General features: G+C 71.3%; 50 protein-coding genes, 1 tRNA gene, 2 pseudogenes and 1 riboswitch (1 of these 54 cut by a window edge). Of the genes and pseudogenes, 38 read left to right on the top strand and 15 right to left on the bottom strand.

The features are described from left to right. The 14 genes from ACFY9S_RS33180 to ACFY9S_RS33115 all read left to right on the top strand — a co-directional run. On the top strand, positions 1-219 hold the end of the coding sequence (locus tag ACFY9S_RS33180; protein WP_391135882.1) for an N-acetyltransferase. It extends 528 nt beyond the left edge of the window; the window shows 219 of its 747 coding nt (coding positions 529-747); its start codon lies off the left edge, out of view; it ends in the stop codon at positions 217-219. A 232-nt stretch (positions 220-451) separates the two neighbouring features. Next, positions 452-1,090, top strand: a complete 639-nt coding sequence (locus tag ACFY9S_RS33175) for a hypothetical protein (protein ID WP_391135879.1) — start codon at positions 452-454, stop codon at positions 1,088-1,090. A gap of 38 nt (positions 1,091-1,128) precedes the next feature. Further along, the gene (locus tag ACFY9S_RS33170) at positions 1,129-2,625 is read left to right on the top strand and encodes a protein kinase (RefSeq protein WP_391136153.1); all 1,497 of its coding nucleotides are present in this window, start codon (positions 1,129-1,131) and stop codon (positions 2,623-2,625) included. Positions 2,626-2,777: 152 nt separating this feature from the next. Beyond that, entirely contained in the window at positions 2,778-3,425 is a 648-nt protein-coding gene (locus ACFY9S_RS33165; protein WP_391135876.1) for a SurA N-terminal domain-containing protein, read from the top strand. Positions 3,426-3,528: 103 nt separating this feature from the next. Then, entirely contained in the window at positions 3,529-4,548 is a 1,020-nt protein-coding gene (locus ACFY9S_RS33160) for a nucleoside triphosphate pyrophosphohydrolase (protein WP_391135873.1), read from the top strand. A 342-nt stretch (positions 4,549-4,890) separates the two neighbouring features. Next, positions 4,891-6,201, top strand: a complete 1,311-nt coding sequence (locus tag ACFY9S_RS33155; protein ID WP_391135870.1) for a cytochrome P450 — start codon at positions 4,891-4,893, stop codon at positions 6,199-6,201. 121 nt (positions 6,202-6,322) lie between these two features. Continuing rightward, positions 6,323-7,276 carry a transglycosylase family protein gene (locus tag ACFY9S_RS33150; RefSeq protein WP_391135867.1) on the top strand — a complete coding sequence of 318 codons (954 nt, stop codon included), beginning with the start codon at positions 6,323-6,325 and terminating at the stop codon, positions 7,274-7,276. 228 nt (positions 7,277-7,504) lie between these two features. Continuing rightward, a riboswitch (cyclic di-AMP (ydaO/yuaA leader) is annotated at positions 7,505-7,671 on the top strand. 4 nt (positions 7,672-7,675) lie between these two features. Then, on the top strand, positions 7,676-8,368 hold the full coding sequence (locus tag ACFY9S_RS33145) for a transglycosylase family protein (protein WP_391135864.1): 693 nt from the start codon (positions 7,676-7,678) through the stop codon (positions 8,366-8,368). A 271-nt stretch (positions 8,369-8,639) separates the two neighbouring features. Beyond that, positions 8,640-9,920, top strand: a complete 1,281-nt coding sequence (gene eno / locus ACFY9S_RS33140) for a phosphopyruvate hydratase (protein WP_102911241.1) — start codon at positions 8,640-8,642, stop codon at positions 9,918-9,920. 111 nt (positions 9,921-10,031) lie between these two features. Next, positions 10,032-10,508 (top strand): septum formation initiator family protein, encoded by a 477-nt coding sequence (locus ACFY9S_RS33135; protein WP_033312045.1) that lies wholly within the window; start codon positions 10,032-10,034, stop codon positions 10,506-10,508. A gap of 47 nt (positions 10,509-10,555) precedes the next feature. After that, positions 10,556-11,086 carry a DUF501 domain-containing protein gene (locus tag ACFY9S_RS33130; protein ID WP_390986855.1) on the top strand — a complete coding sequence of 177 codons (531 nt, stop codon included), beginning with the start codon at positions 10,556-10,558 and terminating at the stop codon, positions 11,084-11,086. Then, positions 11,083-12,024 (top strand): exopolyphosphatase, encoded by a 942-nt coding sequence (locus tag ACFY9S_RS33125; protein ID WP_391135861.1) that lies wholly within the window; start codon positions 11,083-11,085, stop codon positions 12,022-12,024. The genes ACFY9S_RS33130 and ACFY9S_RS33125 overlap by 4 nt, the downstream gene beginning before the upstream one ends. A 419-nt stretch (positions 12,025-12,443) precedes the next feature. Then, on the top strand, positions 12,444-13,832 hold the full coding sequence (locus ACFY9S_RS33120; RefSeq protein WP_391135859.1) for an FAD-dependent oxidoreductase: 1,389 nt from the start codon (positions 12,444-12,446) through the stop codon (positions 13,830-13,832). Positions 13,833-14,003: 171 nt separating this feature from the next. Continuing rightward, entirely contained in the window at positions 14,004-15,296 is a 1,293-nt protein-coding gene (locus tag ACFY9S_RS33115) for a class I SAM-dependent methyltransferase (RefSeq protein ID WP_391135856.1), read from the top strand. Positions 15,297-15,352: 56 nt separating this feature from the next. Here the strand turns inward: ACFY9S_RS33115 and ACFY9S_RS33110 are convergent, their stop codons facing one another. After that, positions 15,353-17,881 carry an FtsX-like permease family protein gene (locus ACFY9S_RS33110; protein WP_391135853.1) on the bottom strand — a complete coding sequence of 843 codons (2,529 nt, stop codon included), beginning with the start codon at positions 17,879-17,881 and terminating at the stop codon, positions 15,353-15,355. A gap of 39 nt (positions 17,882-17,920) precedes the next feature. Continuing rightward, on the bottom strand, positions 17,921-18,691 hold the full coding sequence (locus tag ACFY9S_RS33105; RefSeq protein ID WP_391135850.1) for an ATP-binding cassette domain-containing protein: 771 nt from the start codon (positions 18,689-18,691) through the stop codon (positions 17,921-17,923). 416 nt (positions 18,692-19,107) lie between these two features. Here ACFY9S_RS33105 and ACFY9S_RS33100 point away from each other — a divergent pair. The 3 genes from ACFY9S_RS33100 (at position 19,108) to ACFY9S_RS33090 (ending at position 21,572) form a co-directional block, all read left to right on the top strand. Further along, positions 19,108-19,191: transfer RNA gene (locus ACFY9S_RS33100), tRNA-Leu, on the top strand. 138 nt (positions 19,192-19,329) lie between these two features. After that, a complete protein-coding gene (locus tag ACFY9S_RS33095; protein ID WP_391135847.1) occupies positions 19,330-20,517 on the top strand; it encodes a 4-hydroxybenzoate 3-monooxygenase in 1,188 nt (395 codons plus the stop codon). 146 nt (positions 20,518-20,663) lie between these two features. Continuing rightward, entirely contained in the window at positions 20,664-21,572 is a 909-nt protein-coding gene (locus ACFY9S_RS33090) for a Bax inhibitor-1/YccA family protein (protein ID WP_102912488.1), read from the top strand. Between the two features lie 74 nt (positions 21,573-21,646). Here the strand turns inward: ACFY9S_RS33090 and ACFY9S_RS33085 are convergent, their stop codons facing one another. Continuing rightward, positions 21,647-21,877: a DUF4287 domain-containing protein gene (locus ACFY9S_RS33085; protein WP_033312036.1), complete on the bottom strand. Its 231-nt coding sequence runs from the start codon at positions 21,875-21,877 to the stop codon at positions 21,647-21,649. A 101-nt stretch (positions 21,878-21,978) separates the two neighbouring features. On the opposite strand from ACFY9S_RS33085, the gene ACFY9S_RS33080 reads away from it, so the two are divergent. Beyond that, on the top strand, positions 21,979-22,290 hold the full coding sequence (locus ACFY9S_RS33080) for a hypothetical protein (protein WP_391135843.1): 312 nt from the start codon (positions 21,979-21,981) through the stop codon (positions 22,288-22,290). A 79-nt stretch (positions 22,291-22,369) separates the two neighbouring features. Here the strand turns inward: ACFY9S_RS33080 and ACFY9S_RS33075 are convergent, their stop codons facing one another. The 3 genes from ACFY9S_RS33075 to ACFY9S_RS33065 form a co-directional block, all read right to left on the bottom strand. Beyond that, positions 22,370-23,152: a hypothetical protein gene (locus tag ACFY9S_RS33075; RefSeq protein WP_391135840.1), complete on the bottom strand. Its 783-nt coding sequence runs from the start codon at positions 23,150-23,152 to the stop codon at positions 22,370-22,372. A gap of 273 nt (positions 23,153-23,425) precedes the next feature. After that, positions 23,426-24,646: an acetyl-CoA C-acetyltransferase gene (locus ACFY9S_RS33070; RefSeq protein WP_391135837.1), complete on the bottom strand. Its 1,221-nt coding sequence runs from the start codon at positions 24,644-24,646 to the stop codon at positions 23,426-23,428. Positions 24,647-24,776: 130 nt separating this feature from the next. Continuing rightward, positions 24,777-25,802, bottom strand: coding sequence for a GDSL-type esterase/lipase family protein (locus tag ACFY9S_RS33065; protein ID WP_391135835.1), 1,026 nt, complete (start codon positions 25,800-25,802; stop codon positions 24,777-24,779). Positions 25,803-25,958: 156 nt separating this feature from the next. Between ACFY9S_RS33065 and ACFY9S_RS33060 the strand changes: the two genes are divergently transcribed. Then, positions 25,959-27,347, top strand: a complete 1,389-nt coding sequence (locus tag ACFY9S_RS33060; RefSeq protein WP_391135832.1) for a cystathionine beta-synthase — start codon at positions 25,959-25,961, stop codon at positions 27,345-27,347. A 258-nt stretch (positions 27,348-27,605) separates the two neighbouring features. After that, positions 27,606-27,989 (top strand): annotated as a pseudogene (locus ACFY9S_RS33055) (SDR family oxidoreductase); the annotation flags it as partial. A 32-nt stretch (positions 27,990-28,021) separates the two neighbouring features. Here the strand turns inward: ACFY9S_RS33055 and ACFY9S_RS33050 are convergent. Further along, complete coding sequence (locus ACFY9S_RS33050; protein WP_391136150.1) at positions 28,022-28,444, bottom strand: hypothetical protein; 423 nt, start codon at positions 28,442-28,444, stop codon at positions 28,022-28,024. Positions 28,445-28,616: 172 nt separating this feature from the next. Here ACFY9S_RS33050 and ACFY9S_RS33045 point away from each other — a divergent pair, with 172 nt between their 5' ends. Together ACFY9S_RS33045 and ACFY9S_RS33040 are read left to right on the top strand one after the other, a co-directional pair. Then, positions 28,617-29,459: a MurR/RpiR family transcriptional regulator gene (locus tag ACFY9S_RS33045; protein ID WP_391135829.1), complete on the top strand. Its 843-nt coding sequence runs from the start codon at positions 28,617-28,619 to the stop codon at positions 29,457-29,459. Between the two features lie 87 nt (positions 29,460-29,546). Next, positions 29,547-30,131, top strand: coding sequence for a hypothetical protein (locus ACFY9S_RS33040; RefSeq protein WP_391135826.1), 585 nt, complete (start codon positions 29,547-29,549; stop codon positions 30,129-30,131). Between the two features lie 273 nt (positions 30,132-30,404). On the opposite strand, the gene ACFY9S_RS33035 is transcribed toward ACFY9S_RS33040, so the two are convergent. Further along, complete coding sequence (locus ACFY9S_RS33035; RefSeq protein WP_391135824.1) at positions 30,405-31,778, bottom strand: diaminopimelate decarboxylase; 1,374 nt, start codon at positions 31,776-31,778, stop codon at positions 30,405-30,407. A 126-nt stretch (positions 31,779-31,904) separates the two neighbouring features. On the opposite strand from ACFY9S_RS33035, the gene hutU reads away from it, so the two are divergent. The 4 genes from hutU to hutI are packed head-to-tail and all read left to right on the top strand — an operon-like array spanning position 31,905 to position 37,475. After that, positions 31,905-33,569: a urocanate hydratase gene (gene hutU / locus ACFY9S_RS33030; RefSeq protein ID WP_391135821.1), complete on the top strand. Its 1,665-nt coding sequence runs from the start codon at positions 31,905-31,907 to the stop codon at positions 33,567-33,569. A gap of 29 nt (positions 33,570-33,598) precedes the next feature. Continuing rightward, complete coding sequence (locus tag ACFY9S_RS33025) at positions 33,599-34,801, top strand: allantoate amidohydrolase (RefSeq protein WP_391136147.1); 1,203 nt, start codon at positions 33,599-33,601, stop codon at positions 34,799-34,801. Next, complete coding sequence (locus tag ACFY9S_RS33020) at positions 34,792-36,183, top strand: formimidoylglutamate deiminase (RefSeq protein ID WP_391135819.1); 1,392 nt, start codon at positions 34,792-34,794, stop codon at positions 36,181-36,183. Before ACFY9S_RS33025 ends, ACFY9S_RS33020 begins: the two co-directional genes overlap by 10 nt. Further along, complete coding sequence (gene hutI, locus ACFY9S_RS33015; protein WP_391135816.1) at positions 36,180-37,475, top strand: imidazolonepropionase; 1,296 nt, start codon at positions 36,180-36,182, stop codon at positions 37,473-37,475. The genes ACFY9S_RS33020 and hutI overlap by 4 nt, the downstream gene beginning before the upstream one ends. Before the next feature lie 140 nt (positions 37,476-37,615). On the opposite strand, the gene ACFY9S_RS33010 is transcribed toward hutI, so the two are convergent. Beyond that, positions 37,616-38,542 (bottom strand): RNA polymerase sigma factor SigF, encoded by a 927-nt coding sequence (locus tag ACFY9S_RS33010; protein WP_180989549.1) that lies wholly within the window; start codon positions 38,540-38,542, stop codon positions 37,616-37,618. Between the two features lie 238 nt (positions 38,543-38,780). Here ACFY9S_RS33010 and ACFY9S_RS33005 point away from each other — a divergent pair, with 238 nt between their 5' ends. From ACFY9S_RS33005 to ACFY9S_RS32990, 4 genes are all read left to right on the top strand, one after another. Next, entirely contained in the window at positions 38,781-39,158 is a 378-nt protein-coding gene (locus ACFY9S_RS33005; RefSeq protein WP_102909382.1) for an STAS domain-containing protein, read from the top strand. Positions 39,159-39,413: 255 nt separating this feature from the next. Then, positions 39,414-39,968 (top strand): ATP-binding protein, encoded by a 555-nt coding sequence (locus ACFY9S_RS33000; protein WP_391135811.1) that lies wholly within the window; start codon positions 39,414-39,416, stop codon positions 39,966-39,968. A gap of 277 nt (positions 39,969-40,245) precedes the next feature. Next, positions 40,246-40,941, top strand: a complete 696-nt coding sequence (locus ACFY9S_RS32995) for an LPXTG cell wall anchor domain-containing protein (protein ID WP_391135808.1) — start codon at positions 40,246-40,248, stop codon at positions 40,939-40,941. Between the two features lie 128 nt (positions 40,942-41,069). Continuing rightward, entirely contained in the window at positions 41,070-42,071 is a 1,002-nt protein-coding gene (locus tag ACFY9S_RS32990; RefSeq protein WP_391135805.1) for a hypothetical protein, read from the top strand. Positions 42,072-42,217: 146 nt separating this feature from the next. Here the strand turns inward: ACFY9S_RS32990 and ACFY9S_RS32985 are convergent, their stop codons facing one another. Beyond that, the gene (locus ACFY9S_RS32985) at positions 42,218-43,723 is read right to left on the bottom strand and encodes an oligopeptide:H+ symporter (RefSeq protein ID WP_391135802.1); all 1,506 of its coding nucleotides are present in this window, start codon (positions 43,721-43,723) and stop codon (positions 42,218-42,220) included. A 516-nt stretch (positions 43,724-44,239) separates the two neighbouring features. Here ACFY9S_RS32985 and ACFY9S_RS32980 point away from each other — a divergent pair. Further along, on the top strand, positions 44,240-44,917 hold the full coding sequence (locus ACFY9S_RS32980) for a response regulator transcription factor (protein ID WP_102909389.1): 678 nt from the start codon (positions 44,240-44,242) through the stop codon (positions 44,915-44,917). Between the two features lie 35 nt (positions 44,918-44,952). After that, positions 44,953-46,224, top strand: coding sequence for an ATP-binding protein (locus ACFY9S_RS32975; RefSeq protein WP_391135798.1), 1,272 nt, complete (start codon positions 44,953-44,955; stop codon positions 46,222-46,224). Between the two features lie 5 nt (positions 46,225-46,229). On the opposite strand, the gene ACFY9S_RS32970 is transcribed toward ACFY9S_RS32975, so the two are convergent. Beyond that, a complete protein-coding gene (locus tag ACFY9S_RS32970; RefSeq protein WP_391135795.1) occupies positions 46,230-46,751 on the bottom strand; it encodes a GtrA family protein in 522 nt (173 codons plus the stop codon). Between the two features lie 163 nt (positions 46,752-46,914). Between ACFY9S_RS32970 and ACFY9S_RS32965 the strand changes: the two genes are divergently transcribed. From ACFY9S_RS32965 to ACFY9S_RS32950, 4 genes are all read left to right on the top strand, one after another. Continuing rightward, positions 46,915-48,090, top strand: coding sequence for a 5-(carboxyamino)imidazole ribonucleotide synthase (locus tag ACFY9S_RS32965; RefSeq protein WP_391135792.1), 1,176 nt, complete (start codon positions 46,915-46,917; stop codon positions 48,088-48,090). Further along, positions 48,087-48,614, top strand: coding sequence for a 5-(carboxyamino)imidazole ribonucleotide mutase (gene purE / locus ACFY9S_RS32960; RefSeq protein WP_102909395.1), 528 nt, complete (start codon positions 48,087-48,089; stop codon positions 48,612-48,614). The genes ACFY9S_RS32965 and purE overlap by 4 nt, the downstream gene beginning before the upstream one ends. 5 nt (positions 48,615-48,619) lie before the next feature. Continuing rightward, positions 48,620-49,798 (top strand): membrane dipeptidase, encoded by a 1,179-nt coding sequence (locus ACFY9S_RS32955; protein WP_391135789.1) that lies wholly within the window; start codon positions 48,620-48,622, stop codon positions 49,796-49,798. 692 nt (positions 49,799-50,490) lie between these two features. After that, positions 50,491-51,627 carry a membrane dipeptidase gene (locus ACFY9S_RS32950; RefSeq protein ID WP_391135786.1) on the top strand — a complete coding sequence of 379 codons (1,137 nt, stop codon included), beginning with the start codon at positions 50,491-50,493 and terminating at the stop codon, positions 51,625-51,627. A gap of 51 nt (positions 51,628-51,678) precedes the next feature. Here the strand turns inward: ACFY9S_RS32950 and ACFY9S_RS32945 are convergent, their stop codons facing one another. Both ACFY9S_RS32945 and ACFY9S_RS32940 read right to left on the bottom strand, forming a co-directional pair. Further along, positions 51,679-52,071, bottom strand: a complete 393-nt coding sequence (locus ACFY9S_RS32945) for a VOC family protein (protein ID WP_102909399.1) — start codon at positions 52,069-52,071, stop codon at positions 51,679-51,681. 14 nt (positions 52,072-52,085) lie between these two features. After that, positions 52,086-52,457 (bottom strand): VOC family protein, encoded by a 372-nt coding sequence (locus ACFY9S_RS32940; protein ID WP_391135783.1) that lies wholly within the window; start codon positions 52,455-52,457, stop codon positions 52,086-52,088. Between the two features lie 113 nt (positions 52,458-52,570). On the opposite strand from ACFY9S_RS32940, the gene ACFY9S_RS32935 reads away from it, so the two are divergent. Continuing rightward, positions 52,571-53,077, top strand: a complete 507-nt coding sequence (locus tag ACFY9S_RS32935) for a CGNR zinc finger domain-containing protein (RefSeq protein ID WP_391135780.1) — start codon at positions 52,571-52,573, stop codon at positions 53,075-53,077. 582 nt (positions 53,078-53,659) lie between these two features. Here ACFY9S_RS32935 and ACFY9S_RS32930 read toward each other — a convergent pair. Next, positions 53,660-55,003 (bottom strand): UDP-glucose/GDP-mannose dehydrogenase family protein, encoded by a 1,344-nt coding sequence (locus ACFY9S_RS32930; RefSeq protein ID WP_102909405.1) that lies wholly within the window; start codon positions 55,001-55,003, stop codon positions 53,660-53,662. 188 nt (positions 55,004-55,191) lie between these two features. On the opposite strand from ACFY9S_RS32930, the gene ACFY9S_RS32925 reads away from it, so the two are divergent. After that, positions 55,192-56,349 carry an acyl-CoA dehydrogenase family protein gene (locus ACFY9S_RS32925; RefSeq protein WP_391135777.1) on the top strand — a complete coding sequence of 386 codons (1,158 nt, stop codon included), beginning with the start codon at positions 55,192-55,194 and terminating at the stop codon, positions 56,347-56,349. 218 nt (positions 56,350-56,567) lie between these two features. Here the strand turns inward: ACFY9S_RS32925 and ACFY9S_RS32920 are convergent. Next, positions 56,568-57,127, bottom strand: a pseudogene (locus tag ACFY9S_RS32920) (hypothetical protein); the annotation flags it as partial.

The following is a 57,127-nucleotide window of genomic DNA, read 5'->3' as shown; positions in this document are numbered from 1 at the left end:
CGCGTCCACGCCCGGGCCGGGGCCACCATCGACTCGGTGGCACCGGCGTCCATGACGGTGTCCGCCCCGCTCGCGGACTGGCGCCGCTGGACGGGTCTGCCCTTCGACACCGACGGCGACATCGAGGTGCCGGGCGCTCTGGTGCCGGTGCGCTGCGAGGTGGAGCGCGGGTACGCGGTGTACGTCGAACCCAACGTGTGGATGCGGCATCCCGTGTAGGACCGGGCACGCGTGTAGGACCGGGCAGGGCGTGACGGACCGGGGCGGGTGACGGACCGGACGGCCTACGACGGCCCGAGGACGGGCTGTTCGCACGAAGTGATCAGCATGACAACGGTTCGGTACAACCCGTGACCGCTTGTCCTTGTCGGGCTATACGCTCGGATTCCCCAAGAGGGTCTGTCACTCGCACGTCCGTCCCCATCGCCCACACACCGGTCCAGGAGCAGTCATGTACGGCCACGGCGCGGCGCCGCCTCCCCGCAGCGCGGCAACGGTGATCTCCCTGCGCGTGCTGTTCGCCGCAGCCGGTTTCCTCACGTGCGGCGTGCTGGCCTGCGTACCGCTGTTCCGGGTGGCCGTCCTGCGCGGCCGGGCCCTCGACTGGGTGCTGGCCTGGGTGAGTCTGCCGCTGGCCATCGCGTGCTTCGCCGTGATCGGCGCGCTGCCGGAGGACGACCTCCGGACCGACATCGCGCTGGCCATGATCCTGCTGCTCGGAGCGGGCGCCGCCGTCTACTTCCTCGTCGTGGACATCGGCCACCACGGCGAGCAGCGCAGGCTCGCGGGCTACGCGTCGCCCCACGCGCAGACGGTCACGCACACCCCGTACGGCTACCCGCACCCCGCGCCGCCGTACGCCCCGGCGTCCACGCCCGTCCCGCAACCACCCGCACCCGTACCTCACGCACCCGCTCCCCACGACTCCACGCCCCAGGCCGCGGGGCCCATCCAGCCGCCCTTGCCGCCCCAGCGCCCCGCCCCCGCCCGCATCGACCAGGTCCGCGCCGAACTCGACGAGCTCAGCGACTACCTGCGCCGGCACGAGGGCGAAGGCCACCGGGACGGCAGACACGAGGGCGGACGGTGACCGCGGCGGCAGGACGGGTCGTCGCCGGCCGCTACGAGCTGTCCACCGTCCTGGGGCAGGGCGGCATGGGCCAGGTGTGGACGGCGTACGACCAGCGGCTCGACCGGCGCGTGGCGGTGAAGCTGCTGCGCCCGGACAAGGTGGCCGGGCAGGACGCGGAGGAACTGCGCCGCCGTTTCGTGCGCGAGTGCCGGGTGACCGCGCAGGTCGACCACCCCGGCCTGGTCACCGTGCACGACGCGGGCAGCGAGGGCGAGGAGCTGTTCCTCGTCATGCAGTACATCGACGGCGCCGACCTCGCCGGACACCTCGCCGAGCACGAGCCGTACCCCTGGCAGTGGGCGGTCGCGGTCGCCGCGCAGTTGTGCGCCGTGCTGAGCGCCGTGCACGCCGTGCCGATCGTCCACCGCGACCTCAAGCCGCGCAACGTGATGGTGAAGCAGGACGGCACGGTCACCGTCCTCGACCTCGGCGTCGCCTCCGTCATGGACGCGGACACCACGCGCCTCACTCACACCGGCACCCCGATCGGCTCGCCCGCCTACATGGCCCCGGAGCAGGCCATGGGCGGCGCGGTCGGCCCCTACACGGACCTGTACGCGCTCGGCGTGGTCCTGCACGAACTGCTCAGCGGTGACGTGCCCTTCTCCGGCTCCACGGCCCTCGGCGTCCTGCACCGGCACCTGTACGAGCCCCCACTGCCCGTACGCCGCGTCCGTCCCGAAGTCCCCGAGGCACTGGAGGCCCTCGTCCTGCGCCTCCTCGCCAAGGACCCGCAGCACCGGCCCGCCTCCGCGCAGGAGGTGTACGAGCATCTGGAGCCGCTCCTGCCCGCGCGCGGGACGCCCACCGGAGCGGCCCTGGATCCCATGCGCCCGTTCCTGCGCCCGCACGCCCCCTGGCCGGATCGTGCGCGCACCCCCGCTCCCCAGCCCACTCCCGCCGCACCCGTCACCGATACGCCGGGGCAGACGGACATCGCCCGCGCCGTGGACGAGGTCAAACGGCTCCTCGGCGAGGGTCGCGTCACCCAGGCCGTCGACATCCTCGGAGCGATCCTGCCGGCCGCCGCCGAACAGCACGGCGCGCACTCCCCGGTCGTGCGCACCCTGCGCAAGCAGTACGCGGCGACGCTCCTGGACGACGGCCAGTACCGGCGCGCCCTGCCCGAACTGCGCCGTCTCGCCGACGAACGCGCCGCCGAAGCGGGCCAGTCCGACCCGCAGGCCCTGCGCCACCGCTACGAGGCCGCCCAGTGCCTCGAACAGCTGGGCGAACCGGCCGCGGCGCTCGCCGAGTACCGGGCGGTGCTGCCGTACTACGAGAACCAGTACGTCGCCGCCGGCGGCCCGGAGCTGGCGCACGACGTCCGCCGCCGTATCGGGCACCTCCTGCTCGCCCTCGGCGACCGGGGCGCCGCCCACGACACCCTGGCCCGCCTCCTGCACGACGTGGAGCGCACCCACGGGCCCGGGCACCCGCTGGGCGCGGAGATCCGCAGGACGCTGCAGTGGCTGGGGCAGGTTCGCGGCTGACGACCGCCCCGCGGCCGCGGCGGAGGCGCGGCGGTGCCGGAAGTTCCCGGTGAATCGTTGGTCGAATGGGTTGGCCAGAGCTTGGCCACTGCCTACCATCGATCATCGCAAGACTTTGTGCACCGTCGCACAATCTCCTCGGGAGGCTCCCCTTGCACCGCCGCCGTCGTACCGCGCTCGTCCTCACCGCCGCGATCGCCGCCGCGGCGCCCCTGCTCACCGCCTGCGGAAACGACGCGCATCCCGGCGCGGCAGCCGTGGTGGGCGGCCAGCGGATCACCGTCTCCCAGCTCGACGAGCGGGTCGGCGAGGTACGCGCGGCCCAGCGGGCGGCCGTGCAGGACGAGGCCCAGTACCAGCAGGCCATCGCCAGAACCGGCACGCTCACGCGCGACACCCTGCAGACCATGGTCCTGGACCGGGTGCTGCACCGCGCCGCCGAGGACGCCGGCGTGACCGTCTCCCGCAAGGACATCCAGGCGATGCGGTCCGGCCTGGAGCAGCAGGCAGGCGGCGCCAAGGCGCTGGAGAGGACCTGGCTCCAGCAGTACGGCATCCCTCCGCAGCGCCTCGACGAGAACCTCCGCCTCCAGCTGGAGGCCCAGAAGCTCGCCGAGAAGCTCGGCACGGACACCGGCCGCCCCGAGTTCTGGAAGGCCCTCTCCGACGCCTCCAAGGACCTGAACATCGACCTCAACCCCCGCTACGGCACCTGGGACGTCCAGAAGAGCAGCCGCGCGGACGCCAAGACGCCGTGGGTGCGGGACGTCACGTCGGCACAGAACCAGCAGGGCATGTAGGGCCCCTGCGGTTCGGCGCACCCGTCGGGCCCTTCAGCCCGTCCACATCCAGGCCCTGTGGATAACTTCGGGTGCTGTCGGCGGCGTGGGATAGCTTCGAACCGTGAACGCCAACAGCCCCGAAGCCACCCCGGGCCCCGAGCGGACCGCTCCCGACGCGGCCGCCGCCCCCGGCCGCATCGTCCTGCTCACCACCAGCCACCGCGTCGCGCCCGGCCTGCTCTCCTGGCCCGCCTGGCAGGCACTGCACGCGGCGGACCGGGTGCTGTGCGCGGACGGAGCCCATCCGCAGCTGCCGTATCTGCGTGAGGCGGGGATACAGGTCGACGAGGCGTCCCCCACCGCGCAGGAACTGGTCGACGCCTGCTCCGGCGGCCGCACGGTGGTCGTGGTGGCGACGGGCGAGGGCGAACCGGCCCTGACGGACGGCCTGGCCCGCCTGGCCGGAACCGGCCGTATCGCCATGCCCCAGCTGGAGCTGCTGCCCGCCTCCTACGACCTCCCGGGCGCGCGTCTCCTCGACCTCGTCCAGGTCATGGACCGCATCCGCGCCGAGTGCCCCTGGTCTTCCCAGCAGACCCACCAGGGCCTGGCCAAGTACGGCATCGAGGAGGCGTACGAACTCGTCGAGGCGATCGAGGAGGGCGACCGCGACGAACTGCGCGAGGAGCTCGGCGACGTCCTGCTCCAGGTCGTGTTCCACGCCCGCATCGCCGAAGAAGCCCGCCCGGAGGAAGGGGAGACACCCTTCTCCATCGACGACGTGGCCGGCGGCATCGTCGCCAAGCTGATCCACCGCCACCCGCACGTCTTCGGTGACGCGACGGCCACGACCCCCGAGGAGGTCAAGGAGCACTGGCTGCGCACCAAGGCGGTCGAGAAGCAGCGGACCTCGATCACCGAGGGCATACCCCTCGGCCAGCCCGGCCTGGCCCTCGCCGCCAAGCTGGCCTCCCGCGCCCGCACGGCGAACCTGGACGTACCGCTCCCACCCGCCGGAGGCATCGGCTACGAGCTCCTGGCCCTGGCGGTCCGCGCCGAGTCGGAGGGCGTCGACCCGGAGGCGGCACTGAGAGCGGCGGCCCGCGCCTACCGGGACGCGATCAGGAATGCCGAGGGCTGAGCGGCCGGGGGAGGAGACGGGGCTCTCGGAGGCCGGATGTCGGAAGCCGGCGCCGGAACCCGGCAGCCGGAGCCAGAGCCGGAGCCGGACGTCGGAATCCGGAGGCCGGCAGCCAGAGCCGGAGCCGGACGTCGGAATCCGGAGCCGGAGGCCGGATGTCGGAAGCCAGACGTCGATCGTCTGACGTCGGAGGCCGGACGCGGAAGCTGAAGTCGAAAGCCGGAGCCGGAAGCCGAAGCCGGAGCCGGAAGCCGGAAGCCGGAAGCCGGAACGATGGCAGCGGACCCGAGCCCAGCCGAAACGGAGGCAAGCGCGCTCCCATAAGCCGGATACGGTCGAGACGTGACCGACCAGCCCCAGAGCCAGCCCCAGCCCAGCACACCCGCGACCGCTCCCGACCTCTTCACCTGGGAGTTCGCGAGCGACCCCTACCCGGCCTACGCCTGGCTCCGCGAGCACAGCCCCGTCCACCGGACGCGGCTCCCCAGCGGTGTGGAGGCCTGGCTGGTCACGCGCTACGCCGATGCCAAGCAGGCACTTGCCGACAGCCGGCTCTCCAAGAACCCCGCGCATCACGACGAACCGGCGCACGCCAAGGGCAAGACCGGGATCCCGGGGGAGCGCAAGGCCGAGCTGATGACGCATCTGCTCAACATCGACCCGCCGGACCACACCCGGCTGCGCCGGCTGGTGTCCAGGGCGTTCACCCCGCGCCGGGTCGCCGAGTTCGCGCCACGGGTACAGGAGCTCACCGACACCCTCATCGACGGGTTCGCGCGGAAGGGATCCGCCGACCTGATCCACGAGTTCGCCTTCCCGCTCCCCATCTACGCCATCTGCGACCTGCTCGGCGTCCCGCGGGAGGACCAGGACGACTTCCGCGACTGGGCGGGCATGATGATCCGCCACCAGGGCGGGCCCCGGGGCGGTGTGGCGCGGTCCGTGAAGAAGATGCGCGGCTACCTCGCCGACCTCATCCACCGCAAGCGCGAGGTGCTTCCCGCCGAGCCCGCTCCCGGCGAGGACCTCATCTCCGGTCTCATCCGCGCCTCCGACCATGGCGAGCACCTCACCGAGAACGAGGTGGCGGCCATGGCTTTCATCCTGCTGTTCGCCGGTTTCGAGACCACCGTGAACCTGATCGGCAACGGCACCTACGCCCTGCTCACCCACCCCGGGCAGCGCGCACGGCTCCAGGCGTCCCTCGCCGCCGGGGAGACCGGCCTCCTGGAGACCGGCGTCGAGGAACTCCTGCGCTACGACGGCCCCGTCGAACTCGCCACCTGGCGCTTCGCCACGCAGCCGCTCACCCTCGCCGGGCAGCGCATCGAGGCGGGCGACCCCGTCCTGGTGGTCCTGGCCGCCGCGGACCGCGACCCGGAGCGGTTCGCCGATCCGGACGCGCTGGACCTCTCCCGCCGCGACAACCAGCACCTCGGGTACGGCCACGGCATCCACTACTGCCTCGGAGCGCCGCTCGCCCGGCTGGAGGGCCAGACCGCGCTCGCCACGCTCCTGACCCGCCTCCCGGACCTCCGGCTCGCGGCGGATCCGGCCGAGCTCAGATGGCGTGGCGGCCTCATCATGCGAGGGCTGCGCACCCTGCCGGTGGAGTTCGCGCCTTCCGGAAGTGACGAAACATCAGACCTGTGATCTTCACGTGATCTGCGCGGCATGAACTTGTGACAAGTGATCGACTGCCGATACGTTCACCCATCAACGCGGCGGGGAATCACGCCGCCTCGGTCACTGCTGTCTCGCGAAAGGTCTCCGTATGCTCTCCGGGAACGGTCGGCACCGCCGCCCCCGCCAGGCTCCGGCTCTCCTCGTGGCGGCCGGAGTGACCGGCTCCGCCATCGCGATCCCGCTCCTCGGGGCATCCGGTGCCAGCGCGGCCGACGGCACGACCTGGGACCGGGTCGCGGACTGCGAGACCGGCGGCGCCTGGAGCCAGAACAGCGGCAACGGCTACTACGGCGGCCTGCAGTTGTCCCAGGAGGACTGGGAGAAGCACGGCGGCCTCGACTACGCCGCGAGCGCCGATCTGGCCAGCCGCTCCCAGCAGATAGCCGTGGCCGAGAGAATCCTCGCCGGCCAGGGGGTCGGCGCGTGGCGTACCTGCGGGCTGCTCTCGGGGCTCGAGCAGGGCAAGGGATCGGAATCATCCGGCTCGTCCGAATCATCCGGCGAGGTGGACTCACCCGGATTGCTCGATTCGCTGGGTTCATCCCCTTCTGAGGGTCCTTCTTCATCTCCGTCGCCCGAGGCGTCGTCGCCTTCGAAGGACGAAACCGCCAAGAGCGACAAGTCGCCCGAATCCGAGGGCTCGTCGCAGGACCGGCAGCCCGAGGGCTCTCCGTCGGCCACCTCCGAGGACGGCAAGTCGGGCGACTCGCGGCAGGGTGACGACTCCTCGGCGTCGTCCGGCACCGGCTCCGGCCGCCATCGCGGTCCCAGCGCGGAGGAAACCCGCGCGCCCGAGGGTGACCGTACGGAGAAGTCCACGGGGCGTCACTCCGGGTCCGCCGACGAGAGTTCCGGCTACGCGTCCGAAGGTGCCTACATCGTGGGTGTCGGCGACAGTCTCTGGTCCATCGCCGACGCCCTTCGGGTCAGCGGCGGATGGCACGCGCTCTACGAGGGCAACGAGAACGCGGTCGGCACCGACCCGAACCTCATCCACCCCGGTCAGGCGCTCACGGTCGAGGGCGAAGCGGACGAGAGGTAGCTGTTCGGGCAGTGCGGAAACGGGGGACGAACTCACCGCGAAACCGGGTGAGTTCACGTCACCTTTCGCGCCGAATGTCCCGTATAAGCCCGGTGAGAGATAGATCTCAGAAGCCCTGATCGTCTTTGAAATTCCGTGGATCGCGTGTCTACGGTCGTGACCGCTCGTCACCGCGAGCCCCGGCTGCCGCAACGCCGAATCCTGCCAGCGGCCGTACGGGAACAGTCGTCGCGTCAAGCGCCGTAGGCAGGAGCGGGGGACCCAAGGTAAGTGCCCGACCGGCCGGTTGTGCCGGAAGGGCTTGGGGTGAAGCCGTGTCCCGGGAGGGGCGCGGCCGGGCAACTCAACCGGCCCGAACCCGACAGCTCACCTCGCAGGCGTCGGTGAGGGGATCTCTCCATGCTGTTTTCCGGCAAGGGCACGCACCGCCGTCCGTCCAAGGCCTCTCGGGTCATCGCCATCGCCGGTGTCACCGGTGCCGCCGTCGCCGCCCCGCTGATGGCGGCCGGCAACGCTTCCGCCGCCACCGCCTCCGAGTGGGACGCCGTCGCCCAGTGCGAGTCCGGCGGCAACTGGTCCATCAACACCGGCAACGGCTACTACGGCGGTCTGCAGTTCTCCGCCTCCACCTGGTCCGGCTACGGGGGCAGCAAGTACGCCTCCACCGCCGACCAGGCCACCAAGGCCCAGCAGATCGAGATCGCCGAGAAGGTCCTCGCGGGCCAGGGCAAGGGCGCCTGGCCGGTCTGCGGCAAGGGCCTGTCGAGCGCCGGCTACACCGGCGGCGGCTCCGCCGACGACTCCGGCAGCTCCTCGCAGAGCCAGCAGAGCACCGAGACCCGCCAGAGCGAGCAGCAGCCCGCCTCCCGCTCCGACGAGCGTCCGGCCGCCAAGAAGACCGTCACCACCCCGACCGGCAAGAAGGTCAAGAAGGGCGACGGCGAGTACAAGGTCGTCAAGGGCGACACCCTCAGCTCGATCGCCGCGGACCAGAAGGTCAAGGGCGGCTGGGAGAAGCTGTACCAGCTGAACAAGGACATCATCGACGATGCCAACCTCATCTACGTGGGCCAGCAGCTGCACCTGAAGTAGGCAGCGGCCCAACCGGCCCGCCCAGGGCCACGGGCTCCCCGCTCCGGTGCGTCATCCCCCGTACGCGCCGGAGCGGGGTTTTTTCTGCCCGACTTCGCGAACCGGCTTTGTTCCGTTCGGAAACAATTTGCTCTCGGTTCTGTCCATGGGGTGGGCGACCCGGTGGCCGATCGGCCGGAGCCGGTTAGGCTCATGTCGCGAGCCACCACGGCCCGCACCTCGCCGGGTCCACGCGACCCGCGTACCCGCGTCACATAAGAAGGAGATGCTCGTGCCGTCCATCGACGTCGTCGTAGCCCGGGAAATCCTGGACTCCCGAGGCAACCCCACGGTCGAGGTCGAGGTCGGCCTCGACGACGGCAGCACGGGTCGTGCCGCCGTCCCGTCCGGCGCCTCCACGGGCGCCTTCGAGGCCATCGAGCTCCGCGACGGCGACTCGAACCGCTACCTCGGCAAGGGCGTGGAGAAAGCCGTCCTCGCGGTCATCGAGCAGATCGGTCCGGAGCTGGTCGGCTACGACGCCACCGAGCAGCGCCTGATCGACCAGGCCATGTTCGACCTGGACGCCACCGACAACAAGGGCTCCCTCGGCGCCAACGCCATCCTCGGCGTCTCCCTCGCCGTCGCCCACGCCGCCTCCGAGGCCAGCGACCTGCCGCTGTTCCGCTACCTGGGCGGCCCCAACGCGCACCTGCTTCCGGTGCCGATGATGAACATCCTGAACGGCGGCTCGCACGCCGACTCCAACGTGGACATCCAGGAGTTCATGATCGCCCCGATCGGCGCGGAGTCCTTCTCCGAGGCCCTGCGCTGGGGCGCCGAGGTCTACCACACGCTGAAGAAGGTCCTGAAGTCGAAGGGCCTGGCCACCGGCCTCGGCGACGAGGGCGGCTTCGCCCCGAACCTCGGCTCCAACCGCGAGGCCCTCGACCTCATCCTCGAGGCCGTGAAGGAAGCCGGTTACACCCCCGGCGAGCAGATCGCCCTGGCGCTCGACGTCGCCGCGTCCGAGTTCTACAAGGACGGCGTCTACACCTTCGAGGGCAAGGAGCGCTCGGCGGCCGAGATGACCGAGTACTACGCGGAGCTCGTCGACGCGTACCCGCTCGTCTCCATCGAGGACCCGCTGTTCGAGGACGACTGGGACGGCTGGAAGGCCCTGACCGACAAGCTCGGCGACAAGGTCCAGATCGTCGGTGACGACCTGTTCGTCACCAACCCCGAGCGCCTCGCCCGCGGCATCGAGGAGGGCGCGGCCAACGCGCTCCTGGTCAAGGTCAACCAGATCGGATCGCTGACCGAGACCCTGGACGCCGTCGAGCTGGCCCAGCGCAACGGCTTCAAGTGCATGATGTCCCACCGCTCCGGCGAGACCGAGGACGTCACGATCGCCGACCTGGCCGTCGCCACCAACTGCGGCCAGATCAAGACCGGCGCCCCGGCCCGCTCCGAGCGCGTCGCCAAGTACAACCAGCTGCTGCGCATCGAGGAGATCCTCGACGACGCCGCGGTCTACGCCGGCCGCAGCGCGTTCCCGCGCTTCAAGGGCTGACCGCGAAAGGCCCGACCCGTAAGAGGCAGCGTCGTACGTACGTCCCCGTACCCGGTCCCGTACCGTGTCCGGGGACGTACGCGCGTATGACGGTGGAGCGGAGGCGGACACATGGCCGTGAAGGACCGGGACCGGTTCTCCACCGCGACCAGGATCCGGTTGCTCGGCGAGCAGACCGCGGCCCGGGTCTACCGCTCCCAGACCAAGCGTCAGGCCCGCCGCTCGCGGCTGACCGGCCGGGCGGCGCTGCTCGCGCTGGTGATGTGCTCGCTGATCGTGGCCCTGGCCTACCCGATGCGGGAGTACGTCTCGCAGCGCGCGGAGATCGACGACCTCCAGCGCGAACAGCGGCAGGCCCGTGAGCGCGTCGAACGGCTGCGCGATCTGAAGGCGCGCTGGCAGGACGACGCGTACGCCGAGCAGCAGATCCGGAAGCGGTTGCACTACGTCATGCCGGGGGAGACGGGCTTCATCGTCATCGACCCGCACGCGGCGAAGCAGTCGCGCACCGACCTGGGGGCGGCGGACCGCCCTTGGTACTCCAACGTCTGGGACGGCGTCGACAAGTCCGACGCCTCCGGCCAGTGACCTGACCTCCCAGCCGGCGATCAGAGAAAGACAGCCTGAAGACAGTCATGGAAACGCCCCCGCCGACCACCCCGCGCACCGAGCCCACCGACGCGGACGTCGAGGCCTTCAAGCAGCAGCTCGGCCGGCCCCCGCGCGGTCTGCGCGCGATCGCCCACCGCTGCCCGTGCGGACAGCCGGACGTCGTCGAGACGGCCCCGCGGCTGCCGGACGGGACGCCGTTCCCCACGCTGTACTACCTGACGTGCCCGCGCGCCGCCTCGGCGATCGGCACGCTGGAGGCCAACGGCGTGATGAAGGAGATGACCGAGCGGCTGGCCTCGGATCCGGAACTGGCGGCGGCGTACCGGGCCGCGCACGAGGACTACATCCGGCGGCGCGACGAGATCGAGGAGCTGAAGAACTTCCCGAGCGCGGGCGGCATGCCGGACCGGGTGAAGTGCCTGCACGTGCTGGTGGGGCACTCGCTCGCCGCGGGCCCGGGGGTGAATCCGCTCGGGGACGAGGCGATCGCGATGCTGCCCGAGTGGTGGCGCAAGGGGCCGTGCGTGACGACCGCCGAGGAGGACGCCCAGTGACCCGTGTCGCCGCCGTGGACTGCGGTACGAACTCCATCCGCCTGCTGGTCGCGGACGCGGACCCGGCCACCGGTGAGCTGGTCGACCTGGACCGCCGGATGACGATCGTGCGGCTCGGGCAGGGCGTGGACCGGACCGGCCGGCTCGCTCCCGAGGCGCTGCAGCGGACCTTCGCGGCGTGCCACGAGTACGCCGGGATCATCAAGGAGCACGGGGCGGAGCGGCTGCGGTTCGTGGCGACCTCGGCCTCCCGGGACGCCGAGAACCGGGACGAGTTCGTGCGCGGTGTGCTGGACATCCTGGGCGTCGAACCCGAGGTGATCTCCGGGGACCAGGAGGCGGCGTTCTCCTTCACCGGCGCCACCAAGGAGCTCGCGGGGGACGACCACCTCCCGAAGCCCTACCTGGTGGTGGACATCGGGGGCGGCTCGACCGAGTTCGTCGTGGGCGACGACCGGGTCCGGGCGGCCCGCTCGGTGGACATCGGCTGTGTCCGCATGACCGAGCGGCACCTGGTCAGGGACGGGGCGGTGAGCGACCCGCCGTCCGCGGAGCAGATCGCGGCGATGCGGGCCGACATCGAGGCCGCGCTCGACCTCGCCGAGGAGACGGTCCCGCTGCGCGAGGCGCGGACGCTGGTCGGCCTGGCCGGTTCGGTGACGACCGTGTCGGCGATCGCCCAGGAGCTGCCCGAGTACGACTCGCAGGCCATCCACCACTCCCGCTTCTCCCGCGAGCAGGTCCGCGAGATCACCGAGTGGCTGCTGCGCTCCACCCACGCCGAGCGCGCGGCCGTGCCCTCCATGCACCCGGGCCGGGTCGACGTGATCGGGGCGGGGGCCCTCGTACTGCTGTCGATCATGGAGCGGATCGACGCGCAGGAGGTCGTCGTGAGCGAGCACGACATCCTCGACGGCATCGCATGGTCCGTCGCGTAGCCCGCTTCTGAGCAGGCATGGATCACGAATGAGCGTGTCCCGGGGGTTCGCGCGACCCTCGGGCGACAGTCCGTCGGAAAAGTTCGTGAAGTTCTTCACAAGGAATTCGGCCCTCCCGGGCGAAGAGAGGGGTCCCGTTGACCCGTCCGGGGGCTGAACAGGCCTTTGAACGCGTTCAGAAGCATGGTATGGAGGTCTCCGGAAAGAGGCTCGAGCCCACCCTCCGGAGGTCCTCACGGAGGTTCATCGGGCGCAGAGAGGCAGCTCACGCGCCATTGACAACGTTCCGTGGTGCACACAGCGGCCTGGTTGTCACCATGACATGGATCACGCGAGCGGCGGAGGATAACACATACCCCGACCGAGCTTGTGAAGGGGCGCACGAGCCACCCCCCTGAGACGGGTGGATACTCGATGGCATGAGCACCACGGAGCGTCCCAGGATCCTCGTAGTAGGCGGTGGGTACGTAGGCCTGTACGCAGCTCGGCGTATCCAGAAGAAGATGCGCTACGGCGAGGCGACCGTCACGGTCGTCGACCCCCGGTCGTACATGACCTACCAGCCCTTCCTCCCCGAAGCCGCCGCCGGCAACATCTCCCCGCGCCACGTCGTCGTCCCGCTGCGACGCGTGCTGCCCAAGGCGGAGGTCCTCACCGGCCGGGTCACCACCATCGACCAGGACCGCAAGGTCGCCACGGTCTCCCCGCTGGTCGGCGAGGCCTACGAGCTGCCCTTCGACTACCTGGTGATCGCGCTCGGCGCGGTCTCCCGCACCTTCCCGATCCCCGGCCTCGCCGAACAGGGCATCGGCATGAAGGGCGTCGAGGAGGCCATCGGCCTGCGCAACCACGTCCTGGAGCAGCTGGACAAGGCCGACTCCACCACCGACGAGGACATCCGCCGCAAGGCGCTCACCTTCGTCTTCGTGGGCGGCGGTTTCGCCGGTGCCGAGACCATCGGCGAGGTCGAGGACATGGCCCGCGACGCGGCCAAGTACTACAAGAACGTGTCCCGTGAGGACATGCGTTTCATCCTGGTCGACGCCGCCGACAAGATCCTCCCCGAGGTCGGTCCCAAGCTCGGCAAGTACGGCAAGGAGCACCTCGAGGGCCGCGGCGTCGAGGTCTACCTGTCCACCTCCATGGACTCCTGCGTCGACGGCCACGTGGTGCTGAAGAACGGCCTCGAGGTCGACTCCAGCACCATCGTCTGGACCGCCGGCGTCAAGCCCAACCCGGCCCTGGCCCGCTACGGCCTGCCCCTCGGCCCCCGCGGTCACGTCGACTGCGAGCCGACCCTCCAGGTCAAGGGCACCGACTACATCTGGGCCGCCGGCGACAACGCCCAGGTCCCGGACCTCGTCGGCCGCAAGGCGGGCAACGAGAACGCCTGGTGCCCGCCGAACGCCCAGCACGCGCTGCGCCAGGCCAAGGTCCTCGGCGACAACGTCGTGTCCGGCATGCGGGGCTTCCCGCAGAAGGACTACGCCCACGCCAACAAGGGCGCGGTGGCCGGTCTCGGCCTCCACAAGGGCGTCGCGATGATCGTCATGGGCAAGATGAAGATCAAGCTCAAGGGCCGTCTCGCCTGGTACATGCACCGTGGCTACCACGGCCTGGCGATGCCGACCTGGAACCGCAAGATCCGCGTCTTCGCCGACTGGACCCTGGCGATGTTCCTCAAGCGCGAGGTCGTCTCGCTCGGCGCTATGGAGACGCCGCGCGAGGAGTTCTACGAGGCCGCCAAGCCGGCCCCGGTCGCCGCCGCGCCGAAGGAGAAGACCGAGGAGAAGGCCAAGGCCTCCTGACCTCCGGCCGGTCATCCGCCTGACGAAGGGCCTCCCGCCATCCGTGGTGCGGGAGGCCCTTCGGCGTGTTTTGCCCAGACGTGACGCGTGCCGGGGACTGCGCCGAAGCTCCGCAGGTGTTTACGTGGTGTCGGACTTTCCGGGATTCTCGCCGTCACGGAGGTGTACACCATGGCAGACGCCGCTACGCGGCTGCAGGGCCTCTTCACACAGATGCTGGGAGCACCGCTCCCGGTGCGCATCCGCGCCTGGGACGGTTCGCAGGCCGGCCCGCCGGGTGCGCCGACCCTCGTCGTACGCAACCGCCGGGCGTTGCGCCGCCTGCTGTGGAAGCCGGGCGAACTGGGCCTGGCCCGCGCCTGGGTGGCGGGGGACCTCGACATCGAGGGCGACTTCTACGCGACCCTCGGTCTGCTGTCGGGTCTGATCTGGGAGCGCGACGACGACGCCCGCACCCTCGCCCAGGCGCTGCGCGAGCCCGAGGTGCGCGCCGCCGTCCGCGGACTGGTCAGACTCGCCGGGCCCCCGCTGCCGCCCGCCCCGCCCCGCGAAGAGGCCCGCAGCCCCCGCCGCCACCTGCACACCAAGCGCACCGACCGACGCGCCATCAGCCACCACTACGACGTCGGCAACGACTTCTACGAGATCGTCCTCGGCCCGTCCATGGTGTACTCCTGCGCCTACTGGCACACCCCGGACAACACCCTCGAACAGGCCCAGCGGGACAAGCTCGAAGTCGTCTGCCGCAAGCTCGGGCTGAGACCGGGCCTGCGGCTGCTCGACGTCGGCTGCGGCTGGGGCTCCATGGCCATCCACGCCGCCCGCGAGCACGGCGTGAACGTCGTCGGCGTCACGCTCTCCCACGAGCAGGCCGCCTACGCCCGCAAGCGCGTCGCCGACGAGGGACTCACCGACAAGATCGAGATCCGCGTCCAGGACTACCGTGACGTCCGCGACGGGCCCTACGACGCGGTCTCCTCCATCGGCATGGCCGAACACGTGGGCGCCCAGCGGTACCTGGAGTACGCCGACGCCCTGTACAGCCTGCTCAAGCCCGGTGGGCGGCTCCTGAACCACCAGATCGCCCGCCGCCCGCAGCGGGACGAGTCGACGTACAGCGTCGACGCGTTCATCGACTCCTACGTCTTCCCCGACGGCGAACTCCAGCCGATCGGAAGCACCGTGGCCCAGCTGGAGCGCGCCGGGTTCGAGGTGCGCGACGTCGAGGCCATGCGCGAGCACTACGCCCTCACCCTGCGCCAGTGGGTGTCCCGCCTGGAGGCCGACTGGCAGCGTGCCGTCCAGCTGGCCGGCCCCGGCCGAGCCCGCGTCTGGCGCCTGTACATGGCGGCGTCCGCGCTGGCATTCGAGCGCAACCGCATCGGCGTCAACCAGGTCCTGGCCGTCCGTATCCCCGAGTCCGGGGCGTCGGACATGCCGCTGCGCGCCCGCACCTGGAACTGAGAACGGCCGAGGGCCCCTCTCCCACCCGGGAAAGGGGCCCTCGGCGCTCCGTCAGGTCACTCCGCCTTGATGGCCTCCAGCATGTTCAGCCGCGCCGCACGCCGGGCCGGCCAGAGCGCCGCGAGGACGCCCACCATCGCGGCCAGCAGCAGGAAGACGCCCATCCTGGCCCACGGCAGGACCAGTTCGTACGTCGCCATCTTCGAGGCCAGCAGCTCACCGGCCGCCCAGCCGAAGAACACGCCCAGGCCGATCCCCAGCACCGCGCCGAACAGGGAGATCACCAGCGACTCGATGCGGACCATCCGCTTGATGCCCTTGCGGTCCAGGCCGATCGCGCGGAGCATGCCGATCTCCTGGGAGCGCTCGAAGACCGACATGGCCAGGGTGTTGATGACACCGAGGACCGCCACGATCACCGCCATGGCGAGCAGGCCGTAGACCATGTTCAGCATCAGCGTGAACATCTGCGCGATCTCGTTGGAGATGTCGTCTTTGGACTGGACCTTGATCGCCGGGTTGGTGCCGAGGGCCTTCTCCAGCTTGTCCTGCATCGCGCCGGACGTGCCGTCGGAGGTTTTCACCATGACGTTCATGGTGTACGGGTCCAGGGTGTGCGGGGCGAGGGTCTTCTCGTCGAGCAGGATGCCCCTGAGGAAGTCGTTGCTCTCGTAGGTGCCGGCGACCGTGAGCTTCCGCTTCTCGCCGTCCTCGAAGGCGACGGTGAAGGCGGAACCCGCCTTCCAGCCGTAGGACTTGGCCGTCTCGCTGTCCACGACGACGTTGCCGCCGCCGACCTTGAAGGTGCCTGTGTCGACCTCCGGGCCGACCAGGTCGCGGATCGCCGTGCCGTTCACGCCGGTCACGTACTCGCTCTGGCCGTCGATCCGGGTCTCGGCGTTGAGCATCGGGCTGGTGGCGGTGACGTCGCCGGACTGCTTCAGCTTCTTCTCGACGTCCGGCGACAGCGGGTTGCCGTTCGCCATGGACACCACGTAGTCGGCCTTGATCGACGCCGACGCCATCTTCTCGATGGCCTGCTGCAGGCTGCCCGCCATCACCGTCATGCCCGTGATCAGGGTCAGGCCGATCATCAGCGCCGAGGCGGTGGCGGCCGTACGGCGCGGGTTGCGCACCGAGTTCTGCCGGGCCAGCTTGCCCGAGATGCCGAAGGTGCGCAGCACCGGCGCGGCGGCGGCGATCAGCGGGCGGGACAGCAGCGGGGTCAGGATGAACACGCCGATGATCAGCAGCACCGCGCCGAGGCCCATCGGCATCTGGCCGTCCGAACCGTCCATGGTCGTGGCCACCAGGACCACCGCGATGCCCGCGGCCGAGACCAGCGCGCCGAGGGTGTTGCGCAGCACCAGCGACTTGGTCGTGGCCTTGGCGTGCACGCTGCTCATGGCGGCCACCGGCGGGATCTTCGCGGCCCGGCGCCCCGGCAGCCACGCGGCCAGCATGGTCACCAGGATGCCGACCGCGAGGGCTGCGACGATCGTGGCCGGCTTGATCACCAGCGGCCCGTCGGGCACCGTCGCGTCGAACGTGCCCATCAGGGAGCGCAGTCCGGCCCCGATGCCGATGCCCGCGACCAGCCCGGTCACGGCGGCGACCGCGCCGACCACGAACGCCTCGATCAGCACCGAGCGCGTCACCTGCCGGCGCGAGGCGCCGACCGCGCGCATCAGCGCCAGCTCCCTGGTGCGCTGGGCGACCAGCATGGTGAAGGTGTTGGCGATGATGAACGTGCCGACGAACAGGGCGATGCCGGCGAAGACCAGCAGGGCCGTCTGCATGCCGCTCATCGACCGGGAGATCATCTCCGCCTGGTCGTCGGCGAGTTGCTTGCCGGTGGTGGTGGAGACGGTGCCCTCGGGCAGCGCCTTGTCCAGCTCCGCCTTCAGCGCGGCCTGGGTGACGCCCGGCTTCGCCTTGACGTCGATCTGGTCGTACACGCCCGGCTTGCCCAGCAGCTTCTGGGCGGTGGGAGTGTCGAACAGGGTCAGGCTGCCGCCGGCCGCGACGTTGCCGTCGTCGGTGGTGAAGATGCCGGTGATCCTCGGGGTCAGGACCGGCCCGTCGACGGACATCCGTACGGTGTCGCCGACCTCGTAGCCGGCGCGCTTCGCCGTCTCGGAGTCGATGAGGATCTCGCCCCGGCCCTTGGGGGCGTGCCCGCTGACCAGCGGATACCGGGGGTCCTTGGCGCCCCAGTAGTTGCCGCCCTGCGACTGGAAGCCCTGGCCGATCAGCTTGCCGTCCTTGTCGGCGATGGCGGTGAAGTTGTGCACGACCCCGATGGCGGACGCGGCCCCCGGCACCCGCTCGCTCTTGTCGAGCACGGCCTGGGTCAGTTCGTGGAGCTTGCCGACCCGGTCGCCCTCGGCGTCCTTGTAGTCCGCCGTCATGGCGACGTCGACCTGGTCGAAGCCCTTCGCCGAACTCTTCTGGTAGGCGTCGGAGATGGTGTTGGTGAAGACCAGGGTCCCCGACACGAAGGCCACGCCGAGCATCACGGCGAGCACGGTCATCAGGAGCCGGGCCTTGTGCGCGAGCACGTTGCGCAAGGCGGTACGGAACATGGGGTTCTTCTTCTCAGTCCTGTCGGTCCTGACGGGGGATCAGCTGGTGCGGCTCTTGGTGTCGAACGCCTTCATGCGGTCGAGCACGGAGTCGGCCGTCGGCCCGTACAACTCGTCGACGATCCGGCCGTCCGCCAGGAAGATCACCCGGTCCGCGTAGGCCGCGGCCACCGGGTCGTGCGTCACCATCACCACCGTCTGGCCCATTTCGCGCACGGAGTTGCGCAGGAAGCCCAGCACCTCGGCGCCGGAGCGCGAGTCGAGGTTTCCGGTGGGCTCGTCGCCGAAGATGATCTCGGGCCGGGAGGCCAGCGCCCGGGCCACGGCGACGCGTTGCTGCTGACCGCCGGACAGCTGGGACGGCCGGTGGCCGAGCCGGTCCGCGAGGCCGACCATCCGGATGACGGAGTCCAGCCACTCCTTGTCCGGCTTACGGCCCGCGATGTCCATCGGAAGGGTGATGTTCTCCAGGCCCGTCAACGTCGGCAGCAGGTTGAACGCCTGGAAGATGAAGCCGATCTTGTCCCGGCGCAGCTTGGTCAGTTGCTTGTCCTTCAGCGAGCCGAGCTCGGTGTCGCCTATGCGCACCGACCCGGAGGAGAAGGAGTCGAGGCCGGCCACGCAGTGCATCAGGGTGGACTTGCCGGAGCCGGAGGGGCCCATGATCGCGGTGAACTCGGCCTGCCGGAAGTCCACGGAGACGCGGTCCAGGGCGACCACCTGGGTCTCACCCTGTCCGTAGATCTTCGACAGATCCGTGGCGCGCGCGGCCGCGATGGTGGCCCGGTCGGTGAGGGGTGCGGTGGTCACGGGATGGCTCTCCTGACGGACGGCTGACTTCGGGGAAGGACGTGTTCCATCGTCCGGGTCCCACGCCGCCGTGTAGTCACCCGTTGTTCCGGTTCCGAAGGCCGACTGGGGTCTGACCCCGCGGGGCAGTGTCATACCTGGGGATGACGAACGCCCCTGAAGGGCCCCGGTGTCGGGAACCGATGCTTCCGGGTGTCGAGAACAGGTGGAGTGCCCTCGTTCAGGCGGTGAAATTCCGTCATTCCGCATGCGCGGCCGAGCGTCGCACGCAAGGCTATTGGCAAGTGCGGATGGCGTGTTCCGTGTGCTGATGCACCCTCAGACGTCAATAAAATAAGACAACATCGGTCCACGCTTCCGCTGTTCGGGGGACCCGTCCGGATAGTCTCGGAACCTCGATGCGGAGCCCACGGCCTGCCCGGATGGTGGAATGCAGACACGGCGAGCTTAAACCTCGCTGCCCCTTCGCGGGCGTGCCGGTTCAAGTCCGGCTCCGGGCACCTTCCGATCCCTGCGTGGTCCATTGAAGAGTTCACGGCGTGCCCGTTGACAGCGACCGCATGCCGTCGGAAACTCACAGACACATGGTGAAGGAAATTTCACCTGACGAACGTCGAGGAACGGGAAGAGGTCGTCCGATGCGTACCACCGTCGGCATCATCGGAGCGGGCCCGGCCGGCCTCCTCCTCGCCCGGCTGCTCCACAACGCCGGCATCGACTCCGTCGTCCTGGAGAGCCGCGACCGCGCCTACGTGGAGCGGCGGCAGCGGGCCGGGATCCTGGAGCAGGGCACCGCGGACGTGCTGCGCGCGGCCGGCGCCGGGGAGCGCATGGACCGCGAAGGGCTGCGCCACGACGGCATCGAGCTGCGCTTCGATCGCAGGCGCCACCGCGTCGACTTCCCCGCCCTCACCGGCGGCCGGTCCGTGATGGTCTACGCCCAGACCGAGGTGTGCAAGGACCTCATCGCGCTCCAGATCCGGGAGGGCGGTCCGCTGCTCTTCGAGGCGGAGGCGCTGGCCGTGGAGGACGCCGGCACCGACGCCCCGAGGATCCGCTTCCGGCACGAGGGCCGCGAGGACGTCCTGGAGTGCTCCTACGTCGTCGGCTGCGACGGTTTCTGGGGCGTGGCCCGCAAGGCGATTCCCGCTGGACTGGCCCAGGTCTTCGAACGGACGTACCCCTTCGGGTGGCTCGGCATCCTCGCCGACGTGCCGCCCTCGCACGACGAGCTCGTCTACGCCCGCCACGACCGCGGCTTCGCCCTGCTCTCCATGCGCTCACCGGCCGTCTCCCGCCTCTATCTCCAGGTGCCCGACGGCACCGACCCAGGGTCATGGGAGGATTCGGAGATCTGGGACGAGCTGGAGCGCCGGTTCGAGACCGCCGACGACTGGTACCTCCAGCGCGGCCCGATCACCCAGAAGACGGTCACCCCCATGCGCTCCTACGTGCACGAGCCCATGCGCCACGGTCGCCTCTTCCTCGCCGGCGACGCCGCGCACATCGTGCCGCCGACCGGCGCGAAGGGGCTCAACCTCGCCGCCGGCGACGTCGCCACCTTCGCCCGGGCCCTGATCCACCAGCAGCGGACCGGATCACCCGAGCTGCTCGACGCCTACTCGCAGACCTGCCTGCGCCGCGTCTGGCAGGCCGAGCGGTTCTCCTACGACATGACGACCCTGCTGCACCGCGCACCCGGCGCGACGGCCTTCGAGGACCGGCTCCAGCTCGCCCGGCTGGAGCGGATCGTCTCCTCCCGCGCCGCCGAGACGGACCTGGCGGAGGCGTACACGGGCTTCCCGTTCGGACGAGCCGGTGAATGACCCCCTCCGGTGAGGGGAATCAGGAAGCCACGTAGCGTGTTGGCCAGCACGACGAGGGAAAGATCCTCCCCAAGCAGTAGGGTCATTCCTTTGCCTACCTATTACTCTTGAGCCAAGGCCACGCCTGGTGGCCATGGAGGAGTGAAATGAGGAGCAGAAACCCGGTCTTCTCGCGACGGGGGTTCAGCCGCGACAACGGCTACGCGGGCTTCAACACCGCGCCGCAGGCCGGGGGTCCCGCTGTCGCCACCCAGGGCAACCCGTACGCGCAGCCGACGGGCGACCAGTACGCGCAGAACCCGTACGCGCAGAACCCTTACGCCCAGCAGGACCTGCAGCACGGCGCGCCGCCGCAGGCACCGGCCACCACCGGCCGGATGACCATCGACGACGTCGTCCTGCGCACGGCGAGCACGCTCGGTGTGCTCATCCTCACCGCGGCGCTCTCCTGGGCCCTGCTGCCGATCGACGACGCCAACATCAGCCGTAGCTACGGCATCGGTATCGGCGCCGCCCTGATCGGCATGGTCCTGGCGTTCGTGCAGTCCTTCAAGCGCAAGGCCTCGCCCGCGCTGATCCTGACGTACGCCGCGTTCGAGGGTGTCTTCCTCGGCGTCATCTCCAACATCGTCGACAACCGCATCGCCGACGGTGCGGCCATGCAGGCCGTGATCGGCACCATGGCGGTCTTCGCCGGTGTGCTGATCGCGTACAAGGCCGGCTGGATCCGCGTCAACCGCCGCTTCTACGGCTTCGTGATGGCGGCCGCGCTCGGCTTCATCCTGCTGATGACCGTGAACCTGCTGTTCGCGGTGTTCGGCGGCGGTGACGGCCTCGGCTTCCGCAGCGGTCCCCTCGGCATCGTCTTCGGCGTGATCGGCATCATCCTCGGTGCCTGCTTCCTCGCCCTGGACTTCAAGCAGGTCGAGGACGGCGTCGCCTACGGCGCCCCGCGCGAGGAGGCCTGGCTCGCGGCCTTCGGCCTCACGCTGACGCTGGTGTGGATCTACCTGGAGTTCCTGAGGCTCATCTCGATCCTCAACAGCAGCGACTAGTCTCCGACGATCGCAGCGCGAAGGGCCCCGGCTTCGGCCGGGGCCCTTCGTCGTCGGGAGGACGGTGTGCGCGCCTAGAGAAGTTTGCGCGCGGCCCGCCTCAGGTCGTACTCGTGGATGATCGCCTTCGCGTGGCCGTACGCGAGGTTGTGCTCGTGCCGGAGCCAGCTGACTTTTTCCTCGAAGCGGAAGAGGGAAGGGCCGTCTTCGACGGTGCGCAACCAGTCGGAGATCTCACGACCGGTGCAGTGCGGGATGCGGGCGAGCATGTTGCGATGGGTCTCTTCGGAGAAGACTTGGGACATCGGCGCCTCCGGACGCTGGGATGTAAGCCGGTCCTTCAGGTCACCGTGCCTGAGTGTTCGCCCGTTGGCAACAGTCCCGGTGCGGCGCGTACGCTCGCGGCGTGGTTGATACGACGCCTCTGACCCGTGCGGTGGAGCACTTCGCCGATCGTTTGAGGGCCGCGCCCCAGAGCCGGTTGCAGCGGAGCGCTGCCGCCGAGGCTCTGGAGCTGGCCAGGGAGTTGGCCCGGAGGGCGCAGCGACTGGAGGCTCCTGATGTGGAGCCTCGGGAGATGCCGGACGCGGGGATGTTCGCGGTGGCGGACCAGATCACCGTGGCCGGGAATGATCTGGCGGTGGTGATTCCCGCCGAAGCCGACGTCGACGAAGCGGTGCGGTTGGTGGAGGAGGCGCAGAAGCGGGCGGGGGTCTGAGCGGCGTTTGCGGGTGCGAGTTCTTCGTGGTCGCCCGCGCCCGCGCGGCGGAACCGCAGATCGCTACAGCCCCGCGCCCCTAAAGGGACGCGATGACCCGGTCGGCCAGGATGTAGACGGTCTCCTCGCCGCACTCGAACGTCAGGGTGTAGGCGCCCGAGATGCCGGAGCCGCCCAGGAGGACCGGGGTCTTGCCCAGGCGCAGGGCCGCCGCGAGGTGTTCCGCCGTCTCCCGGTGGCCCGGTGTCATGCACAGCGTCGTGCCGTCGGCGAAGACGTAGACGTCCAGGGTGCCCAGCGGGCCGGGGCGGACGTCCGTCAGCTCGACGCGGGAGGACGCCAGCTCCTCCAGGGTGTCGACGGTGCGCTCGTGGTCGTTGACGACCGGCGACTGCGTCGGCACGAAGTCCGGGTGGGAGGGGTGACGCCGGCGGGCCGCGGCCAGCTCCGGGGACTCGGCGGCCGGCTCCTCGGTTTCCGCGCCGGGCTCGGACACCGGCTCCAGGCCCGCGAAATCGGCCTGGCGGGGCAGGAACAGGTCGGTGTCGGGCAGGCCCAGCAGAGAAGGTGCGTCGGAGGCGTCACGGGCCTCCTGGGCGGCCCAGAACGCCCGCGCCTCGGCGAGCTCGCGCTCCCGCTCCTCGGCGAGCGCGGTCGCCACGGCGGCACGTATCTCATCGGTGTCGGCAGCGGTACGAGCGGCGGGCAGCAGCGCACGGGTGGTGGCGGCGCGGCTCTCGGCCAGCGCGGTGTGCAGGGCCGCGACCTGTCGGCGCAGCTGCAGGACGGTGCGCAGGACGGCGACGCCCACGGCGCCCGTGGCGGCCGTGGTGACCAGCAACGCGATCGGCATGGCGCTCACTGACGTACTCCCGGTTCAAAGTCGACCCCCGACTTCCTACATCAGCTTGAAGGGCGGACTAACCAGCTGTCAGTGCGTAACGTCACGAAACGGACTGGGCTTCGGCGCCGGGGGAGGGGGTGGGGCTGCTGTGACCTGGGGTTCTCCCCTGGCGGAGGGAGATAGGTCACATCCTGGGGGAGATTGGATCACAAAACAGCCCAGAACCCTGAGGATTCCAGGGTTCTGGGCCGGGGGCTCACAGCGGGTGCTATGGCGGCTACGGTGCGCCGTTCAGCTGAGGCGCTCGATGACCATGGCCATGCCCTGGCCGCCGCCGACGCACATCGTCTCCAGACCGAACTGCTTGTCGTGGAACTGGAGGGAGTTGATGAGCGTGGTGGTGATGCGGGCACCGGTCATGCCGAAGGGGTGGCCGACGGCGATGGCGCCGCCGTTGACGTTCAGCTTCTCCAGCGGGATGCCCAGGTCGCGGTAGGAGGGGATCACCTGGGCGGCGAACGCCTCGTTGATCTCGACCAGATCGATGTCGTCGATGCCCAGCCCGGCGCGCCGCAGGGCCTGCTTGCTGGCCTCCACCGGGCCCAGGCCCATGATCTCGGGCGACAGGCCGGAGACGCCGGTCGACACGATCCGGGCGAGCGGGGTGAGGCCGAGCTCGCGGGCCTTGGTGTCGGACATGATCACGAGGGCCGCGGCACCGTCGTTCAGCGGGCAGCAGTTGGCGGCGGTGACCATGCCGTCGGGGCGGAAGACCGGCTTGAGGCCCTGCACGCCCTCCAGGGTGACGCCGGCGCGGGGGCCGTCGTCCTTGGAGACGACCGTGCCGTCGGGGAGGGTCACCGGGGTGATCTCGCGCTCCCAGAAGCCGTTCTTGATGGCCTCTTCGGCGAGGTTCTGTGAGCGGACGCCGAACTCGTCCATGTCCTGACGGGTGACGCCCTTGGCGCGGGCCAGGTTCTCGGCGGTCTGGCCCATCGCGATGTACGGGTCGGGCAGCAGGCCGTCCTCGCGCGGGTCGTGCCAGGTCGAACCCTCGGACTGGGCGGTCGCGACCGTGCGGGCCTCGGCGTCGGCGAAGAGCGGGTTGTGGGTGTCGGGCAGGCCGTCGGAGCTGCCCTTGGCGTAGCGGGAGACCGTCTCCACACCCGCCGAGATGAACACGTCGCCCTCGCCCGCCTTGATGGCGTGCAGGGCCATGCGGGAGGTCTGCAGGGAGGAGGAGCAGTACCGGGTGACGGTGCAGCCCGGCAGGTGGTCCATGCCCATCTGGACGGCGACGATCCGGCCGAGGTTGTGGCCCTGCTCGCCGCCGGGCAGGCCGCAGCCGAGCATCAGGTCGTCGATGTCCTTCGGGTCCAGCTCGGGGACCTTGGCCAGGGCGGCCTGGACGATCGTGGCGGTCAGGTCGTCCGGGCGGAGGTCCTTGAGGGAGCCCTTGACGGCGCGGCCGATGGGGGAGCGGGCGGCTGAGACGATCACGGCTTCGGGCATCACGGCTCCATTGACGTACCGGTTGGTCGGGCAGGGCTGACTGGGAAGTTACCCGTACGTATGGGCTGGGTCACGGGTGTCGCGGTGTGACCCTGACCGCAGTTTCCAAGCGCTTGCTTTTCGATGCTCCTCAGTTCGAAGAGGTCGCCGGGGCCGGTTCCTGCTCGGGAACCCGCCGGCGCCGCCGGCGCTTGAGCAGGGCCCACGGCCCGCGCGGCCCGCTCGGCATCGCCGCAGCGACCTCCGTGCCCGCCTCCGAGGCGGCCTCCGCCGCCGCCCGCGCCACCGGCAGGAAGCCCTCGCGGCGCGAGGCGTCCGGGCGCTCCTCCTCGGCGGGCCACAGGCCCAGGGAGGCACACACGGACGGCAGGACCGCCATCGCCGCCGTCGCATAGCCCTCGGCGGAGGGGTGGTAACTGTCAGGGCCGAACAGCTCGCGCGGATTCTCGGCGAACTCGGGCCCCAGCAGGTCGCCCAGCGACACGGTGCGGCCGCCCTGTTCGACGACTCCGATCGTCTGGGCGGCCGCCAGCTGCCGCGAGGCCCGTCGGGCCAGCCAGCGCAAGGGTTGCCGCACCGGCTCGATCGTGCCGAGGTCGGGGCAGGTGCCGACCACGACCTCCGCACCGGCCGTCCGCAGCCGGCGAACCGCCGAGGCCAGATGGCGGACCGAGCGCGTCGCGGGCATGCGGTGGGTGACGTCGTTCGCGCCGACCATGATCACGCAGATGTCGGGCACGGGATCGGGAGCGGCCAGCACCAGGGCCACCTGGCGGTCCAGGTCGTCCGAACAGGCTCCCGGGGTCGCCACCGTGCGCAGCTCCACCGGGCGCTCGGCCAGCGCCGCGAGCCCGGACGCCAGGAGCGCCCCCGGCGTCTGCCCGCCGCGGTGCACCCCCTGGCCCGCGGCCGTGGAGTCGCCCAGCATCGTCAGCCTCAGCGGCACCTCGGCCGGACCGGCGTACATACGGCCGTACAGCCCGTCCGCGTGCGGCACGTGCGGTGACGTGCCGTTGCTCACCCGGCGCCGCGCCAGCTGCACCTCCGCCAGCACCAGCCCCACCGTGGCCGCCCCGGCCAGACCGATCCCGCCGCCGCCATATGCCGCGCCGGCCGCGATCCGCCGGGCCACCCTCGCCCTCGACATGCTCGTCATGCGTCGCCGCCACCTCCTCGAACCCGTACACCCAGTGCTTGCCCCGTACAGCCCGTCGCCCAATCTCAACGGGGAGTGAACGACCGTCACGGACCATGGGCAGCACATAGGCTGGCGGCACCACACAGACCACTTCTGCGGCATCCGGAGACAACGGTGCAGTTCCACGACTCGATGATCAGCCTCGTCGGCAACACCCCGCTGGTGAAGCTCAACAGCGTGACCAAGGGCATCAGGGCGACCGTCCTGGCCAAGGTGGAGTACTTCAACCCCGGCGGTTCGGTGAAGGACCGCATCGCCCTGCGCATGATCGAGGCGGCGGAGGAGAGCGGCGCGCTCAAGCCCGGCGGCACGATCGTCGAGCCGACCAGCGGCAACACCGGCGTCGGACTCGCCATCGTCGCCCAGCAGAAGGGGTACAAGTGCATCTTCGTGTGCCCCGACAAGGTGAGCACCGACAAGATCAACGTGCTGCGCGCGTACGGCGCCGAGGTCGTGGTGTGCCCGACCGCCGTCGACCCCGAGCACCCGGACTCCTACTACAACGTCTCCGACCGGCTGGTCCGCGAGACGCCCGGAGCCTGGAAGCCCGACCAGTACTCCAACCCCAACAACCCGCTCTCCCACTACCACTCGACCGGCCCCGAGCTGTGGGAGCAGACGGAGGGGAAGATCACCCACTTCGTGACGGGCGTGGGCACCGGCGGCACCATCTCCGGGACCGGCCGCTACCTGAAGGAGGCCAGCGGCGGCTCGGTGAAGGTCGTCGGCGCTGACCCCGAGGGCTCCGTCTACTCCGGCGGCTCCGGCCGGCCCTACCTCGTCGAGGGCGTCGGTGAGGACTTCTGGCCGACCGCCTACGACCGGAGCGTCGCGGACGAGATCGTCGCCGTGTCCGACAAGGACTCCTTCCAGATGACCCGCCGCCTCGCCAAGGAGGAGGGCCTGCTGGTCGGCGGCTCCTGCGGCATGGCCGTCGTGGCCGCGCTGGAGGTCGCCGCGCGGCTCGAAGAGGACGACGTCGTGGTGGTGCTGCTGCCGGACAGCGGCCGCGGCTACCTCAGCAAGATCTTCAACGACGAGTGGATGGCCGACTACGGCTTCCTGGAGGACGCCGGCCCCAGCGCCCGCGTCGGCGACGTCCTCGCCGACAAGGCCGGCGACCACATGCCCTCCCTCGTCCACATGCACCCGGAGGAGACGGTCGGTCAGGCCATCGACGTGCTGCGCGAGTACGGCGTCTCGCAGATGCCGGTCGTCAAGCCGGGCGCCGGCCACCCCGACGTGATGGCGGCCGAGGTCGTCGGCTCCGTAGTCGAACGCGAGCTGCTCGACGCGCTGTTCAGCAAGAGCGCCTCGCTCGACGACCCGCTGGAGAAGCACATGTCCGGTCCGCTGCCCCAGGTCGGCTCCGGCGAACCCGTCGCCGACCTGATGGCCGTGCTGGGCAAGGCGGACGCTGCGATCGTCCTCGTCGAGGGCAAGCCGACCGGCGTGGTCAGCCGCCAGGACCTGCTGTCCTTCCTCGCCCGCACGGGGAAGTGACGGCCAACGTCCGGTGAACTGCCCGTGAACCGGGTGAGCTTGCGCTGTCCGTGATCTTCGCGGACTTCGCGAAACCGGTACGCGGGTGTCACGTTCGCGCAGCACCCGCTTAACACGCGTCCTGCACATTGGTGGTTGTCGGCAGGGCGATGGGGGTACCTCCCAGGGCGTTCAGCACTGGGGGAGGCTCCCCGCCCCGGCCGGCGCCGAACGGCGTCGACGGACCTCCGGAGCGGCTCCCGGACCTCCACGGACGCCATGGACGCGCACGCCCGGCCTGACCGGGACCGCGTCCTTCGCGGGGACCGCCGTCGTCCCGCCCCCCGGTCACGGGGGTGCGGCGGTCCCCGCGCGTTCTACGCGGTGTACGGCGCGACCGAGGCGGCCGTCACCTACCTGTCGGAAGCCCTGCGCGGAGAGTTCGGGCCCCGGGACGTCCGGGTCACCGACATCGAGCCCGGCATCGTCGAGAGCGAGCTGCGCACCCACATCTCCGACGACGAACTGTCCCGGCAGGTGGAGGACATGGTCGACGCGGTGGGCGCACTGTCCGCCGAGGAGCCGGCCGACCTGGTGGCCTACGGGACGAGCCGGCCGCGGCGGGTCAACCTGCGGCAGATCGTCGCGCTGCCGACGCGGCAGGTCCGACCCGGGCGCGGGCGGGGCCGGGGTGCTCAGTCCTCCCAGTCACTGCCCTGGGAGGACTTGCGGCGGCCGAAGAGGTTCGGGTTGGTGCGGGCCGCCTGGACGATGTTGACGCCGACGATGCCCGCCCACGCGACGAGCAGGCCGGGCAGACGCCCCAGGCCCCCGCCGATCGCCGACAGCGGCACCGCGAGGACCAGGGAGACGATCCCGAAGCCGAACCGCTCGCCCCAGGAGTCCGTGGCCTTCGGTGACCGGGAGTCCCGGGTCGTCTGCATCTGCTGCTCGGCGAGCTGCCGGCGCACCCGGCGTTCCACCGCGCCGTCGATCCGCTGGTCGACCTTCTCCAGGAACGAGTCGACCAGCTCCGACTCGTACTCCTCGCCCAGATCCCTGCGCGCGTGCAGGGTGGCGTCGAGATCCTTCTTCAGGTCGGTGTCCCGTGCGTCCATTCCCGTCATGCCGTCCACGGTAGGAAGGCGCGGCGCCGGCCGCACTGGGGTTAGCCCCCCGGTTCCGCAGGGGGTTACCGGTGGTCCGGCCGCCGTCCTCCGGACCGGCTTGCCGGTCTGCATATGCTCATGCAGAATCCTCAGCTACTGAATAGGCGAGGGGGAGCACGTCATGAGCGTGACCGACAGCCCTGCCGCGCGGCTCCAGGCGCTCTTCGAGGGCCACCGGCTGACGCCGACCCAGCGGCGCATCGCGCACAGCATGGTGCGGCGCGCCGCCGACGTGCCGTTCCTGTCGAGTGTGGAGCTCGCCGAGCTGGCCGGGGTCAGCCAGCCGTCCGTGACCCGCTTCGCCGTCGCCCTCGGCTTCGACGGCTACCCCGCCCTGCGCCGCCATCTGCGTGAGGTCGCCCCCGCCGAACCCGCTGCCGAGGTCGGGGCCCACAACGAGTACCAGCAGGCCGTCGAGGCCGAGATCGAAAACCTGCGGCACCTGTCGGAGGCACTGGCCGACCCGGCGCCCGTCCAGCGCGCGGGGCACCTCCTCGCGGCCTCCCGCCCGCTCCTCGTCCTCGGCCTTCGGGCGGCTGCCGCCCAGGCGCACGGCTTCGCCTACTTCGCCGCCAAGGTCCATCCCGACGTACGGCTGCTCGGCGAGGGCGGCACGATGCTCCAGGACCGCATCGACGCCGCCGTCCGGGCCGGCGCGAGCGCACTGCTCTGTTTCGCGCTGCCCCGGCACCCCCGCGAGGTCGTCGACACCCTCGCCTGTGCCAAGGAGGCCGGGCTGACCGTCGTCACGGTCGCCGACTCCGCGTTCGCCCCCGTCGCCAAGGTGTCCGACGTGCTGCTGCCCGCCGCGGTCGGTACCGGCCTCGCCTTCGACACGGCCTGTGCGCCGATGCTGCTCGGCCGGGTCCTGCTGGAGGCCATGTGCGACGACCTGCCCCAGGCCCAGTCGCGCCTGGAGGAGTTCGACACGAAGGCGGCTGCGCGGGGCCTGTTCGTCGACTGACGGCACCCGCGGGTTTTAAGACTCGTCTCACGTGGCGTCGCTACCGTATGTCTCCCCGAGGCTTTGGAGACCGGACGGAGGCTGGACGTGACACGCGGAGGACAGGGACTGGCCCGGGTGGCCGTCGTCGTACGGGCGGGGGCGGCCCCGCTGTGGTGGCTGGGTGTTCTCGCGGCGGGCATCGGCCTGCTCACACCGGGCCTGACCGGACGCCGCATCGGCGTTCTGGCCGGGGCGGCGCTGTTCCTCCTGGCGACGGCGGCGGTGGCCCGCGGACGCCGCAAGCGTTACGCGGCCCTGGCCGCCGCCGCGTCCCGGGCCGGCAAGCACGACGTGCTCCAGGACCGAGCGGTCACGGTACGCAACTGGCGCCGGGGCAACCGCTGGTGGCTCCTGCTCGCCTTCCTCGCCGCCCTCGGCAGCGCCGTCGTGACCCCGGCGGCCGGCGGCATGCTGCTGGCCGGCTGTGGGGCGGGCCTCTTGCTGAAATCGGCCTGGCTGGGCCGCCGGGAGCAGGCCGACGAGGCGTTGCTGTGGGTGCGCGTGGACTGGCTGCGCGGGGGAGCGGCCCACCCGGCCGGCAAGCAGGTGAGGGCGTACCGCAGCACGGGCATCGCGGCAGGGGACGCGGCCCCGGGAGGCGCCCGAAGGAAATCCCCGGCGCTGGTGTGATCCGGCGGCGGTGCGCGGCCCTGGAGGCGCGGGGAACTGCGCGACGAGCCACGACGCACCGGCGGCCGGCGGTCCGTGGATTCGGTCGCAGTGGGTGTGGCCCGCCAGTGGTTGGCATACCTGGGGGCGCGGGGAACTGCGCGACAAGCCACGACGCACCGGCGGCCGGCGGTCCGTGGATTCGGTCGCAGTAGGTGTGGCCCGCCAGTGGTTGGCGCACCTGGGGGCGCGGGGAACTGCGCGACAAGCCACGACGCACCCGCGGCCGAAATCCTACGGAACCTCCCACGGCGCCCGCGTCAACGCATCCACCTGCGCCCCACCCGACTCGGCGACGACCTCCTCCACGGTCTGCGCCCCCCGCACCACCGCGAAGCGCCCGCCCGGCCCGAACCCGTACACCCCGGGCCGCACCAGCGAGTTGTACCCGTAGTGATGCGCGAAGTAGTACGCCCCGGTGTCCAGCGCCGCCGCGTAGTCCCCCTGCTCCAGCAGCGGCATGGACCGGGCCTCCGCCAGCAGGTCCCCCGCGAAACAGGCCGGCCCCGCGACGTCCTGCACCACGACGGGCCCCTCCTTCGGCCGCCCCTTCGCGTCGTACGCGGAGATCCGCAACGGCCAGCTCCCCGGCGCGTACACCGTCCGCGCGGCCACCTGCACCCCGGCATGCGTCACCGCCACCGCCCGCCCGCCGGAGGCCTTCGCGTACTCGACGCGCGCCACCACCGTCCCGTGCTTCGCCAGCAGTGACCGCCCGAACTCGGTGACCAGCCCGTACCGTCCGTCGAACAGCCCCGGCACCTCCCCGGCCAGCAGCCGCGCGTACCGCGCGTACGTCGGCGTCGTCGCGTCCGACGCGAAGTTCACCGGCAGGCCGCCGCCGATGTCGAGGGTGTCGACCTGCCGCCGCCCGGCCCGCCGGTTGATCTCCTCCGCCAGCGCGTACGTCTCCGCCACGCCCCGCGCCATCAGGGACAGCGGGATGCCCTGGGACCCGGTGTGCGCGTGCAGCCGGGTCAGCCACGGCCGGTCCAGATACGCCTGGACGACCCACTCCCGGGCACCCTCGTCGCGCAGCGCCACCCCGAACTTCGAGGTGGCCGTCGCCGTCGACAACGCCTCGATGGAACCCCCGCCGAGCTGCGGGTTCACCCGGATGCCGAGAGGGGAGCGGCTGGGCCGTGACCGCATCAGGGTGTCGATGCGATCCAGCTCCTGGGGATTGTCGGCGTTGACGGCGATGCCCAGGGACAGCGCCTCGCGCAGCTCGGCCGGGGTCTTCGCGGGGGAGTCGAGCACCGTCATCTCGACCGGCATGCCCGCCGCCCGCGCCAGGGCCAGCTCACCCGGGCTCGCGACCTCCGCGCCGACGCCCTCCTCCCGCAGCAGCCGCAGGACCGGCACCAGCGGCGTCGCCTTCACCGCGAAGGCGTGCAGCACGGGCGTGCCCGGCGCCACCACCGCGGCGAACGCCGCCCGCAGCCGAGCCGCCGACTCCCGGATGCCGGTGACGTCCAGCAGCCCGACGACGGGGCTGCCGGGTCCGAGCAGCCCCTGCTCCACGGCGGCCCGCACCGCCTCGTCCCGCCGGGCCGCCCGGCGGGCCCCGGTGTCGTCCGCCTCTTCCGCCTCGATGTGTGTGCCCATGCATCCAGCCAAACATCCACGGCACCGCCGCGCCGACGCCCCGACGTATTGACTAGCTCTATTCATGAGGCCAGGATGTGAATAGAAGCAGCAACATCCGCTGGGAGCACCCTCAGGAGGCCGACCATGCCAGGACCCCGCCCCGTCCGAGCGCCGCGCGGCACGGAACCGAGCGCCCTGGGATGGCAGCAGGAAGCCGCCCTGCGGATGCTGCAGAACAACCTCGACCCGGAGGTCGCCGAGCACCCCGACAAGCTCGTCGTCTACGGCGGCACCGGCAAGGCGGCGCGCGACTGGCGCTCCTTCGACGCGATGGTGCGCACCCTGAAGGGGCTGAAGCAGGACGAGACCATGCTGGTCCAGTCCGGCCGCCCCGTCGGCGTCATGCAGACCCACGAGTGGGCCCCGCGCGTCCTCATCGCCAACTCCAATCTCGTCGGCGACTGGGCCAACTGGGAGGAGTTCCGCCGCCTCGAACACCTCGGCCTGACCATGTACGGGCAGATGACCGCGGGCTCCTGGATCTACATCGGCACCCAGGGCATCCTCCAGGGCACCTACGAGACCTTCGCCGCCGTCGCCGCCAAGAAGTTCGGCGGGACGCTGGCCGGCACCATCACCCTGACCGCCGGCCTCGGCGGCATGGGCGGCGCCCAGCCGCTCGCCGTGACCATGAACGACGGTGTCGCGATCTGCATCGACTGCGACCCGCGTGCCATCGAGCGGCGCATCGAGCACCGGTACCTGGACGTGAAGGCCGACAGCCTGGACCACGCCCTGAAGCTGGCGACCGAGGCACGCGACGCCCGCCGCCCCCTCTCCATCGGAGTCCTCGGCAACGCGGCCGAGCTGCTGCCGCAGCTCCTCGCCATGGGTGCCCCCATCGACATCGTGACCGACCAGACCTCGGCCCACGACCCGCTCGCCTATCTGCCCCTGGGCACCGCCTTCGAGGACATGGCCGACGCCGCCGCCAAGGACCCGGCCGGCTTCACCACCCGGGCCCGCGAGTCCATGGCCCGGCACGTCGAGGCCATGGTCGGCTTCATGGACGCCGGCGCCGAGGTCTTCGACTACGGCAACTCCATCCGCGGTGAGGCCCAGCTCGCCGGATACGACCGGGCCTTCGCCTTCCCCGGCTTCGTCCCCGCCTACATCCGGCCCCTGTTCTGCGAGGGCAAGGGCCCGTTCCGCTGGGCCGCCCTGTCCGGCGAGGCCTCCGACATCGCCAAGACCGACAAGGCGATCCTCGACCTCTTCCCGGAGAACGAGTCCCTCGCCCGCTGGATCAAGCTGGCCGGAGAACGCGTCCGCTTCCAGGGCCTGCCCGCCCGGATCTGCTGGCTCGGCTACGGCGAGCGGGACAAGGCCGGTGAGCGGTTCAACGACATGGTCGCGAGCGGGGATCTGGCCGCGCCGGTCGTCATCGGCCGCGACCACCTCGACTGCGGTTCCGTCGCGTCCCCCTACCGGGAGACCGAGGCCATGCTCGACGGATCCGACGCGATCGCCGACTGGCCGCTGCTGAACGCCATGCTGAACGTCGCCTCCGGGGCGTCCTGGGTGTCGATCCACCACGGCGGCGGCGTCGGCATGGGCCGGTCGATCCACGCGGGGCAGGTGACCGTGGCCGACGGCACGCCCCTCGCGGGCGAGAAGATCCGCCGCGTGCTCACCAACGACCCCGGCATGGGAGTCATCCGGCACGTCGACGCCGGATACGACATCGCGGAGTCGGTGGCGGGGGAGCGGGGCGTCCGCGTCCCGATGCGCGAGGGTGACCCGGCGTGACCCAGGACACCGGCAGCTCCTTCCACCGGATGTGGCGCGAGCTGCTCCCCCTCGGGCGGCACCCCGCCTCCGGCGGGTACCGGCGGTTCGCCTGGACCGGGATCGACGGCGAATGCCGGGCCTGGTTCGAGGACCAGGCCCGCTCACGCGGCCTCGCCCACGAGGTCGACCGGAACGGCAACCAGTGGGCCTGGCTGGGTGACCCCGCCGAGGGCGACGCCGTCGTCACCGGGTCCCACCTCGACTCCGTACCGGACGGCGGCGCCTTCGACGGCCCCCTCGGGGTCGTGTCCGCCTTCGCCGCGCTGGACGAACTGCGCGGCCGACAAGCCCGCTTCACCCGCCCCCTCGGCATCGTGAACTTCGGCGACGAGGAGGGCGCCCGGTTCGGCCTCGCCTGCGTCGGGTCCCGGCTCACCGCCGGGCAGCTCACCCGCGAGCAGGCGCACCGGCTCACCGACGGCGACGGCGTGACACTGCCGCGCGCCATGGAGGCCGCCGGACACGACCCGGACGCCATCGGGCCGGACCCCGAACGGCTCGCCCGCATCGGCGCCTTCGTCGAACTGCACGTCGAGCAGGGCCGGGCCCTCGACCTGTCCGGCGACCGGGTCGGCATCGCCAGTGCCATCTGGCCGCACGGCCGGTGGCGCTTCGACTTCCGCGGGGAGGCCAACCACGCCGGCACCACCCGGCTCGCCGACCGGCGCGACCCCATGCTGTCGTACGCCGAGACCGTCCTCGCCGCCCGGCGCGAGGCCGAACTCGCCGGAGCCGTCGCCACCTTCGGCAAGATCGCCGTGGAGCCCAACGGCGTCAACGCCATCCCCTCCCTGGTGCGCGGCTGGCTCGACTCCCGTGCCGAGGACCAGGCGAGCCTCGACACCGTGGTCGGCGGCATCGAGAAGGCGGCCCGGCAGTACGCGGACGCGCACGGCATCGACCTCGACGTCGTCCGTGAGTCCTTCACCCCCGTCGTCGAGTTCGACCACGCCCTGCGCGACGAACTCGCCCGCATCCTCGGCACGGACACCGGCCTCACCGTCCCCGTACTGGGCACCGGCGCCGGACACGACGCCGGGATCCTCTCCGGGAGCATCCCGACCGCCATGCTGTTCGTGCGCAACCCCACCGGCGTCTCCCACTCCCCGGCCGAGTCCGCGCGTGAGGACGACTGCGTGGCCGGGGTACTCGCACTCGCCGACGTACTGGAAGGACTGGCGTGCAGGTGACGACAGCCGCCCCGCGGACGTACTGGCTGGAGCACGCCTGGCTCGGCACCCTCCCGCAAGCGCCCGGCTCCGCTCGCGCAGGGGGGACCCCCATCGAGCCGGGCGTCGCCCTCGACGTCCGGGACGGCCGCATCACCGCCGTCCGCACCGGCACCCCCGCCCCGCCCCCCGGCGCCGAGGTCCTGCGCGGACTCACCCTCCCCGGCCTGGCCAACGCCCACTCCCACGCCTTCCACCGCGCCCTGCGCGGCACCGTCCAGGTCGGCTCCGGAACCTTCTGGACCTGGCGCGAGGTCATGTACGCCACGGCCGCCCGGCTGACCCCGGACCGCTACCACGCCCTGGCCCGCGCCGTGTACGCCGAGATGGCCCTGGCCGGCATCACGGCGGTCGGCGAGTTCCACTACGTCCACCACGCCCCCGGCGGCACTCCCTACGCCGACCCCAACGCGATGGGCGAGGCCCTCATCGCTGCCGCCGCCGAAGCCGGGATCCGCATCACCCTCCTCGACACCGCCTACCTCTCCTCCGGCTTCGGGCAACCGCCCACCACCCAGCAGCTCCGCTTCTCCGACGGGGACGCCGAGGCCTGGGCCGCACGCTCTGCACTTCTCAAGGAACGGGATCACGCACGGATCGGCGCGGCGATCCACTCCGTACGGGCCGTGCCCGCCGACCAGTTGGAGACCGTCGCACGGTGGGCCGAGGAGCGGCGGGCGCCGCTCCATGTGCACCTGTCCGAACAGACCGCCGAGAACGAGGCGTGCCTGGAGGTCCACGGCTGCACCCCGGCCCAGCTCCTCGCCCTGCACGGCGTCCTCGGACCGCGCACCACGGGTGTCCACAACACCCACCTCACCGCGCAGGACATCTCCCTCCTCGGCGGCAGCGGCACCGGCACCTGCATGTGCCCGACCACCGAGCGGGACCTCGCGGACGGCATCGGGCCGGCCGCCGCCCTCCAGAACGAAGGCTCGCCGCTCTCCCTCGGCTCCGACAGCCACGCCGTGATCGACCTGCTCGAAGAGGCGCGGGCCATGGAGCTGAACGAGCGGCTGCGCACCCGCACCCGCGGTCACTGGACGGCGGCGGCCCTCCTGCGGGCGGCCTCGGCCGACGGCCACGCGGCCCTCGGCTGGGACGACGCGGGCGCCCTGGAACCCGGCGCGCTCGCCGACTTCACCACCATCGCGCTCGACTCGGTCAGGACGGCAGGGCCGCTTCCGCGGCTCGGGGCCGAGACGGCCGTATTCGCCGCGTCGGCAGCAGACGTGTCGCATACGGTCGTGGCAGGGCGGCACGTCGTGCGGGACGGGGCCCACTCCCTCGTACCGGATGTGCCGCGAGCCCTCGCGGACGCCGTCGAAGCCCTGCGCGGATGACCCCGGGCCGCCCACCCGCGCGGCCCGGCTCCGCCCCCGAACCCGACCCCACCGCCGACCAGGCCACCAAGGACGCCATGAGCAACGCGACGACCGTCAGCCCCGCCCACTCCGCGAGCACCGCAAGCACGCTCATCACCAACATCGCAGCCCTGGTCACCAACGACCCCTCCTCCGGTGACGGTTCCCCCCTGGGACTGATCCAGGACGCGGCCGTCGTCATCGAGGGCGACCGCGTCGTGTGGACCGGTGATCACAGGAAAGCACCCGCCACTGACAATCGGGTCGACGCCGGTGGCCGGGCGGTCCTGCCCGGCTTCGTGGACTCCCATTCCCACCTCGTCTTCGCGGGCGACCGGACGCAGGAGTTCAACGCCCGGATGTCCGGGCGGCCCTACGGCGCGGGCGGCATCCGCACCACCGTCGCGGCCACGCGGGCGGCGAGCGACGAGGAACTGGAGGCCAACCTCACCCGTTACCTCCGCGAGGCCCTGCGCCAGGGCACCACCACCTTCGAGACCAAGTCCGGCTACGGCCTGACCGTCGAGGACGAGGCCCGCGCCCTGCGCATCGCCGCCGCCCACACCGACGAGGTCACCTATCTCGGCGCCCACATCGTGTCGCCGGACCACGCCGAGGACCCGGCCGGCTATGTCGCCCTGGTCACCGGCGAGATGCTCGACGCCTGCGCCCCGTACGCCCGCTGGATCGACGTGTTCTGCGAGAAGGGCGCCTTCGACGGCGACCAGGCCCGCGCGATCCTCACCGCCGGCAAGGCCCGGGGTCTGCACCCACGCATTCACGCCAACCAGCTGTCGTACGGCCCCGGCGTGCAGCTCGCGGTCGAGCTCGACGCCGCCAGCGCCGACCACTGCACCCACCTCACGGACGCGGACGTGGACGCCCTGGCCGGCAGCCGTACCGTCGCCACCCTGCTGCCCGGCGCCGAGTTCTCGACGCGGGCCCGGTGGCCGGACGCGCGGCGGCTGCTGGACGCCGGTGTCACCGTCGCGCTGTCCACGGACTGCAACCCCGGTTCGTCCTTCACCTCGTCCGTCCCGTTCTGCGTCGCGCTGGCCGTACGGGACATGGGGATGACGCCGGACGAGGCGGTGTGGTCGGCCACGGCGGGCGGAGCGGCGGCCCTGCGGCGCACCGACATCGGCCGCCTCACACCGGGTGCGTACGCCGACCTGACGCTCCTCGACGCCCCGAGCCACGTCCACCTGGCCTACCGGCCCGGCGTCCCGCTGGTCAGCGGGGTGTGGCGGCGCGGAGAGCGCGTGATGTGATCAGCGGAGCCGCGACAGCCGGGCGGGGTGCCTCTCCGGCTGCTGTGGTCCGTCGCGGTGAGCCGGGAACCACCGGTGACACGCGCCCGGGGGCGGGCCGTGCGGCCCGCCCCGAGGGACACGTACACCCTGGCCGAGGATCACTCCTCGACGGTCAGCCCCTTGCGCAGCCGTACCAGCGTCCGCGACAGCAGACGCGAGACGTGCATCTGCGAGATGCCGAGTTCTTCGCCGATCTCCGACTGGGTCATGCCGGCGACGAACCGCAGGGACAGGATCTTGCGGTCGCGCGGCGGCAGTTCGGCTATCAGTGGCTTCAACGACTCGACGTACTCGATGCCTTCGAGCCCGTGGTCCTCGTAGCCGATGCGGTCCGCGAGCGCGCCCTCGGAGTCGTCCTCCTCCGGCTGGGCGTCCAGCGAGGAAGCGGTGTAGGCGTTCGACGCGGCCATGCCCTCGACGACCTCGTCGTTGGAGAGGCCGAGGCGATCGGCCAGTTCGGCCACCGTCGGGGCGCGGTCCAGCTTCTGGGCCAGCTCGTCCCCGGCCTTGGCCAGGTCGAGCCGCAGCTCCTGGAGCCGCCGCGGAACGCGCACGGACCACGAGGTGTCGCGGAAGAAGCGCTTGATCTCACCGACGATCGTCGGCATCGCGAACGTGGGGAACTCCACACCGCGGGAGAGCTCGAAGCGGTCGATCGCCTTGATCAGGCCGATGGTGCCGACCTGGATGATGTCCTCCATCGGCTCGCTGCGGGAGCGGAAGCGGGAGGCGGCGAACTTGACCAGCGCGAGGTTCAGTTCGACGAGCGTGTTGCGGACGTACGAGTACTCGTGGGTCCCTTCCTCCAGCGTCTCCAGACGCTCGAAGAGGGTCTTGGACAGGGCCCGGGCGTCGACCGCGCCGACTTCCTCGTACGGGGGGATGTCCGGAAGTCCGGCGAGAAGGCCGTCCTGTGTGACGAGCATCTCGTCCTGCCCGATGGGATCCAGATGTTCCGCAGGGGGTGTCGACGTCGCTTTCTGGGTACGCGATGCGTCGAGCCGGGGTGACATGATGTCCTCCATCGTTCTCGGCATATGGCTGCCGGAGCCGTTAGGTGCACTGCGGTGTGCGGCGCCTCCAAAGCCGGCCGTGTCGGGTACGTGTCCTTACTAGGCCTACCCGCTTTCCCGAGCCCACCGCAAGTGCGTTCTGTGGGCATATGTCCGTTTGTGTGTAGTTGTTCGGGTGTCGAAGCGTGCTGGGAAGGCGTAGTGTGCGAGGGCGTCAGCAACCACCTCGACGTCGGGAGAGAGAGACGGCATGGACCGCGGGACGGTCGGCAGCGCACAGTCTGGCCGGCTTCTGGTGGAGGTGCGGGAAGAGGGCTCCAACGCCGTCGTGACCCCGGCGGGTGAGTTGGATCACCACACCGCCGATCTGTTGCGTGAGCCACTCGAAGACTGCCTCGCCAAGGGATTCAAGCGCCTGGTCATCGATTGCGCGCGGCTGGAGTTCTGCGACTCCACGGGGCTCAACGTGCTCCTCGGGGCGCGGCTGAAGGCGGAGGCCGCCGGTGGCGGCGTCTCGCTCGCCGGCATGCAGCCGGTGGTGGCGCGCGTATTCGAGATCACGGGCGCGGATGCGGTCTTCAGCGTCCACGACTCGCTCGAGGCGGCCCTGGCCGACGAGCCGGGCTGACCGGCGGTGTGTCGGTGCGCGGCGCCTCGGACATCCCCCTGTGGCCGGTGTGTCGGCCCTGTCACGTCATTCGTGCGGAATACATGGGTGTCCCACTCGTCCGCCAGGGCAGGAGACATCCTGAACCTGTCGGTCGCCAGGGCGACGGTGGCGCCGCGGAACCGACGCGCCGCGCACAGCGTGACCGACGGTGTGACCGACCGTGTAGTGGATTTTTTGAATCGTGAACTGGTGAATCGGTGAGGTGAAGCGCTGATGAGCACCACCCGGCCTTACCCGCCGGGCGACCGCGGGCCGGAGCCCGGCGGCGCTTCCGGGGCGTCCGAGGGTGGCGTAGCGGCGGCCGGTGCGTCCGGCGAGGGAGTGGGTGCGCCGTCCGGGGCCGTGGCACCGCCGGGGGGCCCGCAGGTGCGCCGGCTGAGCTTCGAGGACGAGAGCGGCGTCGTTCCGCTGGCCCGCGACTTCACCCGCCAGGCGCTGTACGCGTGGGGCTGGCTGCCCGCCGCCTCCGCCGACCGGCGCGCCGCCGCCGAGGATGTCCTGCTGGTCGTCTCCGAGCTGGTCACCAACGCCTGCCTGCACGCCGAGGGGCCGGACCAGCTGCGCATCACCTGCGACAACAAGGTGATCCGCGTCGAGGTCGCGGACCGCGGCACCGGCCAGCCGGCCCCCCGCACCCCGCACCGAGCGGGACGCCCGGGCGGTCACGGCATGTTCATCGTCCAGCGCCTGTGCCTGGACTGGGGCGTCGTCCGTACGCCGGGAGTCTCCGGTAAGACGGTCTGGGCGGAACTGGGCGCACCCGCCTGACAGCGGGCAGCTCCCGATGTCGGGTAGCTCTCCTGTTTTTCGGGCATCCCGCGCTGTCCCGGACGTACCAGCACGATTCTGTGCATACCTGTCTGATCTTGTGCAGGCCTGTCGGATTCCCGACAGGCGCGACCACCCCTGGTGCCTCCGAACGGGTGACCGTCCCGCCGCAGATCCGGCCCGCACTGTGTCTTCCTTCCTCAAGGCCCCAGGCGTACCTTGGCGGCCCTGTCCGATTACCTGATGCACCGTCAGGAACAGGAAGGGGAGCGGCACCGTGTCGTACCGGAAACGAACCGCCGTGCTCGCGTCCGCCGCGGCCCTGGCCGGCTCGGCGGTGTGGATGGCCGCCCCCGCCGCCCGGGCCGAGGTCGTCGACGTCAACTACCAGTGCAAAACCCCGATCGGCGACAAGAGTGCCGTCTCGCCCATCGACATCAAGGGTGTCAGGAGCGGCGGCGGCTACCGGATCACCATGTCCTGGCAGAAGGGCGTCTCCTCCAGCCCCGTCGAACTGGGCAAGGGCGCGATGACGCCGAGCGCCACCATCGCCCTGGGCGGCGCCGACAGCGGCACCCTGTCGGTGACCGGCCCCGCCAACGACGCCGCGATCCCGGCCAACACGCCCATCAAGATCAGCGACCTGAGCGGCACGTACACGCCGAAGAAGAGCGGCCAGGTCACCTTCACGGCCGGTGTGCTCACCATCAAGGCGCTCGGTACGACGACCACGTGCACTCCGACGAACGACCCGGGCCCCTCCCTCACCCTCGACGTCACGGCCGGCGGTGGCACCACCGGCTCCGCCCAGGGCGGCGGCTCCGGCCCGGACAGCGGTGCCGGACTTCCGCAGACCGGGCCCGAGGACTCGGCCATCGCCCTCGGCACCCTCGGCGGCACGGTCCTGCTCGCCGGGGCGGCAGGCGCCCTGTGGCTGACCCGACGTCACCAGGGGCCGGGGGCGGGCCGTTGACCGCCGGTCGGGGTGGGTCGTCGACCGCACCGCCGGTCAGGGTGGGTTGACCGCCAGGTGGGCCGTTGACCGCCGAACGCCCTTTCCGGCAGGTGTACCGCTGAGCGCAACGACCGCTGGAGCCGCCGATGCCGCCCGCCTTCCGTCCTGCGTACGGGTCACTGCCGATTCTGCTGGCGCTGCTGCTCGTCCTGGCGGGCGCCGGGCCCGCCGGGACGGTGGAGCGGCCCGTGGTCGAGCTGTCCGCGTCCCAGGCCGGGACGGGCGGTTCCGTCACCGTCAGCGGCAGCGGCTGGCGGCCCCGCGCCCTGCTGACGCTGCTCGTGTGCGGGCAGGCCGAGCCGGAGCGGGGCGTGACCGGCGGCACCAACTCCTGCGCCAACGCCGACGGCCGGGCCGTCACCACCGACGCGGAGGGGCGCTTCCGCCGTGAACTGCCCGTCGTGGAGCCGCCGGTGCCGTGTCCCTGCGTGGTGCACGTGGCGACCGTGACGGGGGCGGGAGCAGGGGCGGGGGCCGAGGCCGACGCGGCCCTCCAGGTCGCCGGGCACGCCGTCGAACCGCTGCCCGCGGACGCGGCCGGAGGGCGGCTGTCCCTGCTCGCGGACACGAGGCTGCGGGGATCCGGCGGTCTGCTCACCTGGTTCGGCTCCCCGCCCTCCCGGACGCTCGTGGTCACCGTCGGCAACGTCGGCACGTCCCCCGTGCGCGACCCGGTCTTCCAGGTCGGCACCTCGCACGGCGTGTTCGCCCCCGAGTGGCAGGACCAGCGCTGGCGGGGCACGATCCGGCCCGGCGGCAAGGCCCGCATCGAGCTGCCCGTGGAGCTCGGAGCAGGAGCGCACGGCGACTACACCGTGTCGCTGAAGTACGGCGGCAAAGTGCTCGCCGAACACCCCTGGGGCGTGGGCCGCCCCTGGGGGGTGACGCTGTTCTGGGTCCTCGTCCTGCTGGTCGTCCCGGCGGCGCTGTTCCGTGCCGCGCTGGCCGTGGTCGACCGGGTGCACCCGCGCCGCCCCGGCCACGCGGCCCGGCCGGCCCGCCGTATGCGGCTGCCCGCCGCCCGCGGGTCCGCGGCCCCGACCTGGTCCGCGCCGGAAGCCGACCGGTCCGCGGCGCGAAGGCCATGACGAAGGGCCGCCGCACCTGGGGGTGCGGCGGCCCTTCGCCTTGAACGGTGGCCCGGTGGCCGGTGAACCGGTGTCGTGTGATCCGGTGGCCCGGTGACCGGGCGACCGGGGACCGGCGGTCGGCGACCGGTGACCCGGTGAAGGTGTCAGTGGACGTCGCCCATCATGGCCTTGACCTTCTTGCGGTACATGTACACCGCGAAGCCGGCGACCACGGCAAGCGCCGCCTCCAGCGCCACGAAGCCCGTCCGGTCGAGGTTGACCCCGCCGACGGCCGGGTTGGACAGCAGCGCGGTGACGGAGTCGCCCGCGGTGACCGCGAGGAACCAGACGCCCATCATCTGCGAGGCGTACTTCGCCGGCGCCATCTTCGTCGTCACGGACAGGCCCACCGGCGACAGGGTCAGCTCACCGACGGTCTGCACGAAGTAGATCGCGACCAGCCACATCGCCGCGGCCTTGTGACCGCCCTCGGCGATCGACAGCGGGGCGAGGAAGAGGAAGAACGACGCACCCACCAGCACCAGCCCGGAGGCGAACTTCACGATGGTGCTCGGCTCCTGGCCGCGCCGGTTGAGCCACAGCCACAGCCAGGCGAAGACCGGCGCCAGCGCCATGATCAGGACCGGGTTGACCGACTGGTACCAGGAGACCGGGAACTCCCAGCCGAAGACGGTGTTGTCGGCGCTCTTCTCGGCGAACAGCGACAGGGTCGAGCCGCCCTGGTCGTAGATCATCCAGAACACGGCGGCGGCGACGAAGAACCAGATGTACGCCGATACCTTCGAGCGCTCGCCGGAGTCGAGGTCCTTGTCGCGCAGGATGCGGGTGATGACCAGGATCGGCACGATCAGGCCGAGCAGCGTCAGCGGGATGAGAGCCCAGTTCAGGGTGAAGTGGCCGGTGCCGCCCACCAGGCCGTAGAAGACCACGGCGACGGCCAGCCAGATCAGGCCCTTGCGCAGGGTGGACGCCTTCTCGGCGGGCGACAGCGGGGTCGGGACCTCGCTGCTCCTCGCGTCCAGGTGACGGCTGCCCAGCAGGAACTGCAGGAGGCCCAGCGCCATGCCGACCGCGGCCAGCGCGAAGCCCAGGTGCCAGTCGACGCTCTCGCCGACGGTTCCGATGACCAGCGGCGCGATGAAGGCGCCGAGGTTGATGCCGATGTAGAAGACCGTGAAGCCGCCGTCGCGGCGCGGGTCCTCCGGGCCGTCGTAGAGGTGGCCGACCATCGTGGAGATGTTGGCCTTCAGCAGGCCGGAACCGACGGCGACCAGGCCCAGGCCGACGTAGAAGCTCGCGGCGGCGGGCAGCGCCAGGCACAGGTGGCCGAGCATGATGACCACGCCCGCGACGGCGACCGTCTTGCGGGGCCCGAGCACACGGTCGGCGAACCAGCCGCCGGGCAGGGTGAGCAGGTACACCAGCGACAGGTACACGGCGTAGATCGCCGTCGCCGTGCCCGCGCTCAGGTGCAGGCCACCCGGGGCCACCAGGTACAGCGGGAGCAGGGCCCTCATGCCGTAGTAGGAGAAGCGCTCCCACATCTCGGTCATGAACAGAGTGGCCAGTCCGCGGGGGTGGCCGAAGAAGGTCTTCTCGGAACCGGGGGTGCCCGGTCGGGCCGAGTCCTTCGTCAGGCTGGACGCCATGGTCGTTCCTTGCTGCTCGGGACGCGCCCCGCGGCAGCGGTGGTGCGCCCGGTGGGGGGCTGCCGGCACCGGTGGGTACGGCCGTCCGTCCGACGCCTACGGGGGGTCCGCTCCGGGTCACGGAGCGGTGGGCGGTCGCCACCGGGATCCACGCCTCTACGCGCGTCCCCGCACGACGAGGCCCGGCCACAGGTCGTTTCTCTCGGGGGCCGGCGAGAACCGGCCCGCACACAAAAGAGACCTTCAGGGCACATGGCCTCCGAAGGTCGCCGTGGTGCTACAGGCGTCGATTCACCATACGGCAGGACACCGCCGCATATGGAAGGACTTGAGACACGGATCACAGGTGGAGGGGGAGCCGTACACGCTGATTCCAAGGTCCTTACTTCAATCTCACCTCTAAGGCACAGGTCTGTACGTCTACCCCGGCAACGTAAGAAGCGGGTGTGCCTACGGTAAGAATCAAGGCTTCCGGTCACACCCCGGCTCAGGGCGTCGCAGGTCTACCATCACCTCATGACCCGTGTACTGCTCGCCGAGGACGATGCGTCCATCTCGGAGCCGCTGGCCCGCGCCCTGCGCCGGGAGGGCTACGAGGTCGAGGTCCGCGAGGACGGACCCACCGCTCTCGACGCCGGACTGCAGGGGAGCATCGACCTGGTCGTGCTCGACCTCGGCCTGCCCGGCATGGACGGCCTGGAGGTGGCCCGCCGCCTGCGTGGCGAAGGCCACGCCATCCCGATCCTCATCCTGACCGCGCGCGCCGACGAGGTGGACACCGTCGTCGGGCTCGACGCGGGCGCCGACGACTACGTCACCAAGCCGTTCCGGCTCGCCGAGCTGCTCGCGCGCGTGCGGGCCCTGCTCCGGCGCGGCGCCAGCGAGCCGCAGCAGCCGCCCGCCACCCACGGCGTGCGCATCGACGTCGAGTCCCACCGTGCCTGGATGGGCGAGGAGGAGCTCCAGCTCACCGCGAAGGAGTTCGACCTGCTGCGGGTGCTGGTGCGCGACGCGGGCCGGGTCGTCACCCGCGACCAGCTCATGCGGGAGGTCTGGGACACCACCTGGTGGTCGTCGACCAAGACCCTCGACATGCACATCTCCTGGCTGCGCAAGAAGCTCGGCGACGACGCGGCCAACCCCCGCTACATCGCCACCGTGCGCGGTGTGGGTTTCCGTTTCGAGAAGAGCTGAGCCGCGGGCAGGCACGGGCGATCGGGTAACAGGACATGCGCCGCCGACTGATCCAGTCCACGCTCTCCGTGGTGCTGGTCGTGATCGCCGTCTTCGGCGTCTCGCTCGTCATCGTCGAGACCCGGACGATCAGCAACAGCGCCCAGGAGCGGGTGGAGTCCGAGGCGGTGCGGCTGGCCAGCATCGTCGACAGCCGGCTCTTCGGGGAGCAGCAGGTCGACGCGGAGGTGCTGCGCGAACAGGTCACGCAGAACCACTACTACGCGGTGATCCGCCTCCCCGGGGAGGCGCCGATCGAGGTCGGCACGAAGCCCGCCGGGGACGTCATCAGCGCGACCGCGCCCGGTGAGGAGGGCGAGACGGTCACCGTCCAGGAACCACGCTCCTCGGTGACCCGGGAGGTCGGCCGGACGCTGCTGATCATCGCGCTGGTCGCCCTGCTGGCGGTGGTGGCCGCGGTACTGCTGGCCGTCCGCCAGGCGAACCGGCTGGCGTCGCCCCTGACCGACCTCGCGGAGACCGCCGAGCGGCTCGGCTCGGGCGACCCGCGCCCCCGGCACAAGCGGTACGGGGTGCCCGAGCTGGACCGGGTGGCCGACGTGCTGGACGGCTCCGCCGAGCGCATCGCCCGCATGCTGACCGCCGAACGTCGGCTGGCCGCGGACGCCTCCCACCAGCTGCGCACCCCGCTCACGGCGCTGTCGATGCGGCTGGAGGAGATCACCCTCACCGACGACCCGGACACCGTGAAGGAGGAGGCGACGATCGCGCTGACGCAGGTCGAGCGGCTCACCGACGTCGTGGAGCGGCTGCTGACGAACTCCCGCGACCCGCGCACCGGCTCCGCCGTCTCCTTCGACCTCGACGAGGTCATCCAGCAGCAGCTCGCCGAGTGGCGCCCGGCGTACCGCAGTGCGGGGCGGGCGATCGTCAGCTCCGGCAAACGGCATCTGCACGCGGTGGGCACGCCCGGCGCGGTCGCGCAGGTCCTGGCCGCGCTGATCGAGAACTCCCTCATGCACGGCGGCGGCACGGTGGCCCTGCGCACCCGCGTCACCGGGAACCAGGCGGTCATCGAGGTCACGGACGAGGGCCCCGGCGTCCCCGCCGACCTCGGCGCCCGCATCTTCGAACGGGCGATCAGCGGCCGCAACTCCACGGGCATCGGCCTGGCGGTGGCCCGCGACCTGGCGGAGGCCGACGGCGGCCGCCTGGAGATGCTCCAGACCAAGCCCCCGATCTTCGGCCTGTTCCTGTCCCGCACGGCACTGCCCAAGACCCACAACGAGGAGCCGATGGTCCGCTAGGCGGCCTACGGGACCTGCTGCCTGGTCTTCCGCGGGTCTGCCGGGTCGTTCTGCGGGACCGGGCCCGGGACCGGTCCCGGGGCGGCCGCCGGTGTCTCCGGCGCGGGGAGCGCGCGGAAGACCCACGAGCGGTAGGACCAGAAGCGGAACAGCGTCGCGACGCCGATGCCGAGGAACTTGAAGACGTTGTTCTGAAGCGGGGTGTCCCAGCCGAAGCCGTACGTGGCCGCGTACAGGACGCCGTTCTCGATGACCAGGCCGATCGCGCTGAACAGCAGGAACAGGGTCATCTCACGGGTACGGCGGCTCTTGTCGCGGTCGCGGTACGTGAAGTAGCGGAAGCCGACGTAGTTGAAGACGATCGCGACGACGGTGGCGATGACGCTCGCGCGCACCACCTGGAGGTCGGTGGTGTGCCGCACCAGGTTGAAGACGACGAGGTTGACCAGCACCCCGGCACCGCCCACCGCACCGAATTTGGCGACTTCGCGGACGAACCGCCGGAGCCGAGAGGCACCATGTCCCATGGCCGTGCAGGCCCCCGTCCGTGTGTCGGCGTCAACCCAGCCATGCTAACCACCCTCCCGCGCGATCTTCCTGGGGATGCCCGTGGACGGCCGGAGATGGTCCGTGCGGACCCGGGGAGGGGCAGGAAACCGGCCACTCCGGCGTGACCATTACCCTGGGGGAGTGACGTTCCCGGTAGTCGGCATGGTCGGCGGTGGCCAGCTCGCTCGTATGACACACGAGGCGGGCATCCCGCTGGGCATCAGGTTCAAGCTCCTCAGTGACACCCCGCAGGACTCCGCTGCGCAGGTCGTGAGTGATGTCGTCGTCGGCGACTATCGCGATCTCGACACGCTGCGCGAGTTCGCCCGTGGGTGCGATGTGATCACCTTCGATCACGAACACGTGCCCACCGAGCACCTCAGGGCCCTGGAGGCGGACGGCATCCCCGTGCGTCCCGGCCCCGACGCGCTCGTGCACGCCCAGGACAAGGGGGTGATGCGCGCGAAGCTCGACGCGATCGGCGTCCCCTGCCCCCGGCACAGGATCGTTTCCGATCCGCAGGACGTGGCCGCCTTCGCCGCCGAGGGCGGTGGGGGCACCTCCCGCTCGAGCGAAGCCGAGAGCGGGGGATTCCCCGTCGTCCTCAAGACCGTGCGCGGCGGCTACGACGGCAAGGGCGTGTGGGTCGTCGACTCCGTCGAGGAGGCCGCCGAGCCGTTCAAGGCCGGTGTCCCCGTGCTCGCCGAGGAGAAGGTCGACTTCCTCCGCGAGCTCGCCGCCAACGTCGTACGGTCGCCGCACGGCCAGGCCGTCGCCTACCCGGTCGTCGAGTCCCGCCAGGTCGACGGCGTCTGCGACACGGTCATCGCCCCGGCCCCCGACCTCGACGAGGGCCTCGCGGTCCGGGCCTCGGAGATGGCCCTGAACATCGCCAAGGAGCTCGACGTCGTCGGGCACCTCGCCGTCGAGCTGTTCCAGACCCGCGACGGCCGGATCCTCGTCAACGAGCTCGCGATGCGCCCGCACAACTCCGGCCACTGGTCGATGGACGGCGCCGTCACCAGCCAGTTCGCCAACCACGTCCGGGCGGTCCTGGACCTGCCCCTCGGCGACCCGCGCCCGCGCGCCCCGTGGACGGTCATGGTCAACGTCCTGGGCGGCGACTACCCGGACATGTACTCCGCGTACCTGCACTGCATGGCACGCGACCCGCAGCTCAAGATCCACATGTACGGCAAGGACGTGAAGCCCGGCCGCAAGGTCGGTCACGTCAACACCTACGGCGACGACCTCGACGACGTGCTGGAGCGCGCCCGTCACGCAGCCGGCTATCTGAGAGGCACCATCACCGAATGAGCCCTGTTGTTGGCATCGTCATGGGGTCGGACTCCGACTGGCCCGTCATGGAGGCCGCCGCCAAGGCCCTCGACGAGTTCGAGATCGCCTACGAGGTCGACGTCGTCTCCGCGCACCGCATGCCGCGCGAGATGGTCGCCTACGGCGAGCAGGCCGACGCCCGCGGGCTCAAGGTGATCATCGCCGGGGCCGGTGGCGCCGCCCACCTGCCCGGCATGCTCGCCTCCGTGACCCCGCTGCCGGTCATCGGCGTGCCCGTGCCGCTGAAGTACCTCGACGGCATGGACAGCCTCCTGTCCATCGTGCAGATGCCGGCCGGTGTCCCCGTCGCCACGGTCTCCGTCGCCGGCGCCCGCAACGCCGGTCTGCTCGCGGCCCGCATCCTCGCCGCGCACGACGAGGAACTGCGCGGCCGGATGCGCGATTTCCAGCAGGAGCTCAACGACCAGGCCACCGAGAAGGGCAAGCGCCTGCGGGCCAAGGTCGAGGGCGCGGGCGGGTTCGGCTTCGGCGCCGGGAAGTGACGACGATGACCTCCCTGGAGGCGGCCCGGGAACTCCTGAGCGAGTTCCCGGTCGTCGACGGCCACAACGACCTGCCCTGGGCGCTGCGCGCACAGGTCCGCTACGACCTCGACGCGCGGGACATCGCCGCCGACCAGAGCGCCCACCTGCACACCGACATCCCCCGGCTGCGCGCGGGCGGGGTCGGCGCGCAGTACTGGTCGGTGTACGTCCGCACGGACTCACCCGACCCGGTCGCCGCCACGCTCGAACAGATCGACTGCGTACGACAGTTGCTGGCCCGTCACCCCGAGGACCTGCGCCCCGCGCTCACCGCCGCCGACATGGAGGCCGCACGCGGGGAGGGCCGTATCGCCTCGCTCATGGGGGCTGAGGGCGGCCATTCCATCGCCAACTCCCTGGGCACCCTGCGCGGTCTCTACCGCCTCGGTGTGCGGTACATGACCCTCACCCACAACGACAACGTCGACTGGGCGGACTCCGCGACCGACGAGCCGAAGGCCGGTGGCCTCACCGCGTTCGGCCGCGAGGTCGTGCGCGAGATGAACCGGCTCGGCATGCTCGTCGACCTCTCGCACGTGGCGGCGACGACCATGCGGGACGCGCTCGACACGAGCTCGGCCCCGGTGATCTTCTCCCACTCCTCAGCGCGGGCCGTGTGCGACCACCCGCGCAACGTCCCGGACGACGTCTTGGAAATGCTGCCCGCCAACGGTGGCGTCGCGATGGTGACGTTCGTGCCCAAGTTCGTGCTGCAGGCGGCGGTCGACTGGACCGCCGCGGCCGACGAGAACATGCGCGCCCACGGCTTCCACCCCCTCGACACGACCGCGCAGGCCATGAAGGTCCACCGCGCTTTCGAGGAGCGGCAGCCGCGCCCGGTCGCGACGGTGGCGACGGTCGCCGACCACCTGGACCACATGCGCGAGGCGGCCGGCATCGACCACGTCGGCATCGGCGGCGACTACGACGGCACGGCCTTCACCCCCGAGGGCCTCGCGGACGTCTCCGGCTACCCGAACCTCCTCGCGGAACTGCTCGACCGCGGCTGGTCCAAGGCCGATCTGGCCAAACTGACCTGGAAGAACGCGGTCCGGGTCCTGGACGCGGCGGAGGATGTGGCGCGTGGGCTTCAGGCGGCGCGACCGCCGTCCAACGCCACGATCGAGTCACTCGACGGCTGAGTGCCGAGGGCGGGGAGGTCGGTGCAGCCGGCCGCCCCGCCCAGGGACGTGAGGTACCGGTCGCGCAGCTGGCTGAGCGGCGCTCCGAGCCACGTCCAAGTCACGACACGGCGGCCCTTCCACCGCCCGCCCCTCCGCCGCCGCGCCGCCGAAGCCGGTCATCGGCCTCATCGGCCTCATCGGCCTCATCGGCCTCATCGGCCTCACGGCCTCATCGGCCTCATCGGCCTCACGGCCTCATCGGCCTCACGGCCTCATCGGCCTCACGGCCTCATCGGCCTCACGGCCTCATCGGCCTCACGGCCTCATCGGCCTCACGGCCTCACCGGCCTCACGGCCTCATCGGCCTCACGGCCTCACCGGCCTCACGGCCTCACCGGCCTCACGGCCTCACCGGCCTCACGGCCTCACCGGCCTCACGGCCTCACCGGCCTCACGGCCCCACGGCCTCACGGCCCCACGGCCTCACGGCCCCACCGGCCTCACCGCCGAGCGCGCCCGCATCGACCGGATGATCGCCGGAGCGGTGCGCTCCCGGGGCACCCCGGACGAGGTCATCGAGGCGGCCCGGCTGCCCGGAGGGCACCTGCGCGGGCGGTCGGAGCCGTACTCCGAACGCCCCGCCCACCAGGAACCGCTCCCCGCTCCGTGCGACGGTGACCGTACCTCACGAACGACCGTACGGAGCCGCCATGGCAGACCTCCAGGACGACCTGCGCCCCACCGCCGCGGCCGCCGGCGAGTTCGACGAGCTGACCGAGCCGTACCCCGACGAGGGCATCGTCACGGCGGAGTCCTACGAGCCCGTCTCCGACCCGGACGACGCGCCCATGACCCGGGCCCGCGCCATCCTCGCCGCGCACCCCGTCGCCGACGGCTACAACGGACTGCCCTGGGCGCTCAAGCGCCTGTCCTGGTACGACCTGGAGGAAGGCGAGAGCACCGTCGACACGGATGTGCCCCGGCTGCGCAGCGGCCATGTGGGCGCCCTCTTCTGGTCGTTGCACCTGCCCGAGGGCCTCGACGGCGACCGGGCTGTCGGCGCAACCCTGGAGCAGCTGGACCTGGCCAAGACCGTCGTCCGGACCTGTAACGAGGGCCTGCGGCCGGCCTGCACGGCCGGGCAGGTCGCGGACGCCCGCAACTGCGGCCGCGTCGCCGTGCTCCTCGGCCCCGCCGGGGCCCCGGCCCTGGGCGACTCGCTGGGCATCCTGCGCCAGCTGCACCTGCTCGGCCTGCGCGTCCTCACGCTGACCGGGGTGTCCTGGGCCAGCGACGCGGGGCTGACCCGGTTCGGCGAGGAGGTCGTGCGCGAGATGAACCGCATCGGCGTGATCGCCGACCTCTCCGGCGCCTCCGCCCAGACCGTCCGCCGCGTCCTGAGCCTGTCCCGGGCACCCGTGCTGTGCAGCCGCTCCGCCGCCCGCACCCTGCGCCCCCACCCGACCAACCTCCCCGACGACCTGCTGGCGGAGCTGGGCGCGGCCAAGGGACTGTGCCTGGTGCCGCTGACCGCCGAGCAGACCGGCCCCACCGTCCGCGATGTCGCCGACCATCTCGACCACATCCGCGCCGTGGCAGGCGCGAACTGCGTCGGGCTGTCAGGCACCTACGACTCCGGAGCCGCCCACCCGCAGGAGCTCGGCGACACCTCCTGCTACCCGCGGCTGATCGCCGAGCTGCTGCGGCGCGGCTGGGAGGAAGCCGATGTGGCCCTGCTGACCTGGGGCAACGTCCAGCGCGTGCTGCGCGGCGCCGACTTCACGGCCCGCGCCGCACAGCAGCGCCGCGAACCGTCGACGGCGACGATCTCGGAGCTGGACGCGTAGCCCCCGGGCGCTCGGAGCTGGACGCGTAGCCCGCCGGGCGGGCTGGCGGGATCAGCCGGACTCGATCCGGCACAGGCAGAACGGGTGCCCCGCGGGGTCGGCGTAGACGCGGAAGTCCTTCTTCACGTCGTCCTCCTTGTCCAGCACCCGCGCGCCCAGTGCCAGCACCCGCTCCTCCGCCGCGTCGATCTCGTCCCAGGTGGATCCGGCGTCGAAGTCCAGGTGGAACTGCTGGGCGTTGCGATCCGCCCGGGGCCACTCCGGCGGGGTGTGGCCGGGAGAACGCTGGAAGGCGAGCCGGGGCCCGCCGGGGACGCGGAGCACCACCCAGTCGGGGTCGTCGTCCTCCGGCGTGCCGCCGCCGACCCGCGCGTAGAAGCGGGCCAGCTCGCGGGGGTCGGGGCAGTCGACGACCACGGAACGGAAACGTGCCACGGCGGACATGGGACCTCCGGAGGTCAGCAGGCGCAGAGGCAGAACGGGTGCCCGGCAGGGTCGGCGTAAACCCGGAAGCTCCGCCGCCGGTCCTCGGCGTCCAGCGGCTTCGCCCCGAGGGCCAGCACGCCCTTCTCGGCTGCGTCCAGGTCGTCCACCACGAGGTCGAGGTGGAACTGCTGCGCGCCGTCGGGGGACGGCCACGTCGGAGGCACGTACCCGGGGGACGCCTGGAAGGCCAGCGGTGTACCGCCCGGCACCTTCAGGTCGACCCACTCCTCCTCCCCGTCGGTCTCCACCGTCGGAGTGCCGCCCAGCACCTCGGCGTAGAAACGGGCCAGTGCGCGCGGGTCGGGACAGTCCAGGACGACGACACCCAGCTTGGCGAGAGACATGACTTCCTCCTCGAAGTCGTTACCCGCAAAGGCGGGCAACCAGTAACCGTTACTGCATGCTCCCGCATTGGCGGTAACCTCGCAAGGGGAATCCCGAGAGGTACGGTCCAGCCATGACGGAGAGATCGCCCGCGCCCGGCGGCCTGGCCCTGGTCGAGGCCCTGGTGAACACGCTGGACATCGAGTCCGGCGCCGACGCGCTGGACACCCCCGAGGGCCGGGAGCGCCTCGGCATCACCGCGGACGAGACGGACCGGGCCCGCACCCTGCGCGAGTCCCTGCGCGCGACCCTCCTCGCCCACGCGGGTCACCCGCCGCACCGCGAGGTCGCCCCCCTCGGCGCACTCCTGGCCGAAGCCCCGCTCCTCGTCACGGTCGACGCGGCGGACGGCTCGGCCGCCCTCACCCCCGCCGACGACCGCTCCATACACGCGCGCGTGGCCGCCGCCGTCGCGGAGGCCCTGGTCGCCGGCACCTGGATCCGTCTCAAGGCCTGCGAGGCCGCCGACTGCCACTGGGCCTACTACGACCGCAGCCCGGCGGGCCGCGGCCGTTGGTGCTCCATGCAGGTCTGCGGAGCCCGCGCCAAGATGCGCCGCTACCGGGCCAAGGACGTATAGAAGGCTTCTGCCGGACCGCGGTGGCGCCGCGCCGCCCGGCGCGTGCTCCGGCCGCCGCCGGTCCGTGCGTTCGTGCCGTCGTCCGGCGGGTGTTCCTGCCGCTGCCCGGCACACGTTCCTGCCGCCGCCGGTCTGTGTGTTCCTGCCGCTGCCGCTGCCGGTTCGCGTGTTACTGCCGTTGTCCGGCGGATGTTCCTGCCGTCGTCCGGCGCGCGTTCCTGCCGTCACCCGGTACGTGCTCGCGGCGCCGCCGCACTCGCGCCACTACGGGCGGAAGACGTCGTGGCTTCGCCACTGCGGGCGGAAGACGTCGTGGCTTCGCCACTGCGGGCGGAAGACGTCGTGGCTTCGCCACTGCGGGCGGAAGACGTGGTGGCTTCGCCACAGGACACTCCGTAGGCACGCCGGGAGCACGCACCGGACGCCGCTGCTCCGTCAACGGAGCTCCGGTGGAAAGCCCTTGTCCGCCCCGCCGCACGGCCCGGTGGTGCAGAATGCACGAAGACGCCGGTTCGGCCGACTGAGCCTCGGCCGAACCGGCGTCACCTGTCTCCGCGTCCGCTCGGGCGTCCGCTCACGCGCTCAGGCCTTAGGACGCCCCATCGCCCGGTACGTCCAGCCGGCCTTGCGCCAGCGCTCCGGGTCCAGGGCGTTGCGCCCGTCCAGGATGAGTCGGGCCGTCGCGACCTCGCCGAGCGCCTCGGTGTCCAGCTCGCGGAACTCCCGCCACTCCGTCAGGTGCAGCACGATGTCGGCGCCGCGCACGGCGTCCAGCGCCGAGTCGGCGTAGCCGAGGGTCGGGAAGACACCGCGGGCGTTGTCCATGCCCTTGGGGTCGTAGACCGTGACCTGGCCGCCCTGGAGGTGGATCTGCCCGGCGACGTTCAGTGCCGGGGAGTCCCGTACGTCGTCCGAGTCGGGCTTGAAGGTCGCGCCCAGCACCGCCACCCGCTTGCCCAGGAACGACCCGCCGCCCAGCGCCTGCCGGGCCAGCTCCACCATCTGCCCGCGCTGGCGCATGTTGATCGAGTCGATCTCCCGCAGGAACGTCAGCGCCTGGTCCGCGCCCAGCTCACCGGCGCGCGCCATGAACGCCCGGATGTCCTTCGGCAGGCACCCGCCGCCGAAGCCGATCCCGGCCCGCAGGAACTTCTTGCCGATGCGGTCGTCGTAGCCGATGGCCTCCGCCAGCTTCGCGACATCACCGCCCGCGGCCTCGCACACCTCCGCCATCGCGTTGATGAACGAGATCTTCGTGGCGAGGAAGGAGTTCGCGGAGGTCTTCACCAGCTCCGAGGTCGGGAAGTCCGTGACCACGAACGGCGAACCCTCGGCGATCGGCGTCGCGTACACCTCCCGCAGCAGCTTCTCGGCCCGCTCGCTGCGCACGCCCACCACGAGACGGTCGGGGTGCAGCGTGTCGTCCACGGCGAAGCCCTCGCGCAGGAACTCCGGGTTCCACGCCAGCTCGGCGTCCTGACCGGCGGGCGCGTGCGCGGCCAGGTAGGCGGCGAGGCGGTCCGCGGACCCCACGGGCACCGTCGACTTGCCGACGACCAGCGCCGGACCGTGCAGATGCGGGGCGAGCGACGCGAACGCGGAGTCGACGTAGCTCATGTCGCAGGCGTACTCGCCGTGCCGCTGCGGGGTGTTCACACAGACGAAGTGCACATCGCCGAAGGCCCCGACCTCGGCCCAGTCCTGCGTGAAGCGCAGCCGGCCGCTGGAGCCGTCGATGCCGGCGACGTGCTTGCGCAGCAGCTCCTCCAGGCCCGGCTCGTACATCGGGGCCTCGGCCCGCTCCAGCTTCTCGATCTTCTCGCGCACGACGTCGAGGGCGAGCACCTCGAAGCCCAGCTCGGCCATGGCCGCCGCGTGTGTCGCGCCGAGATAACCGGTGCCGATCACGGTGATCTTCAGGGCCATGGGTGCTCCAGGGGTCTACGGCATGCGGTGCGCGCCCGAGCATAGCCGGGGCATGGCGGCGCGCTTCACTGGGCAACTTCCTGGCTGTCGCCTAGCTCACGTATCACTCCGGTGGGCTACCCCATAAACTTTTGATTACTTAACGGTAGTTAGCGTCAGCATCGCAGCGTTTTGGAGCGTGAGAGACCTTGGCCGGATCGGCTGACTTCGACCTGTACCGCCCGTCCGAGGAGCACGACATGCTCCGTGACGCCGTCCGCTCGCTGGCCGAGGCGAAGATCGCGCCGCACGCCGCCGCGGTGGACGAGGAGGCCCGCTTCCCGCACGAGGCCCTCCAGGCGCTGGTCGCGAACGACCTGCACGCCGTGCACGTGCCCGAGGAGTACGGCGGGTCCGGCGCCGACGCGCTGGCCACCGTCATAGTGATCGAAGAGGTCGCCCGGGTGTGCGCCTCCTCCTCCCTCATCCCGGCCGTCAACAAGCTGGGCTCCCTGCCGGTGATCCTCTCCGGCTCCGAGGACCTGAAGAAGAAGTACATGACCCCGCTCGCCAAGGGCGACGGCATGTTCTCCTACTGCCTCTCCGAGCCGGACGCCGGCTCCGACGCCGCCGGTATGAAGACCAAGGCCGTCCGCGACGGCGACTTCTACGTCCTCAACGGCGTGAAGCGCTGGATCACCAACGCGGGTGAGTCCGAGTACTACACGGTGATGGCCGTCACCGACCCGGCCAAGCGCTCCAAGGGCATCTCCGCCTTCGTCGTCGAGAAGTCCGACGAGGGCGTCTCCTTCGGCGCGCCGGAGAAGAAGCTCGGCATCAAGGGCTCCCCGACCCGCGAGGTCTACCTCGACAACGTCCGCATCCCCGCCGACCGCATGATCGGCGAGGAGGGCACCGGCTTCGCCACGGCGATGAAGACCCTCGACCACACCCGCATCACCATCGCCGCCCAGGCCCTCGGCATCGCCCAGGGCGCCCTCGACTACGCCAAGGGCTACGTCCAGGAGCGCAAGCAGTTCGGCAAGCCGATCGCCGACTTCCAGGGCATCCAGTTCATGCTCGCCGACATGGCCATGAAGATCTCGGCGGCCCGCGCGCTGACCTACCAGGCCGCCGCCGCCTCCCAGCGCGTCGACGCCGACCTCACCTACCTGGGCGCCGCCGCCAAGTGCTTCGCCTCGGACGTGGCGATGGAGGCCACGACGGATGCGGTCCAGCTCCTCGGCGGATACGGCTACACCCGCGACTACCCGGTGGAGCGCATGATGCGCGACGCCAAGATCACCCAGATTTATGAGGGCACGAACCAGGTCCAGCGGATCGTGATGGCCAGGAACCTTCCGTAGAAGACTCATGAAGGCCTCAGGGTGCTGGCCCTGTCGCGCGGGCGCCGGGCCAGGCTCTTGTGCGGCGGACCTGCTGGGAGTGGTCCCGGCCGGGATCGTGTCCGCGTTCCCGGCCGAGCACCGGGAGACGCTGTTCCCACCGGAGAGGTCAAGCGGTGCGGACGCCGAGGGGCCTCCCCGGGTGTGCTGTCGAGGGGGAGGCCCTTGTGCGGGAGCGCTCAGCTAATGGCTTGGTAGCCCTGCCATTCTTCGCTGACCTTGGCCATGGTGGAACTGCCGCTGCTGATGTCCAGATAGTTCCACAAGGCGTTGTCGCTGCGGGTGAACCACAAGTCGAATGCCTTGCCGCTGCCGTTGGCATCTCCGGGTGAGGTGATCAGGGGAGTGCCGGTGGTGGTGAAGTTGGCGCCGGTCCGGATCCTGGCTGCCTGGTCGGCCAGTCCGTCGCCGTCGTCGCCGGTGCCGCGGTAGACGTAGAGGTCGCCGGTGGTGCGGTCACGGGCGCCGAGGTCGACGCGACCGTCGCCGTTGGTGTCGCCAGGGGCGAACAGGTCCGTGTTCCTCCAGCTGTCGGGCCCGACGAGGATCGGTTCGCGGTCGGTGTCGAGGCGGTTGTCGGGGGCACCGAAGTACAGCCACAGCAGGTCGCCCTGCCTGACCAGCAGATCGGGGTAGCCCGCGATTGGGCTTGATCCGCTTTGGCGGACATCCGAGATCAGGGGTTCTGCCCCGGGAGGATGTCCATCATGGAGAGCATGGGGAAGAAGAAGCCTCGCCC

The organism is Streptomyces sp. NPDC012474 (assembly GCF_042955185.1).
Taxonomy (GTDB): domain Bacteria; phylum Actinomycetota; class Actinomycetes; order Streptomycetales; family Streptomycetaceae; genus Streptomyces; species Streptomyces cahuitamycinicus.
The sequence above is the reverse complement of the archived record's forward strand: the minus strand, read 5'-3'. Positions and strand labels throughout refer to the sequence as shown.

Coding starts and splice junctions, on each gene's coding strand:
- ACFY9S_RS33175 (WP_391135879.1), top strand. CDS start 452: ATGTACGGCCACGGCGCGGCGCCGCCTCCCCGCAGCGCGGCAACGGTG.
- ACFY9S_RS33150 (WP_391135867.1), top strand. CDS start 6,323: ATGCTCTCCGGGAACGGTCGGCACCGCCGCCCCCGCCAGGCTCCGGCT.
- ACFY9S_RS33145 (WP_391135864.1), top strand. CDS start 7,676: ATGCTGTTTTCCGGCAAGGGCACGCACCGCCGTCCGTCCAAGGCCTCT.
- ACFY9S_RS33135 (WP_033312045.1), top strand. CDS start 10,032: ATGGCCGTGAAGGACCGGGACCGGTTCTCCACCGCGACCAGGATCCGG.
- ACFY9S_RS33130 (WP_390986855.1), top strand. CDS start 10,556: ATGGAAACGCCCCCGCCGACCACCCCGCGCACCGAGCCCACCGACGCG.
- ACFY9S_RS33120 (WP_391135859.1), top strand. CDS start 12,444: ATGAGCACCACGGAGCGTCCCAGGATCCTCGTAGTAGGCGGTGGGTAC.
- ACFY9S_RS33115 (WP_391135856.1), top strand. CDS start 14,004: ATGGCAGACGCCGCTACGCGGCTGCAGGGCCTCTTCACACAGATGCTG.
- ACFY9S_RS33110 (WP_391135853.1), bottom strand. CDS start 17,881: ATGTTCCGTACCGCCTTGCGCAACGTGCTCGCGCACAAGGCCCGGCTC.
- ACFY9S_RS33095 (WP_391135847.1), top strand. CDS start 19,330: ATGCGTACCACCGTCGGCATCATCGGAGCGGGCCCGGCCGGCCTCCTC.
- ACFY9S_RS33090 (WP_102912488.1), top strand. CDS start 20,664: ATGAGGAGCAGAAACCCGGTCTTCTCGCGACGGGGGTTCAGCCGCGAC.
- ACFY9S_RS33085 (WP_033312036.1), bottom strand. CDS start 21,877: ATGTCCCAAGTCTTCTCCGAAGAGACCCATCGCAACATGCTCGCCCGC.
- ACFY9S_RS33070 (WP_391135837.1), bottom strand. CDS start 24,646: ATGCCCGAAGCCGTGATCGTCTCAGCCGCCCGCTCCCCCATCGGCCGC.
- ACFY9S_RS33065 (WP_391135835.1), bottom strand. CDS start 25,802: ATGACGAGCATGTCGAGGGCGAGGGTGGCCCGGCGGATCGCGGCCGGC.
- ACFY9S_RS33050 (WP_391136150.1), bottom strand. CDS start 28,444: ATGGACGCACGGGACACCGACCTGAAGAAGGATCTCGACGCCACCCTG.
- ACFY9S_RS33045 (WP_391135829.1), top strand. CDS start 28,617: ATGAGCGTGACCGACAGCCCTGCCGCGCGGCTCCAGGCGCTCTTCGAG.
- ACFY9S_RS33035 (WP_391135824.1), bottom strand. CDS start 31,778: ATGGGCACACACATCGAGGCGGAAGAGGCGGACGACACCGGGGCCCGC.
- hutU (WP_391135821.1), top strand. CDS start 31,905: ATGCCAGGACCCCGCCCCGTCCGAGCGCCGCGCGGCACGGAACCGAGC.
- ACFY9S_RS33025 (WP_391136147.1), top strand. CDS start 33,599: ATGTGGCGCGAGCTGCTCCCCCTCGGGCGGCACCCCGCCTCCGGCGGG.
- hutI (WP_391135816.1), top strand. CDS start 36,180: ATGACCCCGGGCCGCCCACCCGCGCGGCCCGGCTCCGCCCCCGAACCC.
- ACFY9S_RS33010 (WP_180989549.1), bottom strand. CDS start 38,542: ATGGAGGACATCATGTCACCCCGGCTCGACGCATCGCGTACCCAGAAA.
- ACFY9S_RS33005 (WP_102909382.1), top strand. CDS start 38,781: ATGGACCGCGGGACGGTCGGCAGCGCACAGTCTGGCCGGCTTCTGGTG.
- ACFY9S_RS33000 (WP_391135811.1), top strand. CDS start 39,414: ATGAGCACCACCCGGCCTTACCCGCCGGGCGACCGCGGGCCGGAGCCC.
- ACFY9S_RS32990 (WP_391135805.1), top strand. CDS start 41,070: ATGCCGCCCGCCTTCCGTCCTGCGTACGGGTCACTGCCGATTCTGCTG.
- ACFY9S_RS32985 (WP_391135802.1), bottom strand. CDS start 43,723: ATGGCGTCCAGCCTGACGAAGGACTCGGCCCGACCGGGCACCCCCGGT.
- ACFY9S_RS32980 (WP_102909389.1), top strand. CDS start 44,240: ATGACCCGTGTACTGCTCGCCGAGGACGATGCGTCCATCTCGGAGCCG.
- ACFY9S_RS32975 (WP_391135798.1), top strand. CDS start 44,953: ATGCGCCGCCGACTGATCCAGTCCACGCTCTCCGTGGTGCTGGTCGTG.
- ACFY9S_RS32970 (WP_391135795.1), bottom strand. CDS start 46,751: ATGGGACATGGTGCCTCTCGGCTCCGGCGGTTCGTCCGCGAAGTCGCC.
- purE (WP_102909395.1), top strand. CDS start 48,087: ATGAGCCCTGTTGTTGGCATCGTCATGGGGTCGGACTCCGACTGGCCC.
- ACFY9S_RS32955 (WP_391135789.1), top strand. CDS start 48,620: ATGACCTCCCTGGAGGCGGCCCGGGAACTCCTGAGCGAGTTCCCGGTC.
- ACFY9S_RS32950 (WP_391135786.1), top strand. CDS start 50,491: ATGGCAGACCTCCAGGACGACCTGCGCCCCACCGCCGCGGCCGCCGGC.
- ACFY9S_RS32945 (WP_102909399.1), bottom strand. CDS start 52,071: ATGTCCGCCGTGGCACGTTTCCGTTCCGTGGTCGTCGACTGCCCCGAC.
- ACFY9S_RS32940 (WP_391135783.1), bottom strand. CDS start 52,457: ATGTCTCTCGCCAAGCTGGGTGTCGTCGTCCTGGACTGTCCCGACCCG.
- ACFY9S_RS32935 (WP_391135780.1), top strand. CDS start 52,571: ATGACGGAGAGATCGCCCGCGCCCGGCGGCCTGGCCCTGGTCGAGGCC.
- ACFY9S_RS32930 (WP_102909405.1), bottom strand. CDS start 55,003: ATGGCCCTGAAGATCACCGTGATCGGCACCGGTTATCTCGGCGCGACA.